This window comes from Micromonospora sp. NPDC003241 (genome assembly GCF_053589795.1).
Genome location: NZ_JBSFSO010000011.1, coordinates 1 through 57,671 on the forward strand (window position 1 = coordinate 1; position 57,671 = coordinate 57,671).

48 protein-coding genes and 1 pseudogene (1 of these 49 running past the window's edge) are annotated in these 57,671 nt (G+C 71.8%); 33 read left to right on the forward strand and 16 right to left on the reverse strand.

Annotated elements, in window-relative coordinates:
- The coding region (locus ACWDVW_RS11755; protein ID WP_449947122.1) for a flavin-containing monooxygenase at positions 1-967 on the reverse strand (967 nt) is incomplete at its 3' end.
- A gap of 62 nt (positions 968-1,029) precedes the next feature.
- Between ACWDVW_RS11755 and ACWDVW_RS11760 the strand changes: the two are divergent.
- From ACWDVW_RS11760 to ACWDVW_RS11820, 13 genes and pseudogenes are all read left to right on the forward strand, one after another.
- Positions 1,030-1,593, forward strand: a pseudogene (locus ACWDVW_RS11760) (class F sortase); the annotation flags it as partial.
- A 49-nt stretch (positions 1,594-1,642) separates the two neighbouring features.
- Positions 1,643-2,818, forward strand: a complete 1,176-nt coding sequence (locus tag ACWDVW_RS11765; RefSeq protein ID WP_449947125.1) for a cysteine desulfurase family protein — start codon at positions 1,643-1,645, stop codon at positions 2,816-2,818.
- 126 nt (positions 2,819-2,944) lie between these two features.
- Positions 2,945-4,018: a tRNA 2-thiouridine(34) synthase MnmA gene (mnmA, locus tag ACWDVW_RS11770; protein WP_449947128.1), complete on the forward strand. Its 1,074-nt coding sequence runs from the start codon at positions 2,945-2,947 to the stop codon at positions 4,016-4,018.
- A gap of 16 nt (positions 4,019-4,034) precedes the next feature.
- The gene (locus tag ACWDVW_RS11775; RefSeq protein WP_449947130.1) at positions 4,035-5,036 is read left to right on the forward strand and encodes a methionine synthase; all 1,002 of its coding nucleotides are present in this window, start codon (positions 4,035-4,037) and stop codon (positions 5,034-5,036) included.
- Positions 5,037-5,071: 35 nt separating this feature from the next.
- Complete coding sequence (locus ACWDVW_RS11780; RefSeq protein WP_396749303.1) at positions 5,072-5,449, forward strand: VOC family protein; 378 nt, start codon at positions 5,072-5,074, stop codon at positions 5,447-5,449.
- A 39-nt stretch (positions 5,450-5,488) separates the two neighbouring features.
- Entirely contained in the window at positions 5,489-6,493 is a 1,005-nt protein-coding gene (locus ACWDVW_RS11785; RefSeq protein ID WP_449947133.1) for an ADP-ribosylglycohydrolase family protein, read from the forward strand.
- Between the two features lie 148 nt (positions 6,494-6,641).
- Positions 6,642-8,777, forward strand: a complete 2,136-nt coding sequence (gene ligA / locus ACWDVW_RS11790) for an NAD-dependent DNA ligase LigA (protein WP_449947135.1) — start codon at positions 6,642-6,644, stop codon at positions 8,775-8,777.
- Positions 8,778-8,932: 155 nt separating this feature from the next.
- The gene (locus tag ACWDVW_RS11795) at positions 8,933-11,395 is read left to right on the forward strand and encodes an EAL domain-containing protein (protein ID WP_449947137.1); all 2,463 of its coding nucleotides are present in this window, start codon (positions 8,933-8,935) and stop codon (positions 11,393-11,395) included.
- 188 nt (positions 11,396-11,583) lie between these two features.
- The gene (gatC, locus tag ACWDVW_RS11800; RefSeq protein ID WP_350693519.1) at positions 11,584-11,889 is read left to right on the forward strand and encodes an Asp-tRNA(Asn)/Glu-tRNA(Gln) amidotransferase subunit GatC; all 306 of its coding nucleotides are present in this window, start codon (positions 11,584-11,586) and stop codon (positions 11,887-11,889) included.
- A 73-nt stretch (positions 11,890-11,962) separates the two neighbouring features.
- A complete protein-coding gene (gene gatA / locus ACWDVW_RS11805) occupies positions 11,963-13,438 on the forward strand; it encodes an Asp-tRNA(Asn)/Glu-tRNA(Gln) amidotransferase subunit GatA (protein ID WP_350693521.1) in 1,476 nt (491 codons plus the stop codon).
- 165 nt (positions 13,439-13,603) lie between these two features.
- A complete protein-coding gene (locus ACWDVW_RS11810) occupies positions 13,604-14,761 on the forward strand; it encodes a putative Ig domain-containing protein (RefSeq protein WP_449947142.1) in 1,158 nt (385 codons plus the stop codon).
- Positions 14,762-14,858: 97 nt separating this feature from the next.
- A complete protein-coding gene (gene gatB, locus ACWDVW_RS11815) occupies positions 14,859-16,352 on the forward strand; it encodes an Asp-tRNA(Asn)/Glu-tRNA(Gln) amidotransferase subunit GatB (protein ID WP_449947145.1) in 1,494 nt (497 codons plus the stop codon).
- Between the two features lie 166 nt (positions 16,353-16,518).
- Entirely contained in the window at positions 16,519-18,876 is a 2,358-nt protein-coding gene (locus tag ACWDVW_RS11820; protein WP_396749285.1) for a transketolase-like TK C-terminal-containing protein, read from the forward strand.
- 161 nt (positions 18,877-19,037) lie between these two features.
- Here ACWDVW_RS11820 and ACWDVW_RS11825 read toward each other — a convergent pair whose 3' ends face one another.
- Both ACWDVW_RS11825 and ACWDVW_RS11830 read right to left on the reverse strand, forming a co-directional pair.
- On the reverse strand, positions 19,038-20,630 hold the full coding sequence (locus ACWDVW_RS11825) for a metallophosphoesterase family protein (RefSeq protein WP_449947148.1): 1,593 nt from the start codon (positions 20,628-20,630) through the stop codon (positions 19,038-19,040).
- 66 nt (positions 20,631-20,696) lie between these two features.
- Positions 20,697-21,860 carry a PQQ-dependent sugar dehydrogenase gene (locus ACWDVW_RS11830; RefSeq protein ID WP_449947151.1) on the reverse strand — a complete coding sequence of 388 codons (1,164 nt, stop codon included), beginning with the start codon at positions 21,858-21,860 and terminating at the stop codon, positions 20,697-20,699.
- A 94-nt stretch (positions 21,861-21,954) separates the two neighbouring features.
- Here ACWDVW_RS11830 and ACWDVW_RS11835 point away from each other — a divergent pair, with 94 nt between their 5' ends.
- Positions 21,955-22,881, forward strand: coding sequence for a 2-hydroxyacid dehydrogenase (locus tag ACWDVW_RS11835; RefSeq protein WP_449947153.1), 927 nt, complete (start codon positions 21,955-21,957; stop codon positions 22,879-22,881).
- Here the strand turns inward: ACWDVW_RS11835 and ACWDVW_RS11840 are convergent.
- Positions 22,875-23,252: a PH domain-containing protein gene (locus ACWDVW_RS11840; RefSeq protein ID WP_350693533.1), complete on the reverse strand. Its 378-nt coding sequence runs from the start codon at positions 23,250-23,252 to the stop codon at positions 22,875-22,877. The genes ACWDVW_RS11835 and ACWDVW_RS11840 overlap by 7 nt on opposite strands.
- 197 nt (positions 23,253-23,449) lie before the next feature.
- Here ACWDVW_RS11840 and ACWDVW_RS11845 point away from each other — a divergent pair, with 197 nt between their 5' ends.
- Positions 23,450-25,705, forward strand: a complete 2,256-nt coding sequence (locus ACWDVW_RS11845) for an EAL domain-containing protein (RefSeq protein ID WP_449947156.1) — start codon at positions 23,450-23,452, stop codon at positions 25,703-25,705.
- Positions 25,706-25,727: 22 nt separating this feature from the next.
- Here the strand turns inward: ACWDVW_RS11845 and ACWDVW_RS11850 are convergent, their stop codons facing one another.
- A complete protein-coding gene (locus ACWDVW_RS11850) occupies positions 25,728-26,750 on the reverse strand; it encodes a LacI family DNA-binding transcriptional regulator (RefSeq protein WP_396749273.1) in 1,023 nt (340 codons plus the stop codon).
- A 292-nt stretch (positions 26,751-27,042) separates the two neighbouring features.
- Here ACWDVW_RS11850 and ACWDVW_RS11855 point away from each other — a divergent pair, with 292 nt between their 5' ends.
- The 5 genes from ACWDVW_RS11855 to ACWDVW_RS11875 all read left to right on the forward strand — a co-directional run bounded on the left by ACWDVW_RS11855 (position 27,043) and on the right by ACWDVW_RS11875 (position 33,860).
- On the forward strand, positions 27,043-28,314 hold the full coding sequence (locus ACWDVW_RS11855) for an ABC transporter substrate-binding protein (RefSeq protein WP_449947160.1): 1,272 nt from the start codon (positions 27,043-27,045) through the stop codon (positions 28,312-28,314).
- A gap of 76 nt (positions 28,315-28,390) precedes the next feature.
- A complete protein-coding gene (locus tag ACWDVW_RS11860; RefSeq protein WP_396749269.1) occupies positions 28,391-29,377 on the forward strand; it encodes a carbohydrate ABC transporter permease in 987 nt (328 codons plus the stop codon).
- Entirely contained in the window at positions 29,374-30,294 is a 921-nt protein-coding gene (locus tag ACWDVW_RS11865) for a carbohydrate ABC transporter permease (protein WP_449947163.1), read from the forward strand. Before ACWDVW_RS11860 ends, ACWDVW_RS11865 begins: the two co-directional genes overlap by 4 nt.
- On the forward strand, positions 30,291-32,747 hold the full coding sequence (locus ACWDVW_RS11870; protein WP_449947166.1) for a glycoside hydrolase family 2 protein: 2,457 nt from the start codon (positions 30,291-30,293) through the stop codon (positions 32,745-32,747). Before ACWDVW_RS11865 ends, ACWDVW_RS11870 begins: the two co-directional genes overlap by 4 nt.
- Before the next feature lie 483 nt (positions 32,748-33,230).
- Positions 33,231-33,860 carry a DUF4352 domain-containing protein gene (locus ACWDVW_RS11875; RefSeq protein WP_449947169.1) on the forward strand — a complete coding sequence of 210 codons (630 nt, stop codon included), beginning with the start codon at positions 33,231-33,233 and terminating at the stop codon, positions 33,858-33,860.
- A 151-nt stretch (positions 33,861-34,011) separates the two neighbouring features.
- On the opposite strand, the gene ACWDVW_RS11880 is transcribed toward ACWDVW_RS11875, so the two are convergent.
- The gene (locus ACWDVW_RS11880; RefSeq protein WP_449947172.1) at positions 34,012-34,326 is read right to left on the reverse strand and encodes a hypothetical protein; all 315 of its coding nucleotides are present in this window, start codon (positions 34,324-34,326) and stop codon (positions 34,012-34,014) included.
- A gap of 54 nt (positions 34,327-34,380) precedes the next feature.
- Here ACWDVW_RS11880 and ACWDVW_RS11885 point away from each other — a divergent pair, with 54 nt between their 5' ends.
- Complete coding sequence (locus ACWDVW_RS11885; RefSeq protein WP_449947175.1) at positions 34,381-34,716, forward strand: nuclease-related domain-containing protein; 336 nt, start codon at positions 34,381-34,383, stop codon at positions 34,714-34,716.
- Positions 34,717-34,768: 52 nt separating this feature from the next.
- Here the strand turns inward: ACWDVW_RS11885 and ACWDVW_RS11890 are convergent, their stop codons facing one another.
- From ACWDVW_RS11890 to ACWDVW_RS11920, 7 genes are all read right to left on the reverse strand, one after another.
- On the reverse strand, positions 34,769-35,314 hold the full coding sequence (locus tag ACWDVW_RS11890) for an IS1096 element passenger TnpR family protein (RefSeq protein ID WP_449947178.1): 546 nt from the start codon (positions 35,312-35,314) through the stop codon (positions 34,769-34,771).
- Positions 35,315-35,532: 218 nt separating this feature from the next.
- Positions 35,533-35,958, reverse strand: a complete 426-nt coding sequence (locus tag ACWDVW_RS11895) for a hypothetical protein (RefSeq protein WP_449947181.1) — start codon at positions 35,956-35,958, stop codon at positions 35,533-35,535.
- Entirely contained in the window at positions 35,945-36,598 is a 654-nt protein-coding gene (locus ACWDVW_RS11900) for a hypothetical protein (RefSeq protein ID WP_449947184.1), read from the reverse strand. Before ACWDVW_RS11900 ends, ACWDVW_RS11895 begins: the two co-directional genes overlap by 14 nt.
- Complete coding sequence (locus tag ACWDVW_RS11905; RefSeq protein WP_449947187.1) at positions 36,595-36,855, reverse strand: hypothetical protein; 261 nt, start codon at positions 36,853-36,855, stop codon at positions 36,595-36,597. Before ACWDVW_RS11905 ends, ACWDVW_RS11900 begins: the two co-directional genes overlap by 4 nt.
- Before the next feature lie 12 nt (positions 36,856-36,867).
- A complete protein-coding gene (locus tag ACWDVW_RS11910) occupies positions 36,868-37,131 on the reverse strand; it encodes a hypothetical protein (RefSeq protein ID WP_131052028.1) in 264 nt (87 codons plus the stop codon).
- A gap of 447 nt (positions 37,132-37,578) precedes the next feature.
- Entirely contained in the window at positions 37,579-37,773 is a 195-nt protein-coding gene (locus tag ACWDVW_RS11915) for a DUF397 domain-containing protein (RefSeq protein ID WP_449947190.1), read from the reverse strand.
- A complete protein-coding gene (locus tag ACWDVW_RS11920) occupies positions 37,766-38,746 on the reverse strand; it encodes a helix-turn-helix domain-containing protein (protein ID WP_449947192.1) in 981 nt (326 codons plus the stop codon). The genes ACWDVW_RS11915 and ACWDVW_RS11920 overlap by 8 nt, the downstream gene beginning before the upstream one ends.
- Before the next feature lie 372 nt (positions 38,747-39,118).
- On the opposite strand from ACWDVW_RS11920, the gene ACWDVW_RS11925 reads away from it, so the two are divergent.
- The 5 genes from ACWDVW_RS11925 (at position 39,119) to ACWDVW_RS11945 (ending at position 44,057) form a co-directional block, all read left to right on the forward strand.
- Positions 39,119-40,897 (forward strand): hypothetical protein, encoded by a 1,779-nt coding sequence (locus ACWDVW_RS11925; protein WP_449947195.1) that lies wholly within the window; start codon positions 39,119-39,121, stop codon positions 40,895-40,897.
- A 155-nt stretch (positions 40,898-41,052) separates the two neighbouring features.
- On the forward strand, positions 41,053-41,457 hold the full coding sequence (locus ACWDVW_RS11930) for a helix-turn-helix domain-containing protein (RefSeq protein ID WP_396749258.1): 405 nt from the start codon (positions 41,053-41,055) through the stop codon (positions 41,455-41,457).
- A 35-nt stretch (positions 41,458-41,492) separates the two neighbouring features.
- Entirely contained in the window at positions 41,493-41,912 is a 420-nt protein-coding gene (locus ACWDVW_RS11935; RefSeq protein WP_449947198.1) for a VOC family protein, read from the forward strand.
- A 97-nt stretch (positions 41,913-42,009) separates the two neighbouring features.
- Entirely contained in the window at positions 42,010-42,348 is a 339-nt protein-coding gene (locus tag ACWDVW_RS11940; protein WP_449947200.1) for an ArsR/SmtB family transcription factor, read from the forward strand.
- Entirely contained in the window at positions 42,345-44,057 is a 1,713-nt protein-coding gene (locus ACWDVW_RS11945; RefSeq protein WP_449947202.1) for a SulP family inorganic anion transporter, read from the forward strand. The genes ACWDVW_RS11940 and ACWDVW_RS11945 overlap by 4 nt, the downstream gene beginning before the upstream one ends.
- Here the strand turns inward: ACWDVW_RS11945 and ilvD are convergent.
- Positions 44,036-45,883, reverse strand: a complete 1,848-nt coding sequence (ilvD, locus tag ACWDVW_RS11950) for a dihydroxy-acid dehydratase (RefSeq protein WP_449947204.1) — start codon at positions 45,881-45,883, stop codon at positions 44,036-44,038. The two genes, ACWDVW_RS11945 and ilvD, sit on opposite strands and share 22 nt — an antisense overlap.
- A 110-nt stretch (positions 45,884-45,993) precedes the next feature.
- On the opposite strand from ilvD, the gene ACWDVW_RS11955 reads away from it, so the two are divergent.
- The 5 genes from ACWDVW_RS11955 (at position 45,994) to serA (ending at position 53,994) form a co-directional block, all read left to right on the forward strand.
- On the forward strand, positions 45,994-48,354 hold the full coding sequence (locus tag ACWDVW_RS11955; RefSeq protein WP_449947207.1) for a putative bifunctional diguanylate cyclase/phosphodiesterase: 2,361 nt from the start codon (positions 45,994-45,996) through the stop codon (positions 48,352-48,354).
- Between the two features lie 233 nt (positions 48,355-48,587).
- A complete protein-coding gene (locus ACWDVW_RS11960; protein WP_396749247.1) occupies positions 48,588-50,453 on the forward strand; it encodes an acetolactate synthase large subunit in 1,866 nt (621 codons plus the stop codon).
- Complete coding sequence (ilvN, locus tag ACWDVW_RS11965) at positions 50,453-50,968, forward strand: acetolactate synthase small subunit (RefSeq protein WP_350693563.1); 516 nt, start codon at positions 50,453-50,455, stop codon at positions 50,966-50,968. The genes ACWDVW_RS11960 and ilvN overlap by 1 nt, the downstream gene beginning before the upstream one ends.
- 120 nt (positions 50,969-51,088) lie before the next feature.
- Positions 51,089-52,102: a ketol-acid reductoisomerase gene (gene ilvC / locus ACWDVW_RS11970; protein ID WP_449947210.1), complete on the forward strand. Its 1,014-nt coding sequence runs from the start codon at positions 51,089-51,091 to the stop codon at positions 52,100-52,102.
- 293 nt (positions 52,103-52,395) lie between these two features.
- Positions 52,396-53,994 carry a phosphoglycerate dehydrogenase gene (gene serA / locus ACWDVW_RS11975; protein WP_350693566.1) on the forward strand — a complete coding sequence of 533 codons (1,599 nt, stop codon included), beginning with the start codon at positions 52,396-52,398 and terminating at the stop codon, positions 53,992-53,994.
- A gap of 104 nt (positions 53,995-54,098) precedes the next feature.
- Here the strand turns inward: serA and ACWDVW_RS11980 are convergent, their stop codons facing one another.
- Positions 54,099-54,458: a hypothetical protein gene (locus ACWDVW_RS11980; RefSeq protein ID WP_449947213.1), complete on the reverse strand. Its 360-nt coding sequence runs from the start codon at positions 54,456-54,458 to the stop codon at positions 54,099-54,101.
- Positions 54,459-54,805: 347 nt separating this feature from the next.
- A complete protein-coding gene (locus tag ACWDVW_RS11985; RefSeq protein ID WP_449947442.1) occupies positions 54,806-55,651 on the reverse strand; it encodes an FAD:protein FMN transferase in 846 nt (281 codons plus the stop codon).
- 216 nt (positions 55,652-55,867) lie between these two features.
- Here ACWDVW_RS11985 and ACWDVW_RS11990 point away from each other — a divergent pair, with 216 nt between their 5' ends.
- Both ACWDVW_RS11990 and ACWDVW_RS11995 read left to right on the forward strand, forming a co-directional pair.
- Positions 55,868-56,899 carry a 3-isopropylmalate dehydrogenase gene (locus ACWDVW_RS11990; RefSeq protein ID WP_350693569.1) on the forward strand — a complete coding sequence of 344 codons (1,032 nt, stop codon included), beginning with the start codon at positions 55,868-55,870 and terminating at the stop codon, positions 56,897-56,899.
- Between the two features lie 242 nt (positions 56,900-57,141).
- On the forward strand, positions 57,142-57,671 hold the start of the coding sequence (locus ACWDVW_RS11995; RefSeq protein WP_396749240.1) for a branched-chain amino acid aminotransferase. Its footprint extends 568 nt past the window's final position; only the first 530 of its 1,098 coding nucleotides appear in the window; it begins with the start codon at positions 57,142-57,144; the stop codon falls past the right edge of the window.

Consider the following 57,671-nt stretch of genomic DNA (forward strand, 5'->3'; position numbering starts at 1 on the left):
TCGGCGTCGTCTCGTAGGTGTAGTCGTCGAGATCGAACGTGCGGCTGGCCAGCCACAGCGCCGGACCCGACACCGGTCGCACGAACGGCGCGTCGCCACGATGATCGAAGTAGTAGCTGTTGGCGTTCACGCAGCTGGGCTGGGCGAACACCGTGTGGTGGACCTTCTTGTGCATGCTCGCCATGTAGCGGTCCATCGCCTGCTGCTTCACCACGACCCGCTGCGCGCTGCGCCTGCGTGCCTCGCCGAGGCAGCGCAGGATGTGGGCGCAGCCGGATTCGATGACGCTGAACCACGAGCTGCCCGCGACCGACCAGGCGCCGTTCATGAGCCAGAAGTTGGGCGCGAGCGGCGTCGAGATGCCCTCGTAGTTGCGGTAGCGGTTGTCGTACCAGTGCGCGCCGAGCTCGACCCCGCCGAGGCCGTGGACCGGGAAGGCCGGGATGCCACCGCGGTCGAGGGTCTTGAATCCGGTCGCCAGGATCAGGGTGTCGATCTCACGCAGCGTCTCGGTCCGCTGCCCGGTCACGGGATCGGTGGCGACGGTGACGATGCCCTCGGGCGTGATGTGATCGATCGGATCGGTGACCAGGTCCACGTTCGGCCGGTTGAAGGAGGGCAGATAGGTGCTGGAGAAGGACGGCCGCTTGCAGCCGAACGCGTAGCCGGGTGTCAGCTTCGCCCGGACCTCGGGATCATCGACCTGATTCTTCAAGTGCTGCAAGCACACTCGCTCCATGCGACGCACCAGGAACGGCAGCCGCGTGTGGTAGACCGCGCCCGCGGTCATGATCACCTCGGCGACACTCGTGGTGCTCGCGCGCAGCAGATTCTGGGTGGCGGGTACGCGCCGGAACATCGTCCGCGCCCACCGCGGAATCGTCGTGTTCGGCTTCGGGATGACCCAGATCGGCGTGCGCTGGTACACATCCAGATGCGTCGCGACCTGGGCGATCTCGGGGGTCACCTGCAGACTCGAGGCGCCGGTGCCGATGATGGCGACCCGCGCACCGTCGACAGCGACCGAGTCGTCCCAGCGCGCGTGTCGGCGCCGAGCAGGCCGTCGCACTGGCCAGTCCGACCCCGTCGACCGTGGGCCCGAGCGTGGCGGTACGCCCCGGCGGGCTGCCCGACGCGGCGACCCCGGTGCCCCCGGTACGTCTGCGCATCCCCGCCATCGAGGTCGTCGCGCGGGTCGACCCGGTCGGGGTGGACGCGCGCAGCGGCGAGTTCGACGTACCGCCCAGCGTGGACCGGATCGGCTGGTACCGCTTCGGTCCCGGGCTGGAGGCCGACGCCGGTTCGGTGGTGATCGCCGGGCACGTCGACAGCGCGGAGCAGGGCCGGGGCGCCTTCTGGCGACTGCGTGAGCTGGCGCCGGGCGACACCCTCACGGTCACCGGCGCGGACGGCACCCCGCGCGGCTACCGGGTCGTCGCCCGGGAGGAGTACGACAAGACGAAGATCCCGCTGGAGCGGTACTTCGCCCGTGACGGCCGGCCCCGGCTGACGCTGATCACGTGCGGGGGACCGTTCGACGCCCAGGCCCGCAGGTATCGCGACAACATCGTGGTGACGGCGGTTCCGGCGTGAGCACTCCGGCCTGCCGTCCAAGCGGGCGCGGTCGTTAGGCTGAGCCGTGATGGCTTACCTGGATCATGCCGCGACCACTCCGATGCTCGGCGAGGCACTGGAGGCGTACGTCGCGACCGCCCGCGAGGTCGGCAACGCGTCTTCCCTGCACGCGTCCGGTCGGCGCGCCCGGCGGCGGGTCGAGGAGTCGCGGGAACGGGTGGCCGCCGCGCTGGGCGCCCGGCCGTCCGAGGTGATCTTCACCGGCGGCGGTACGGAGAGCGACAACCTCGCGGTCAAGGGCATCTTCTGGGCGCGCCGGGACGCCGACGCCGGGCGGATCCGGGTGGTCTCCAGCGCCGTCGAGCACCACGCGGTGCTCGACGCGGTGGACTGGCTGGGCGCGCACGAGGGCGCCGAGGTGGGCTCGTTGCCGGTCGACGGCACCGGTCGGCTGCACCCCGACGCGCTGCGCGCCGAGTTGGCCGCGCACGGCGATCGGGTGGCCCTGGTCACCGCGATGTGGGCGAACAACGAGGTCGGCACCGTCCAGCGGGTCGGCGAGCTGGCCGCGGTCGCCGCGGAGTACGGCGTCCCGTTCCACACCGACGCGATCCAGGCGGTCGGCCAGGTGCCGGTCGACTTCGCCGCCAGCGGCGCCGCCGCGCTCACCGTGACCGGCCACAAGCTGGGCGGCCCGGTCGGCATCGGCGCGCTGCTGCTGGGCCGGGACGTCGCGGCGGTGCCGCTGCTGCACGGCGGCGGCCAGGAGCGCGACGTGCGGTCGGGCACCCTGGACACCGCCGGCATCGTCGCCTTCGCGGTCGCCGTCGAGGCGGCGGTCAAGGGCCAGCAGGAGTACGCCACCCGGGTCGCCGCACTCCGCGACGACCTGGTCCAGCGGGTCCGGCAGGCGGTGCCCGAGGTGGTCTTCAACGGCGACCCGACGGACCGGCTGCCCGGCAACGCGCACTTCTCCTTCCCCGGCTGCGAGGGCGACGCGCTGCTGCTCCTGCTGGACGCCCAGGGCATCGCCTGCTCGACCGGTTCGGCGTGCTCCGCCGGGGTGGCGCAGCCCTCGCACGTCCTGCTCGCGATGGGCGCCGACGACGACCGGGCCCGCTCCTCGCTGCGCTTCTCGCTCGGCCACACCAGCACCGCCGGTGAGGTCGACGCGCTCATCGCCGCGCTGCCGGGGGCAGTCGACCGGGCCCGGCGGGCGGCGGCGCTGCGGACGCCGCGCTGAGGCAGTGGCCGACACCCCACGGTGGGCCCCGGTGACGCCCGGCCTCGACACCGGACCGGGACGGACCGGGGCGACCGCCGACCGGCGGCGCGGAGATAGGCTCGGTGGGAAGGGAGCGTGGTCCGGGTGAGGGTGTTGGCGGCGATGTCCGGCGGCGTGGACTCCGCCGTGGCGGCGGCGCGGGCGGTGCAGGCCGGCCACGACGTCACCGGCGTGCACCTGGCGCTGGCCCGCAACCCGCAGACCTACCGCACCGGAGCGCGGGGCTGCTGCACCCTGGAGGACTCCCGGGACGCCCGCCGCGCCGCCGACGTGCTGGGCATCCCGTTCTACGTGTGGGACATGGCCGACCGCTTCCACGAAGACGTGGTCGACGACTTCGTGGCCGAGTACGCCGCCGGGCGTACCCCCAACCCGTGCCTGCGCTGCAACGAGAAGATCAAGTTCGCGGCGGTGCTGGACCGCGCGGTGGCCCTGGGCTTCGATGCCGTGGTCACCGGTCACCACGCCCGACTCGGGCCGGACGGGCTGCTGCGGCGCAGCGTCGACCTGGCCAAGGACCAGTCGTACGTGCTGGCCGTGCTCACCCGCGCGCAGTTGGACCGTTCGCTCTTCCCGCTCGGTGACTCGACGAAGGCGCAGGTCCGGCAGGAGGCCGCCGACCGGGGCCTGGCGGTGGCCGACAAGCCCGACTCGCACGACATCTGCTTCATCGCCGACGGCGACACCCGGGGCTTCCTGGCCCAGCGGCTCGGCGAGACGCCCGGCGACGTGGTCGACGCCACCACCGGCGCGGTGGTCGGCACGCATGCCGGCGCGTACGCGTACACCGTGGGCCAGCGGCGTGGCCTGCACCTGGACCGCCCGGCCCCGGACGGCCGACCCCGGTACGTGCTCTCCATCACGCCGACGACCAACACGGTGACCGTCGGCCCCGCCGAGGCGCTGGAGGTCGCCGAGGTGCGTGCCACCCGCCCGGTCTGGACCGGTGGCCCACGCCCGGACGGCCCGACCGAGTGCGAGGTGCAGTTGCGGGCGCACGGTCTCGTGGTGCCGGCCGAGGTCACCGTGGACGGTGACGCGTTCCGTGCCGACCTGCGGCAGCCGGTCCGGGGCGTCGCCGCCGGCCAGGCGATCGTCGCGTACCGCCCCGACCCGGCCGGTGACATCGTGCTCGGCTCCGCCACGATCACCGACTGACCGGTACCCTTCGGCCGTGAGTGATCAGGTTTGGCCCTGGCCTGCGGGCGCGGCGACCGGCATCGGGTCGCTGCCCGGCACCGACATCGCCGAGGCGCAGCGGATCGTCCTCGGTGAGCTGCCCGCCCTGCCCCACCTGCCGGAGTTGCCGGCCCGTGGCCCGGGCGCGGACATGATCGGGCGCGGTGCCGGCCTGCTGGTCGAGCTGCCGGTGGAGCTGTACGCGGCGCGCTGGCGGGTGGCCCTGCGCCCCGGCCGGGACCTACGCCGCGCGCGGGACCTGATGGAACGCGACCTCGACCAGCTCGCCGAGCAGGCCGAGGAGTACGCCGGCCCGATCAAGGTGCAGGCACCCGGTCCGTTCACCCTCGCCGCCTCGGTGGAGTTGCCGGTCGGCGGCCGGATGGTCCGCGACCCCGGCGCGGTACGCGACCTGGCCGGCTCGCTCGCCGAGGGGCTGCGCGCCCACGTGGCGGCGGTGGCCCGCCGGGTACCCCGGGCAACCGTCCTGCTCCAGGTGGACGAACCGTCGCTGCCGGCGGTGCTGGCCGGACGGGTGCCCACCGAGAGCGGCTTCGGCACGTACCGGGCGGTGCAGCCGGAGGACGCGCGCGCGTTGCTGGGCACAGTGGTGGAGGCGGTCGGCGTACCGACCGTGGTGCACTGCTGCGCCCCGGACGTCCCGCTGGACCTGATCCGGTCCACCGGCGCGGTCGGTGTCGCCCTCGACCTGGACCTGGTCACCGACCTGGACCCGCTGGGCGAGGCGATCGACGCCGGGCTGGGCCTGTTCGCCGGGGCCGCGCCGAGCACCGCCCCGGCCGGTCGCGCGCCGACCTCGGCCCAGGTCGCCGACCGGGTCCGCACTATCTGGGACCGGCTCGGCTTCCCGCGTCGCCGGCTCGCCGAGCAGGTGGTGGTCACCCCCGCCTGCGGTCTGGCCGGCGCCACCCCGGCACACGTCCGCGCGGTGCTGTCCGCCTGCCGCGACGCGGGGCGGCGGATCGCCGAGGAGTGAGGTGTCGGCGCGGCGGGCGTGGCAGCATGCCGGGCATGATCGGACGACTGCGTACCACCGTGATCGATTGCCCCGACCCGCGCGCCCTGGCCGCCTTCTACGCCGAACTGCTCGGCCTGCCGCTGATCGAGGAGGACAGCGACGGTGACGAGTGGGTGGTGCTGGGCGGGCATCCCGGCCACCAGCCCCGGATCGCCTTCCAGCAGGCACCCGACCTGCGTCCGCCCAACTGGCCCGACCCGGAACGGCCACAACAGTTACACCTCGATGTGACCGTCGACGACATCGAGGTCGCCGAGCGGGCCGTGCTGGCTTTGGGCGCGCGGCGGCTGCCGGATGAGGGGGAGGGCGAGGGCTCCCGGGTCTACGCCGATCCGGCCGGGCACCCGTTCTGCCTCTGCTGGGACGTCTGACCATCGCGCCGGCCCGCCCGAGCGGGCATGATCACCAGCATGATCAGTCCTGTGCCCGGGTGGGCCGCCGGCTCGCTTCTCGGACTCGCCTACGGTGACGCCCTGGGCAAGCCCACCGAATTCCTCACGCTGGCCGAGATCGAGCGGCGGTACGGCCCGACGGGCCCCCGGGACCTGGTCGGTGACCCGGCGTTGGTCACCGACGACACCCAGATGGCGCTCGCGGTCGGCTGGGCGCTGCACGACGCGCCCGCGTACACGCCCGAGGTCGTCGAGCCGTTGCTGCGGCAGCGCTTCCTGGCCTGGGCGGCCAGCCCGGACAACAACCGCGCGCCGGGGATGACCTGCCTGCGGGCCTGTGCCGAGCTGTCCCGTGGGCTGCCCTGGCAGCAGGCCAGTCAGGTCGAGTCGAAGGGCTGCGGGGCGAACATGCGGGTCACCCCGGTCGGGCTGCTCGACGTCGACCTCGACACCCTCGCCGGACTGGCCCAGCTCCAGGCGGGACTGACGCACGGGCACCCGACCGGCCTGGCGGCCAGCGAACTGACCGCGTACGCGGTGCGGCTGCTGGTCGACGGCGCGGCGCCGGCCGCGCTTCCCGGCCGGCTCACCGCGCGGGCCCACGAGCAGCGCGAGGTCTACCGGGGCGACTGGCTCGGTGACCTGTGGCAGCGCGCGGGCGCGCGGTCGCCCGCCGAGTTCATCGCCCTGGGCTGGGACGAGTGCCTGCGGGTGCTGGCCCGGCTCGACGTGGCGCTCGCCGGCCCCGACGACGGCGGCGACCCGTGCCGGTGGACCGGTGAGGGCTGGATCGCCGAGGAGGCGTTGGCGACCGCGCTGTACTGCGCCGTCCGGCACGCCGACGACCCGGTGGGCGCACTGGCCCGGGGTGCCCGGACCGCCGGTGACTCCGACTCGATCGCCGCGCTCGCCGGGGCCTTCGTCGGCGCCGCCGTGGGGGTCGCCGCCTGGCCCGCCGACTGGGCCGGTCGCATCGAGTACGCCGACCAACTCGCCGCCCTCGCCGCGACCTGGCAGCGCTGACCGCCGCCCGGCAGCGCGCACCGCTGGCGGAACACGCGCCGACCTCCGGCGGGGAGCGGCGCTGACCGGCGGGAACCGGTGGGGTTGTCGGCGAACTGTCCGACCCGCCGGATACCGTGCCGGGGTACCCATCACAGGAGGTCGCGGGGTGTCCGAGGAAGCCATCGGCGAGCAGGTCAGCGCGGCGCAGGAGGCGGCGGCCGGCGCCGAGCCCACCCCGCAGGCCCGGGAACGGCACGCCACGCTGAGCCAGGAGTTGACCGAGCACCAGTACCGCTACTACGTGCTCGACGCGCCGACCGTCTCGGACGCCGAGTTCGACCGGATGCTGCGGGAGTTGGAGGCGCTGGAGGAGGAGTTCCCGGCGCTGCGCACCCCGGACTCGCCGACCCAGCGGGTCGGCGGCACCTTCTCCACCGACTTCGCCCCGGTCGCGCACGCCGAACGGATGATGTCGCTGGACAACGCGTTCGCCGACGAGGAGCTGGCGGCGTGGGCCGAGCGGGTCGAGCGGGACGCGGGCGGCCCGGTGCCCTACCTGTGCGAGCTGAAGGTCGACGGGCTGGCGATCAACCTCACCTACGAGTCGGGGCGACTGGTCCGGGCGGCGACCCGGGGCGACGGCCGCACCGGTGAGGACGTCACCGCCAACGTGCGCAGCATCCGGGACGTGCCCGGCCGGCTGACCGACTCGGCGGAGTTCGGCCCGGTCCCCGAGCTGATTGAGGTGCGCGGCGAGATCTACTTCCCGGTCGCCGCCTTCGCCGACCTGAACGCGGGCCTGGTCGAGCAGGGCAAGGCGCCGTTCGCCAACCCGCGCAACGCCGCCGCCGGCAGCCTGCGGCAGAAGGACCCACGGATCACCGCGTCCCGACCGCTGCGTCTGGTGGTGCACGGCATCGGTGCCCGGCGCGGCTTCCAGCCGGCCACCCAGTCCGAGTCGTACTCGGCGTTGCGGGCCTGGGGGCTGCCCACCAGCGACCGGTGGCGGGTGGTGCCCGACCTGGCCGGCGTCCGGGGCTACATCGCGCACTACGCCGCGCACCGGCACGACGTGGAGCACGAGATCGACGGCGTGGTGGTCAAGGTCGACCCGGTGCCGATCCAGGGCCGGCTCGGCTCGACCAGCCGGGCACCCCGCTGGGCGATCGCCTTCAAATATCCACCCGAGGAGGTCAACACCACCCTGCTCGACATCGAGGTCGAGGTGGGACGGACCGGTCGGGTCACGCCCCGGGCGCTGCTCCAGCCGGTGAAGGTGGCCGGCTCCACCGTCGCGTACGCGACCCTGCACAACGCGCGCGAGGTGGAGCGCAAGGGGGTGCTCATCGGCGACACGGTGGTCATCCGCAAGGCCGGTGACGTGATTCCCGAGGTGCTCGGCCCGGTGGTCGAGCTGCGTCCGCCCGACGCCCGGGCGTTCGTCATGCCCACCGTCTGCCCGGCCTGCGGCACCCCGCTCGCCCCGGCTAAGGAGGGTGACGTCGACATCCGCTGCCCCAACTCGCGCAGTTGCCCGGCGCAGTTGCGCGAGCGGGTCTATCACCTGGCCGGGCGCAAGGTGTTCGACATCGAGGCGCTCGGCTACAAGAGCGCTGCCGCGTTGCTCGACGCGCAGGTCATCACCGACGAGGGCGACCTGTTCTCGCTCGACGCCGACGCGTTGGCCACGTCGCCGTTCTTCGTCAACAAGGACGGCAGCCTCGGCAGCAACGCCGTCAAGCTGCTCGACAATCTCGCCGTCGCCAAGGAACGCGAGCTGTGGCGGGTGCTGGTGGCCCTCTCCATCCGGCACGTCGGGCCGACCGCCGCGCAGGCGCTCGCCCGGCACTTCCGGTCGATCGAGGCGATCGACGCCGCGTCCGAGGAGGAGCTGTCCTCCGTCGACGGTGTCGGGCCGACCATCGCGGCCAGCATCCGCGAGTGGCTCGCCGTCGACTGGCACCGCGAGGTCATCCGCAAGTGGGCCGACGCGGGCGTACGGATGGCCGAGGAGGCACAGGGGGAGGGGCCGCGACCGCTGGAGGGGGTGACCGTGGTGGTCACCGGCACCCTGGCCGGCTACTCGCGGGACCAGGCCGCCGAGGCGATCCAGTCCCGGGGCGGCAAGGTCAGCGGCTCGGTGTCGAAGAAGACCGGTTTCGTGGTGGTCGGCGACAATCCCGGGTCCAAGGCGGACAAGGCGGCCGGACTGAAGGTGCCGATCCTCGACGAGGAGGGCTTCCGGGTGCTGCTCGACTCCGGCGCGGAGGCGGCCCGCGCGGTGGCCCGCGTCGAGGAGTGAGGCACTTGCCGATCTTGCGGGGACTCGCCCGGATACCAACTTAATTACGACTACGACCGATTCGTGGCTGTCGTACCTGGTTTCCGGTCGTCGGGGGCGTTTCATTAGGACACGGCGCGTGAACCCACGCGTCGCGTCCTGTAGCGGGAGGTGTGATGGAGCCGCCCGATCCGCGCAACCTCGTCCCGCCCGGGCGTACCGCGCCGTTCTCGGTCTTCGTCGGCCTCGTGCTGCTCCTGGCCGTGCTGCTCTCCGTCGGGCCGCTGGTCTCGTTCGCCGGAACGCTTCCGGACCTGCCGGCGGCGTTCTGGACGATGGCCGTGCTCGCCGTCGCCTGCGACGCGCGTCCGTTCCTGCCGCCCGGCCGGCGGCCCTCCTCGTCCGCGGTCTTCCCGTCGACCTGCTTCATCTTCGCGATCCTGCTCGGCTGGGGTCTCGGCCCGGCGGTCGCGGTGCAGGCGGTCGCCGTGCTGGTCTCCGGGGCCCGGATGCGGCACGCCCCCTGGCGGGTCGCGTTCAACGCCGGGCAGTACGCCTGCTCGCTGGCCGCCGCGTACGCCGTCACCCGGCTCGGGCCCGGCGGCATCTTCGACGGCGGCGGTCTGGGGTGGACCGACATCGCCGCGATCGGCGGTGCCGGGGTGGCATGGTTCGTGGTGAACTACGGGCTGGTCACCACGGCCGTCCGGCTGCGCTTCGGCGAACGGTGGTGGCCCAACGCCCGCCACGGACTGCCGTTCGAGCTGCTCTCCACCGGGTCCCTGCTGCTGCTCGCCCCGGTGCTGGTCACCGCCGCCCGGGCCAGTGCCGCGCTGGTGCCGCTGGTGCTGGTGCCGTTGTTCGCGGTCTACCGGATGGCCCGGCTCACCGTGGAGCAGCACCAGCTCGCCGCCCTCGACCCGCTGACCGGGCTGCCCAATCGCAAGGCGCTGCTCAGCGAGGTCAACGAGCAGGTGCACCGGCACGCCGAGCGCGCCGCACGCGGTGCACCCGGTGCCCGCCTGGCCCTGCTCCTGATCGACCTGGACCGTTTCAAGAACGTCAACGACGCCCTCGGGCACGCCGTCGGCGACCGGCTGCTGGTCGAGGTGAGCGCCCGACTGACCGACGTGGTGCCGGCGTCGGACCTGGTGGTCCGCCTCGGCGGCGACGAGTTCGCCATCGTGATGACCGGGGTGGACGACGTCACCCAGGCCCGCGCCCTGGCCGACCAGGTGGTGCGGGTCCTCGCCGAGCCGGTGCCGCTGGACGGGCTGCCGCTGGACGTCGGCGGCTCGATCGGCATCGCGCTGTACCCGGAGCACGGCGAGGACTTCGCCACCCTGATGCGCCACGCCGACGTGGCCATGTACGACGCCAAGCACCGCAACGACACGGTCGCCGTCTACACCGCGGAGTCCGACCACAACTCCGCCGAGCGCCTGGGCCTGCTGGCCGACCTGCGCCGGGTGCTGGACGCGGGCGCGGCGGGCCGCTCCGCCCTGCCCGACGCCCCGGGTGACGCGCCCGTGGCGCGGGACGGCGTGCGGGACGGGGACACCGCGCCGGTGGTGCGGGGCGGGGACGGGGCGGCGTTGACCACCTCGGTGGTGCGGCAGCCCGGCGGTGGCCGGTGGTTCCGCCGTCGTCACCGACCGCCGGTGGTCGCGTCCGACGACGAGCTGATCGCCCGGATCGTCACCGGTGCCGACCCGATCCTGCGCCGTACCGCCCGGCCCGCCGATCCGGCGGCGGTCCCCGGTGAGCCGTGGTCCGGACCGGTCGGCGCCCACCGGCCGGGGGACGAGGGCACGCCCTCCGCCGGTGCCGCGTTCGGCGGCGATCCGGCCGGGGACGCGGGCGAGATCACGATGTATTACCAACCGCAGATCGCCATCGCCACCGGCGAGGTGGTCGGGGTCGAGGCGCTGCTGCGGTGGCGGCACCCGCGCCGGGGCATGGTCGACCCGGAGGAACTGATCCGGGTCGCCGAACAGAGCGCCGTGATGCGACTGCTCACCCGTCGGGTGGTGGACGACGTGGTCGAACAGTTGGCCAAGTGGTCGGCGGCCGGTCTGGGCCTGCGGGCGGCGCTCAACGTCAGCGTGCGGGACCTGCACACCGGCGAGATCGCCGACCAGATCGCGGATCGGTTGACCCGCTACGGGGTGGCACCGGAACGGCTGCAACTGGAGATCACCGAGGGCGCGTTGATGGCCGACCCGCGCCGGGTGCTGACCACCATCACCCGGTTGCACCGGATCGGGGTCGGCATCGCGCTCGACGACTTCGGCACCGGCTACTCGTCGCTGCAACACCTGCGCCGGCTGCCGCTGTCGGAGGTGAAGGTCGACCGGTCCTTCGTGCTCGGGATGACCGAGGACTCCGACGACGCGGCGATCGTCCGGTCGACGATCGAGCTGGGCAAGGCGCTCGGGCTGCGGGTGGTCGCCGAGGGCGTGGAGGACGAGAAGACCTGGCGGATGCTGCACGCGGCCGGATGCGACGCTGCGCAGGGCTGGTTCTACGCACGGCCGATGCCGGCCGAGGAACTGGTCGCCTGGCTGGGCCGGTACCGACCGGTACGCCCGCTCGGCGGCCACGACGAGCCGGACGTACCCCGCCGCAGCCCTCGGTGACCCGCGGCCGGGCCGCCGCGACGCCGCCCGCCCGGCCAGGTCTCCGGTCGGCGGGAGCCGGACGCCCCGGGGAGCCGGGGGCGGCGGGCCGGGCGCGGAACAATAGACTCGCTCCGGTCACCGCGCGTCGCGTCGCACGCCGCGCGGTGGGCGTACGCAGACGCAGGACAGCCACGAAGGGGGCACCGATGGCCGCCATCTCCCGCGAGGAGGTCGCGCACCTGGCGCGACTGTCGCGGCTCGCCGTGACGGAGGAGGAGCTGGACACCTTCGCCGGCCAGCTCGACGTGATCCTCCAGGCGGTCGCCCAGGTGGGCGAGGTCGCCGCCGCCGACATCCCGCCGACCTCGCACTCGGTGCCGTTGACCAACGTGCTCCGCGAGGACGTCGTGACGCCGGGCCTGACCCCCGAGGAGGCGCTGTCCGGCGCGCCCGACGCCGAGGAGCAGCGGTTCCGCGTTCCGCGGATCCTGGACGAGGATGTGGCATCGTGAGCGAGCTTCAGCGAGCGAACAATCAACTCAGTGTGGTGCCTCATGACGCTACGCAGCGGAGCGGAGTGGCGTCATGAGCGACCTGACCAGACTCACCGCCACCGAGATCGCCGGGTTGGTCGCCTCCGGTGAGACCTCGGCGGTCGAGGTGACCCAGGCACACCTGGACCGGATCGCCGCAGTCGACGACCGGGTGCACGCCTTCCTGCACGTCGACACCGAGGGCGCGCTCGCCGCCGCCCGCGAGGTGGACGCCCGGCGGGCCGCCGGTGCGGAGCTGGGTCCGCTGGCCGGAGTGCCGGTCGCGGTCAAGGACGTGCTGACCACCCGGGGCGTGCCGACCACGGTCGGCTCCAAGATCCTGGAGGGCTGGCGTCCGCCGTACGACTCGACGATCGTCGAGCGGCTGCGCGCCGCCGGCACGGTGATGCTCGGCAAGACCAACATGGACGAGTTCGCCATGGGCTCCTCCACGGAGTACTCGGCGTACGGGCCGACCCGCAACCCGTGGGACACCGAGCGCATCCCGGGCGGCTCCGGCGGGGGCAGCGCGGCGGCACTGGCCGCGTACGAGGCGCCGCTGGCGATCGGCTCGGACACCGGCGGCTCGATCCGCCAGCCGGGCGCGGTCACCGGCACCGTCGGCGCGAAGCCGACCTACGGCGGCACCTCCCGGTACGGCCTGGTGGCCTTCTCCTCCTCGCTGGACACGCCCGGCCCGTGCGCGCGTACGGTGCTGGACGCCGCGCTGCTGCACGAGGCGATCGGCGGCCACGACCCGCGTGACTCCACCTCCATCCCGGCCCCGGTGCCGGACGTGGTGGCCGCCGCGAAGCTCGGCGCGACCGGCGACCTGACCGGGGTCCGCCTCGGCATCGTCTCCGAGTTCGTCGGCGAGGGCGCCGAGCCGGGCGTGATGACCGCCTTCAACGAGGCCGTCGACACGCTGACCAAGCTGGGCGCGGAGATCGTCGAGGTGTCCTGCCCGAACTTCGCGTACGCGCTGCCGGCCTACTACCTGATCGCCCCGAGCGAGTGCTCCTCCAACCTGGCCCGCTTCGACGGGGTGCGCTTCGGTCTGCGCATCGGCGACGACGGCAACCGGTCGCTGGAGGAGGTCATGTCGCTGACCCGGGAGGCCGGTTTCGGCCCCGAGGTCAAGCGGCGGATCATGCTCGGCACGTACGCGTTGTCGTCGGGCTACTACGACGCGTACTACGGGCAGGCGCAGAAGGTCCGTACGCTGATCACCCGCGACTTCACCGCCGCGTTCGAGCGGGTCGACGCGCTGATCTCGCCGACCACGCCGTTCGTGGCGTTCCCGCTGGGCGCGCGCACTTCCGACCCGTACCAGATGTACCTGGCCGACCTCTTCACCATCCCGACCAACCTGTACGGCGGTCCGGGCATCTCGGTGCCGTGCGGTCTCTCCGACGGGCTGCCGGTCGGGTTGCAGGTGATGGCCCCGACGATGGCCGACGACCGGATGTACCGGGTGGCCGCCGCGCTGGAGAGCGCGGTCGGCACCCTCACGCCGCCGACGCTGTGACGCCGTGCGGGGCGGTTCCGCACCGCCCCGCCGTGCGTCGCCCGGCCCGTCCGGTGACACGAGGTCACCGTTCGGACTCATAACGCATGGTGACGTGCGCGGGTTGGATAGAGTCCGAGCCGCTGGCGAAACGCAAGCATGGGCTTCTAGCCGACTGGAACTGCGATGAAGACGCTGCGGCCGATCACGATTGTCTCGGTGCTCACGATGCTGCTGATCGGCGTCGCCGCGCCCGCTGCCGCAGAACCGGCCGTCGTCGATCCGGTGATCGTGGATCCGGCGGTCGTCACCATCACCGTCACCTCCGCCCCGCCGCCGTCCGGGGTGACCGCCTACGAGCCGTACCCGGGTCACACCTTCACCGCCACCGGTGACGACGAGATCCGGTTCGCGCTGGTCGCCGGTGCGATCCCGCCCGGCCTGGCGCTCTCCTCGTCCGGCACCCTGACCGGTACGCCCACCGTCGCCGGCCGGTTCGCCTTCACCGTCCGGGCCACCGGCTCGCCGAGCGGAGAGACCGCCGACCACCAGGTGACCGTGGTGGTGGTGCAGCCGGTCGTCACCGTGACGTCGCCGGAGCCGGTCTCGCCCTGGTACGTCGGGCAGGTCTATCCGACGCACCGGTTCACCGTCTCGGGCGGCACCGCCCCGCACACCGTCTCGCTGGGGTCGGGTGCGCTGCCGCCGGGTCTGTCGCTCACCTCGGCGGGTGTCCTCGCGGGTTCGCCGAGCCAGGCCGGGCGTTACCGCTTCGCGTTGCTGGTGACCGACGCGAACGGCTTCCAGGGGCAGCAGGACGTCACGCTGGTGATCGCCACGCCGGCCGCCGTCATCACCTCGGCCGCGCCGCCGCGCGGCACGGCCGGGCAGACGTACTCGTTCCGGTTCACCGCCGACGGCGACTCCGACATCCGGTTCGGGCTGGCCGCCGGGGCGCTGCCGGACGGGCTCGTGCTCGACCCGGACGGCGTGCTCAGCGGCGTTCCGACCGTCGCCGGCACCTTCGACTTCACCGTCCGCGCCACCGGCACCGCCACCAGCGACACCGAGGAGGTGTCGCTGGTCGTCTACCCCGACCCGACGGCGACCCCGTCGGCCTCGCCGACCCCGACCGAGCAGCCGACCGCGTACCCGACTCCGTCGCAGAGCCCGACGCCGACCGCCGCCGCGCCGTCGCCGTCCCGGACGACCGGGGCCTGGCTGCCGGTCACCGGGTCGAACTCGACCCTGGTGCTGATGCTCCTCGGTGTCGTGGCGTTCAGCATCGGCGGCATCCTGCTGGTGGTGGCGTACCGCCGTCGGCAGGGGTTCACCGCAGTGTGACGCCCGACCGAGACCAGGCGGGCGGAGCGGCTAGGCTGGGCGGCGTTGTGTCCGGATGCCGCCGCGGTCCGGCTACCGCCCGAAAGCTGGAGTTCTCATGACCACGACGCTGCCCGCGTACGACGAGGTCGTCGCGCGATTCGAGCCGGTGATCGGCCTGGAGACCCACGTCGAGCTGGGCACGAACACGAAGATGTTCTGCGGCTGCCCGACCGACTTCGGCGGCGAGCCGAACACCCGGGTCTGCCCGGTCTGCCTGGGTCTGCCCGGCTCGCTGCCGGTGGCCAACAAGGCGGCCATCGAGGCGACGATCCGGATCGGCCTGGCGCTGAACTGCTCCGTCGCGCAGTGGTGCCGGTTCGCCCGGAAGAACTACTTCTACCCCGACATGCCGAAGAACTTCCAGATCAGTCAGTACGACGAACCGCTCTGCGTGGACGGCTACCTGGACGTCGAGGTGAACGGCGAGACGGTGCGGATCGGCATCGAGCGGGTGCACCTGGAGGAGGACACCGGCAAGACGCTGCACGTCGGCGGCGCCACCGGCCGGATCCACGGCGCGACCGAGTCGCTCGTCGACTACAACCGGGCCGGCATCCCGCTGGTGGAGATCGTGACCAAGCCGATCCCCGGCACCGGCGCGCTCGCCCCCGAGGTGGCCCGGGCGTACGTCACCGAGCTGCGCGACGTGCTCCGCTCGCTCGGCGTCTCCGACGTGCGGATGGAGGAGGGTTCGCTGCGGTGTGACGTGAACACGTCGCTGAACCTGCCCGGCGAGGAGTGGGGCACCCGCACCGAGACCAAGAACGTCAACTCGCTGCGCTCGGTCGAGCGGGCGGTGCGTTCGGAGATGCTGCGGCAGGCGTCGGTGCTGGACGCGGGCGGACGGATCACCCAGGAGACCCGGCACTTCCACGAGGACACCGGCGACACCACGCCCGGCCGGTCCAAGGAGACCGCCACCGACTACCGCTACTTCCCCGAGCCGGACCTGGTGCCGCTCGCGCCGGACACCGCGTGGGTGGCCGAGCTGAAGGCGGCCCTGCCGGAGCTTCCCCGGCTGCACCGGCGTCGGCTCCAGGAGGCGTGGGGGCTCTCCGATCTGGACATGCAGTCGGTGCTCAACGCCGGTGCGGTGGAGCTGATCGAGGCCACCGTCGCCGCCGGTGCCACCCCGGCCGCCGCCCGCAAGTGGTGGCTGGGCGAGCTGTCCCGGCGGGCCAACGAGACCGGCGTGGAACTGGCCGACGTGGGCGCCACCCCGGCACAGGTCGCCGAACTCCAGGGGCTGGTCGACGCCGGCAAGCTGAACGACAAGCTGGCCCGTACGGTGCTGGAGGGCGTGGTCGCGGGCGAGGGTTCGCCCACCGAGATCATGGCCAACCGGAACCTGGAGGTCGTCTCCGACACCGGTGCGTTGACCGCCGCGGTGGACGAGGCGATCGCCGCCAACCCCGACATCGCCGACAAGGTGCGCAGCGGCAAGGTCGCCGCCGCCGGCGCGCTGGTCGGCGCGGTCATGAAGACCACGCGCGGGCAGGCCGACGCCAAGACCGTCCGCGAGCTGATCCTGGAGCGCCTCGGCGCCTGAGGTGTAAGGAAGGGACCCTTTCTAACGCCTGGTGCATAGGAGGGGTCCCTTCCTAACATCCGAGCCGCGCCCCGGGCGCGACCGGCGCGACGCCCGACCGCCCGACACCACCACCCCGTCCCCGACCGGGCGTCAACGACGACGCGCCGGACCCCTGGAGCGCACCGTGAACCAGCACGACATCGACGTCCTCGACGACATCCAGCGCCGGGTGCTCTGGCTCGCCACCCGGATCGTGGACGCGGCCAACCACGACCGCAGCACCGGGGACGGGGTGAAGGTCGGCGGGCACCAGGCGTCCAGCGCCTCGCTGGTCAGCGTGATGACCGCGTTGTGGTTCTCGCACCTCGACGCCGAGGACCGGGTCGCGGTCAAGCCGCACGCCTCGCCGGTGTTCCACGCCGTCCAGTACCTGCTCGGCAACCTGGACCGGTCGTACCTGACCACGTTGCGCGCCCGGGGCGGACTCCAGTCGTACCCGTCGCGGACGAAGGACCCGGACGGCGTCGACTTCTCCACCGGCTCTGTGGGCCTGGGCGCCGCCGCGCCGCTGTTCGCGGCGGTGACCCGGCGGTACGTCGACGCGCACTTCGGCACGCGTCCGCACTCCCGGTTCGTGGCGCTGATCGGTGACGCGGAACTGGACGAGGGCAACATCTGGGAGGCGGTCGCCGACCCGGCCACCACCGGACTCGGCAACGTCATGTGGGTGGTCGACTTCAACCGGCAGTCGCTGGACCGGGTCGTCCCCGGCGTCCGCATCGACCAGTGGCGGGGCCAGTTCGAGGCGGCCGGGTGGCACGTGGTCGAGGTCAAGTACGGTCGCCGGCTCGCCGAGGCGTACCAGCGGCCGGGCGGCGGGGCGTTGCGCGACTGGATCGACGCGATGCCGAACGAGCAGTACCAGTCGCTGTTCGGGCTGACCGGGCCGGCGCTGCGCGAGCAGTTCCTGGACGGTGCGCCCGAGGGCATCGCCGCGTTCATCGCCGACATCACCGACGAGGACCTGGGCCCGCTCGTCACCGACCTGGGCGGGCACGACCTGGCGGCGCTGCTCGACGCGTACGCCCAGTGCGACGCGGTGACCGACCGGCCGAGCGTGGTGTTCGCGTACACGGTCAAGGGGTGGGGTCTGCCGATCGCCGGCAACCCGCGCAACCACTCGGCTTTGCTCTCCGGTGAGCAGGTCGACGCGTTGCGGGCCGGGCACGGCCTGACCCGGGACACCGAGTGGGACCGCCTCGACCCGGCGTCCCCGGCCGGCATCCGGGCCGGGCAGCGTCGGGAGGCGCTGTCCCGCGCGCCCCGCGAGCGTGCGCTCGGGGTCACCGTCCCGCAGGCCACGAACGTACGCGCCAACAAGCCGATCTCCACCCAGGAGGCCTTCGGTCGGGTGCTGGTCGACCTGGCCCGTGATCAGCAGGTGGGGAAGTACCTGGTCACCACCGCGCCGGACGTGGCCACCTCGACCAACCTGGCCGGGTTCATCAACCGGACCGGGGTGTTCGCCCCGACCGCCCAGCGCTCCTGGTCGTCGGAGACGATGCTGCGCTGGACGGAGAGCCCCGAGGGGCAGCACATCGAGCTGGGCATCTCCGAGATGAACCTGTTCCTGCTGCTCGGCCAGCTCGGGCTGTCGTGGGACCTGTCCGGCCAGCCGTTGCTGCCGGTGGGCACCGTCTACGACCCGTTCGTGCTGCGCGGGCTGGACGCGTTCCTCTACGGCACGTATTCCGGTTCCCGGTTCGTGGTGGCCGGCACCCCGTCCGGCATCACCCTCGCCCCGGAGGGCGGCGCGCACCAGTCGACCATCACCGCCAGCGTGGGGTTGGAACTGCCCGGTGTGACCTTCGTCGAGCCCGCGTACGCGGTTGGCCTGGACTGGCTGCTCTGCGACGCGCTCGGGCACATCGCGGGTGCCCCGCAGCCGGTGCCGACGGCCGCGCCGGCCGAGGACGGGGCGTACTACTTCCGGCTGAGCACCCGCCCGCTGGACCAGGCGCCGTTCGAGGCGGCCCGGGCCCGTCTCGGTGACGCGGTGCTGCGCCGGCAGGTGCTGGCCGGGGCGTACCGGCTGGTCGACGCGCACCAGGCGTACCCGCACCTGGCCGACGCGCCGACGGTGCAACTGGCCGCCTCGGGCGCGGTCCTGCCCGAGGTGCTCGCCGCCGCGGCGGAACTCGCCGACGAGGGCGTCGCCGCGCACGTGGTCGACGTGACCAGCCTGGACCGCCTCTACCGCGCGTGGCAGCGCACCCTGCGGCAGGGCGTACGCACCGCCACCGTGCCCAGCGTGCCGGGCGCGCTGCGGTCCGCCTTCGCCGACCGGGTGCCGGTGGTCACCGTGCACGACGCCGCCTCGCACGCGATGGCGTGGCTCGGCTCGGCGGTCGGTGCGGCGGCGGTGCCGCTCGGCGTGGACGAGTTCGGCCAGTCCGGCAGCGTCGCCGAGCTGTACGAGCTGCACGACCTGCTGCCGGGCAGCATCGTCAACGCGGCCCTGGCCGCTCTCGCCCTGCGCTGACCCAGCCGCCCCGACTCACGGACGTTCGTCCGAGGCCGGGCCCGCCCCTGCCCGACACCGCCAGATGCGTGCTGCGGCGACAGGCGTCAAGATCACGCTCGATCCCGGATCGAGTGGCATCGGGGGCGGAGGAGGCCACTCGATCCAGGATCGAGCGGGGCTCAGCGGGTCGGTGTCGGGGTGGGGGTGATCGGCGGGGTCAGCAGCGGCGTCGGCGGCTGGACCACGGTGCGCTCCAGGTTCACCTGCGCCTGGCCGGTGCCGCCCACCGTGATGTCGTCGTACGCCTGGAGCTGCTTGTCCTGGTCGAAGTAGAGGACGGTCATCGCCAGCGGGGTCGGCTCCTCGCCTTCCAGGCCGCGCAGCCCGGCCCCGCCGGTGGAGCCCTGCACCATCAGCGTGGTCGGCTGCTCGCCCGGCACCTCCGGCAGCGTGTTCACCCGCCGGTCGTGGGTGTGTCCGGCGAGCACCAGCGGGCAGGTGCCGGAGATCGGGCCGGCGGAGGCCGGGTCGTGCACCAGTGCGATGTTCACCGGCCGGGGGGAGCTGCGGATCGTGGCGGCGAGCTTGTCCCCGGTGGCGATCAGCTCGTCGGCGGTGGGCTGGTTGAGCCCACCGCTCGCCGGTGAGGTGCTCTTGTCCGGGGTGAAGCGCGGGTCGCCGATGCCGGCGATGGTCAGCCCGGCGACGGTCGCGGTGGTGTTGTCCAGCACGATCGCATTCGGCTGGCGGGCCACCGCCGCAGCGGTACGCGGCGAGTCGTGGTTGCCCCGGATGTAGACGTACGGCTTCTCCAGCAGGCTGATCGAGCCGACGTAGGAGGCCTCCGGCTCGCTGCCCCAGTCGGTGATGTCGCCGGTGTCGATCACCACGTCGATGCCGAACTGCTCGGTAACCGTGCGGATGAGCTGCCAGGCGGCCGGGTTGAGGTGCATGTCGGAGATGTGCAGCACCCGAGTGGTGCCGGGCTCCGGCTCGTACACCGGCAGGGCCGACACGGTGGTGTAGAGCTGGGTGACGTTGCCGATGAGCCGCTGGAGTTGTTCGGCGTACCGGCCGTAGTCGTTGGCGATCTTGCGTACGTCACCGACGATCGCCGGGGCGTTGACCAGCAGCCCCTCGTACGTGGGCTCCTCGATCGCCTGCGGTCGGACGGTGGCGGCGGCGGTGCCCAGGCTGCCCGCGCTGATCGCCAGCGCCAGCGCGCCGGCCCAGGCCGCCCGTCGGGTGTCCCGGAACGCCAGCAGCGCCAGCACCAGCGTGGCCAGCACGGTCGCGCCGACGGTCCGCAGCCCGAGCCGCAGCACACCCTCCTGGACGTCGTCGACGGCCGACTGGGTGGCCCGGTTGATGCTCGCCGGGTCGTCGATCAGGGCCTCGGTGCGGCCCTGGTCCAGCGCGCCCAGCTCCACGGTCAGCCGGGTCGGCCCGTCGTGGCTGTCCAGCAGCAGCGCGCCCAGCGGCGGGATGTCGACGGTGGTGCTGCCGTTGACCGCCGGTGAAACGGACAGCCGGGCCTGGAAGGGCCCGATGTCGGTGCTGACGTGCCCGCCGGCGAGCACCCCGAGCAGCACCCCGGTCAGTGTGACGACCAGCAGCGCCAGGCCGGCACCCAACCGGCGCAGCCCACTGCGCCGCCCGGCGCGGGGCGAACCGGCGGCGGCGCGCCGTAGCGAGACGAAGCGACGCGGGCGACCGGTCGGGTCGGCCCCGTCCCGATCGCGGTGCGGCTTCTCGTTCTCGTGATCGTCCATGCTGAGATTCTGACCTGCCCGCCTGAGGATCTTGGCAAACCCGAGGTGCTGCGTGTCGAGAATGCCTCAGCTTCGCCCAGCGCCGCCACCTGCGAAAACAAGCCGCAACAAGCGATCATCCTCTGGTGCGGGTTGCCCGCGTCCGTCGTGGTTGGAAGTGCCCACCCAGAAGGAGCCGTCCGGCGCGGCGGCGATCGCCCGCAGCCGCCCGTACTCCTCGGTCAGCAGCGCCTGCGGCTGCCCGAGCACGGTGCCGGTGTCGGTCAGCTCGACCAGCCAGAGGCGCTGCCCGCGCAGGCAGGCGGTGGCCAGCAGCCGCTCACTGGCGGCCAGTCCGGAGCAGGACGCCTCGTCGGTCGACCACTGCACGATCGGGTCCACGTACTCCTTGTCGCCGCCGCGTCCCTCGACCTCGGGCCAGCCGTAGTTCTTGCCCTTGGTCACCTGGTTGATCTCGTCCCAGGTGTTCTGGCCGAACTCCACCGCGTACATCCGGTCGCCGGCCCAGGAGATGCCCTGCACGTTGCGGTGGCCGAGGGACCAGACCGGGGAGTTCGGGAAGGGGTTGCCGGGCGCGGGTTCGCCCTCGGTGGTGATCCGCAGGATCTTGCCGCCGAGCTTCTTGGCGTCCTGCGACTGCGCGGTGTCCCCGGCGTCGCCGGTGCTGGCATAGAGCTGCCCGTCCGGGCCGAACGCCAGGCCGCCGCCGTTGTGGATGCCCGACTTGGGGATGCCGGTGAGGATCGGGGTGGGTTTCTCACCCAGCCGCATCCGGGCGATCCGGTTGTCCCGTTCGGCGGTGTAGTAGACGAAGACCGTGTTGTCCTGCGCGAACTCCGGCGACACGGCGATGCCCAGCAGGCCGCCCTCGCCGGCGGCGACCACGTCGTCGACGGTCTGCCGCTCGGTGATCCGTAGGCCGTCCGGGCTCGACTCCGGGCCGACCTGGACGATCCGGCCGCTGTCGCGTTCGGTGACCAGTGCCCCGCCGTCGGGCAGGAAGGCGATGCCCCACGGCACCCGCAGGCCCTGGGCCAGCACGGTGGCCACCACCTCCTGGCCGCCCCCGGCGGCGCTGGCCGACGGGGTCGGCAGGTTCGGCGGCTCGCCGGCCGGGTCCGGTTCGGGCTCGCCGAGACTGCACCCGGTGGCCGCGAGCAGCAGCGTCGTGCAGGAGGCCGCGAGGAACCCGCGGACCCGACGGGCCGGAGAGTACGGGGGAGCGCTCACCCGCCCGAGCCTAGCCCGCCGTGTCGGTCGGCGTGGAGGTCGGCGGACCCCCGCCCCGGTGGCGGTACGGACGACGGGTCTATCGTCGGCTGGCGTGAAGGTATGGATCCCGCACGAGTCCGGTCACGCCCTGCTCGGCGAGCTGCCGCCGCAGATCACCGTCGAGACGATGGAGGACCCGGCGAGACCGCCCTCGTCGGTGGCCGGGGTCCGGTTCTGGGTGCCGCCGTTCCTCGCCACCCGGAAGATCGTCCCGTTCGCGCACGAGCTGCCGGACCTGGCGGTGGTGCAGTTGCTCTCCGCCGGTGCGGACGCCTGGGTCGGCCGGGTGCCGGACGGGGTGATGCTCTGCGACGCCCGGGGTGTGCACGACCCGTCCACCGCCGAGTGGGTGGTCACCGCGATCCTGTCCCGACTGCGGGCCTTCCCGGAGATGATCCGCGCCCAGGCCGAGCGGCGGTGGGCGTACGACGAGGTGGCGCCCACCGACGAGGTGGCCGGCAAGCGGGTCCTGATCGTCGGTGCCGGGTCGATCGGCACCGCCGTGCGGGACCGGCTCGCGCCGTTCGAGGTGGAGTTCACGCTGGTCGCCCGGACGGCCCGCGCCGAGCAGGGGGTGCACGGCGTCGACGAGCTGCCCGAGCTGCTACCGCACGCCGACGTGGTGGTGCTGCTGGTGCCGCTGACCGATCGGACCCGGGGCCTGGTCAACGAGAAGTTCCTGGCCGCGATGCCGGACGGCGCGCTGCTGGTGAACGCCGCCCGAGGGCCGGTGGCCAGCACCGACGCCCTGTTGGCCGAGCTGTCCACCGGCCGGATCTCCGCCGCGCTGGACGTCACCGACCCGGAGCCGCTGCCCGCCGACCACCCGCTCTGGGAGTTGCCCAACGTGCTGATCACCCCGCACGTGGCCGGCTCGGTGCGCGGGCTGCTGCCCCGGGCCTACCGGCTGGTCGGCGAGCAGATCCGCCGGTTCGCCGCCGGTGAGCGGCCGGAGAACGTGGTGGTCGACGGCTACTGAGCCGTCTCGGGTTCGCCCCGGCCGGCCGCCGCCACCAGGCGGGGCAGGTCCTCGCGGCGCACCGCGGGCAGCAGGAGCTGCTCACCGTCGTCGAGCCGGGCGACCGCCCGGCCCCGGGGGTCGGCGCCCAGCTCGGCCACCTGGTCCCAGGGGATCCGTCGCTGACCGGCCAGCGCGCGCAGGCGCAGCCCGCCCAGGTCGGCGTCGGTGCCGGCCCGCCACGCCCAGACCGCCACCGCCAGCGGCACCAGCAACACCGGCAGCAGATAGGCGCGGGCACCGGCCAGTGGCAGGGCGCCGATGGTGGCGACGATCGCCGCCACCAGGATGGCCTGGTTGTGCCGGAATCGGGTGGTGTCGGAGCGAGCCATGTCCCGATGATTGCACCAGGTCGGACGCCGCCCGCAGCGGGCCGGCCCCGAAGCCGGAGCACGTGACCGGACTCACTGTCGACTGGCCGTCACTCCCGGCGAGCTGGCTCGTTCATCGATGTTGGGCGGAGGACTTCACCTGTCGCCGCCCCCGCACCGCCGCACCGCCCCAGTGCCCCCTCACGAAGGCGACCGTCGTGCCCGTCGCGTCTGTGTTCCGAGCCGCCGTGTTCCGTGCCGGCGTCCGCTCACCGTTCCTGCCGGAGTCCTGCGTACTCGCGCTGGTCGTGCTGCTGCTCGTGGCCGGCGCGGTCGGTGCGGTCCCGGCCCTGGCGGTGGTGGCGCTCGCCGGCGCGGCCGGTTCCACGCTGGCGGGCGTCCGCCTGTCCCGGCTCGCCACCGGCACCGACGTGCCCTCCGGGTGCACCGACGGCGGTCGGCTGGCGCGTCGTCGCGCGGCCCGGCCCCGCCGCGCCGCCGCCCTGCTGCACGGTGCCGTGATGGCCGCCGGTCTGACCGCCGCCGTCCTGCCACTGGCCTCGATGGGACTCCGGCCGACCGCGGCGACGGTCGGGCTCCTCGGCACCGCCGCACTGCTCGTCGGCGGCCTGTCGAGCCTGCCGCGACCGCCGCGGCCACCGTGGCGGGTACGGCTGCTGCGGGTGCTGGACGCCGCCGCGCCCGGCGTCTGGCTGGTGCTCGTCGCCTGGCTGCTGCTGCCGTACGCCGACACGGCACCCTCGGTGCGGCTGGTCGCGGCGGTGGCGTTGGGCGTGCTGGCGGTCGACGCGCTGCTCGTGCTGACCGGTGCCCATCGGGCCGGCGGCGTCAGCCGGTGCCGGGCCGGTGCGTCGGCCATCCTGTTCGCGCTGGTGCTGCTGGCGGTGCTGCCGGTGACCGCCGGCCGGGTGGCGCTGCTGGCGGTCGGCCCGCTGGTGGTCGGGGCCCTGCTGGTCGCCGCCGGCATGCGGCAGGTGGCGCGGTCGGCGCCCGAGCCGGAGGGGCGGGCGGCCCGGGTCTGGCCGGTGGTGGTGGTCCCGGCGTCGGCGGTGGTGCTCGCCGTCGTCCACCAGTTGCAGGCCGGTCTCCTGCTGGACAACACGGCGGTGCTGCTCGCGCTCGCCGCGGTGCCTCCGTTGGTGGCCCGGGAGCTGGTCCGGAGCGCCGCGGAGTCCGTGGGGTCGCCGGAGCCGGCACCGCCCGGACCGGAGCCGGTCACCGCCGAGAGTCGTGGGCCGGACGGCCGCCCCGGTCTGCTGCGGGCGCTGGCGGCCTGGCCGGACCAGGGTGCGCTGCTGGTGGTGGACCTGCACCTGACCGAGCTGCCCGGCGTGGCACTCCGCGACGACGTGGCCGCCGAGGCGGTGCGCCGGGCCCGCGCCGTGGTGACCGCCGGCGACGAGGTGTTCGACCTGGCCGGCAGCGGGCTGGCGGTGGTCACCGACGCTGGGGCGATGCTGGCCTACGCGCTGGGCACCCGCCTGATCACCGAGCTGCGCCGCCCGTACGAGGTGGCCGGCGCGGTGCTGCGCTCGCGACCCAGCGTCGGGCTGGCCGAACTGACCCCCGGTCGCCCGGAGGACGTGTTGCGGCAGGCGGATCTGGCCCGGCGGCGGGCCGCCCAACTCGGCCGGGAGCGGGTCGAGTGGTACGACGCCTATCTGGAGGAGCAACTGGTCCGGCGGCTGGACCTGGAACGGGAGCTGCCCGGCGCGGTCGCCCGGGGCGAGCTGGACCTGGTGTTCCAGCCGGTGGTGGACCTGGCCGACCGCTCGCCGGTCGGCACCGAGGCGCTGTTGCGGTGGCGTAGCCCGGTGCTCGGCACGGTCTTCCCGGCGGAGTTGCTGCCGGTGGCCGAGGACCTCGACATCGTGGGCGAGTTGGGCGTCTGGGTGCTGGACCGGGCCTGCCGGCAGTTGGCGCACTGGTCCGGCGGCGGTCGGCGGCTCTGGATGTCGGTCAACGTCACCACCCGGGAGCTGACCTCGCCGGACTTCGTGCCCCGCACGGCGGCGGTGCTGGACGCGTACGGGGTGGGGCCGGACCAACTGGTGGTGGAGGTGGCCGAGCCCCGGGTGGGTGCCGAGCTGTCCACCGTGGTGGCCCGGCTGGCCGGTCTGCGGTCGATGGGCATCCGGACCGCCCTGGACGACTTCCGGGCCGCGCACGCCTCCCTGGCCCAGCTGCGGCGGCTCCCGATCGACCTGCTCAAGGTCGGTCCGGAGGCGGTGGTGCCGAGCGGTGATCCGGCCGGTCCGCTGCTGGACGTGGTGGTCACCGTCGCCGACCGGTTGGGGCTGGAGGTGGTCGCCGAGGGACTGGAGTCGGCCCACCAGGTCGACGGGGCGCAGCGCGCCGGGTGCCGTTACGGCCAGGGCTTCGAACTCGCCCGGCCGGCGACTGCGGAACGGGTGGAGGCGTACTTCGAGGAGTTCCCGTCCACGTCACGATGACGATGGATGCGGCTTAACCGGTTCATGAACGAGGCGGGGGTGGGCCGGTGCTGCCGCGCGGGGTCAGGTGCGCGGTCTCGTCCTCGACGACCACCGCCGCAGCGCCCTCGATCGCCTGGAGCAGGTGTCGGGCGGCGTGGGCGCCGTACGCGGGGATGTCCCGGCCGAGCGCGGTCAGCGGTGGGTGCACCAACCTGCACAGCGGGGAGTCGTCCCAGGCCACGATGGACAGCTCGGTCGGGACGGCGAGCCCCATCTCCTGGGCCACCGAGAGTCCGGCGATGGCCATCACGTCGTTGTCGTAGATCACCGCGGTCGGCCGGACCCGGGAGCTGAGCAGACGGCGGGTGGCCCGCGCGCCCTCCTCGCCGGTGTAGTCGGAGGAGACGGTGGTCGCCTCGGCCAGCCCCAGCCGCTGGCACACCTCGCCGAACGCCCTCGTGCGGGTCGCCGTGTGCAACAGGTCGGGCAGGCCGCCGACCCGGGCGATCCGCCGGTGTCCCAGCGCGTACAGGTACTCCACGGTCTCCACCAGGGCCGCCGCGTCGTCGGACCAGACGCTGGTCAGCCGGCCGGTGCCGGAGGGCCCGCCGATCACGACGGCGGGCAGGCGCAACTCCTCCAGCACCGGCACCCGCCGGTCGTCGGTGCGCAGGTCGCAGACGAGTACGCCGTCCACCCGCCGTTCGCCCCACCAGCGCCGGTAGACCGCGATCTCGGCGTCCTGGTCGGCCACCACCTGGAGGGTCAGCGCGTACGAACGGGCGGAGAGTTCCGCCTCGACGCCACTGATCAGCTCCATGAAGAACGGTTCGATGCCGAGCGTCTGCGCCGGTCGGGCCAGGATCAGCCCGATCGCCCGGGCGGTCGCGCCGGACAGGGCCCGGGCGGCGCTGCTCGGACTGAACCCGATCTCGGCGGCGATGGCGAGGATGCGTTGCCGGGTCGCCTCGGAGACACCCGGCTGCCCGTTGAGCGCGTACGACACCGCGCCCTTGGAGACCCCCGCCCGCCGGGCGACGTCCGCGATGGTGGGCCGCTTCACCGGCGTACGTCCTCCTGATCGCTCTGCCTGCCCGCCGCGCGCGGTGGCGCGGGCGTCGGGCACCAACGCTACCGGTCGCCCGCCGCTGTCCCGGTGGCGGTCCGACACCGTCTCGATCGGTCGGTCGGACGCCGTCACTTGTTCGGTTCAGCCGACCGGCAGGTCACCGTTAGGCGCTGTTCGTAACGCGCCGTTGACACCGCGAGAGCGGGCCCTTACGGTCCTAACTTATCCGGTTCAGTCAATGTTCTTCGATTTATTGAGCATTCCCAGCCTGCTTGGAGGAGGGGTCATGAGACGGTCCACGCCCCGGTGGCTGCGGGTCGCAGCCGTGGGTCTGACGGTCGGTTCGCTCGTCGTCGCGTGCAGCGGACGCAGCACCACCGGCGGCTCCGGCGGTGAGGTCACCCTGACGATCAACTTCTGGGGCGACTTCGGCCTGCAGGACCTCAAGACGAAGTACGAGGCGGAGAACACCAACGTCAAGATCGCCCTCAACTCGGGCGAGTACAACGCCCAGCACGAGGACCTGCAGAAGAAGCTCATCGCCGGCTCCGGCGCCCCCGACATCGCCGCCATCGACGAGGGGTTCATCGTCCAGTTCCGCAGCCAGGCCGACAAGTTCGTGAACCTGCTCGACAAGGGTGCCGGCACCTACGAGACCAACTACCTGCCGTGGAAGTGGAAGCAGTCGCTCTCCGCCGACGGTGCCACCCAGATCGGCCTCGGCACCGACGTCGGCGGCCTGGCCATGTGCTACCGCACCGACCTGTTCTCCGCCGCCGGTCTGCCCACCGCGCGCGACCAGGTCTCCGCACTCTGGCCCACCTGGGACAAGTTCCTGGAGGTCGGTGAGGGATACACCGCCGAGACGGGGAAGAAGTTCATCGACAACGCCACCAACCTGTTCAACCCGATCCTGGGGCAGCAGCAGGTCGGCTTCTTCGACGCCGACGAGCAGTTGCAGATGGCCGGCGGCCCCAAGGTCGCCTTCGACTACGCGGTCAGGGCGGCCGACGCCGGGATCTCCGCGAACCTGACCAGCTTCCAGGCCGACTGGGACAAGGGCTTCACCAGCGGCGCGTTCGCGGTGCTGCCCTGCCCGGCGTGGATGCTCGGGCACATCCAGAACACCGCACCCGGCACCAAGGGACAGTGGGACATCGCCACCGTGCCGGGGGGCGGCGGCAGTTGGGGCGGCTCCTTCCTCACCGTGCCGAAGCAGGGGCGCAACGTCGACGAGGCGTACAAGTTCGTGGAGTGGCTGATCCAGCCGGAGCAGCAGATCGAGGTCTTCAAGACGGTCGGCAACCTGCCCTCGCAGCCCGCCCTCTACGCCGATCCGGCGATCGCCGAGTTCAAGAACGAGTTCTTCAACTCCGCGCCGGTCGGGCAGATCTTCCCGAAGATGGCCGAGGGGCTCACCCCGCAGTACCTGGGCCGCAAGAACGGGCCGACCCGGGTCGCGGTGGAGAACGTGATCAACCGGGTGCAGAACGGCACGCTCGCGTCGGGCGCGGCCTGGGCCGAAGCGATCAAGGAAGCCGAGAAGGCCGGCAGATGACGGTACGGGTGGCGCGGCGCACCCGCGCCACCCGGCCCCGGTCTCCGTCCCGTCATCGCGTACCCGGAGTGTGCCCATGCCCACCACGCGCGCGGCCCCCGACCCGGCCACCCGCCGCCCCCGCACCGCCCGGTCCCTGACCTGGCGGGACCGGCTGCACCGCTTCGACATGCGGTACGTGCCCTACCTGCTGATCGCGCCGTTCTTCCTGCTCTTCTTCGTCTTCGGCCTGTTCCCGATGATCTTCAACGGGGTGGTGGCGCTGCGCCACTGGCGGCTGGACGACCCGGAACTGACCGGCTGGGCCGGAACGGAGAACTTCCGCCGACTCCTCACCGACGGCGACTTCGGCAACGCGCTCTACAACACGTTCGGCATCTTCCTGCTCTCCACCGTCCCGCAACTGCTGCTCGCGCTGGTCATCGCGTCGATGCTCAACCGGCGACTACGGGCGCAGACCTGGTGGCGGGTGGGCGCGCTGCTGCCGTACATCACCCCGATCACCGCGTCCACGCTGGTGTTCAACGTCTTCTTCTCCCGCGACTTCGGCATGGCCAACTGGGCGCTCGGCCTGCTCGGCATCGGCACCGAGACGCCGATCGACTGGCGGGCGGACAAACTCCACTCCTGGATCGCCATCGCCACGATGGTCAACTGGAAGTGGATCGGCTACAACGCCCTGCTCTATCTGGCCGCGATGCAGTCCATCCCGCGCGACGTCTACGAGGCGTCGGCCCTGGACGGAGCCGGGCCGTGGCGACAGCTCTGGCGGATCACGGTGCCGATGATCCGTCCGGTGGTCATCTTCACCGTGGTGCTCTCCACCATCGGCGGACTGCAACTGTTCACCGAGCCGATGCTGTTCGACCTGAACGCGCAGACCGCCCGAGGTGGCGCCGGCGGTGAGTGGCAGACCGTCGCGCAGCTCATCTACAAGGTCGGCTGGAAGGACCTCAACCTCGGGTACGCCGCCGCGATGTCCTGGGCGCTGTTCCTCATCATCCTCGCGGTCGCGGCCCTGAACACCCTGCTGACCAATCGCATCTCGGGGGGCCGCAGATGAGCGCACCGAGCACCACGGAGGCCCGGCCCCGTAAGCCGGGCACGCCGCCCGGTGGACGCAGGCGGACCGGGTCGTACGGCCGGGCCCCGCAGGACACCCCGGCGGGCATCGGGACGTACCTCTTCCTGGCGGTGACCACGCTGTTCGCGGCGTTCCCGCTGTACTGGATGTTCGTCATCGCCACCAGCACCGACGAGGCGACCGCCCAGCTGCCACCGGCGGTCGTGCCGAGCGACCAGTTCCTGGTGAACCTCAACGAGGTCTTCACCCTCCAGGACGTCTACTTCGCCGCCTCGCTGGTGAACAGCGTCATCGTCGCCACCACGGTGACCGCAGCGGTGCTGTTCTTCTGCTCGCTCGCCGGGTTCGCCTTCGCCAAGCTGCAGTTCCGGGGCAGCCGGCCGCTGATGCTCTTCGTGATCCTCACCCTGACCGTGCCCAACCAGCTCGGCGTCGTCGCGCTCTATATCGTGATGGGCAAGCTGGGCTGGAACGGTACGCTGCTGGCAGTGATCGTGCCCGGCCTGGTGACCGCCTTCGGCGTGTTCTACATGCGACAGTTCATCGTCAACTCGGTGCCGGACGAACTGGTCGAGGCGGCCCGGGTGGACGGTGCCACCACCATCCGGATCTACTGGAGCGTGGTGCTGCCGGCGATCGGCCCGGCGCTGGCGGTGCTCGGCCTGCTGACGTTCGTGGCCACCTGGAACGACTTCCAGTGGCCGCTGATCACGTTGAACGGCACCGACTATCCCACCTCGATGGTGGCCATCTCCGACCTGGCCAGCGGCAACTACGTGATCTACCGACGGGTGCTGGCGGGTGCCTTCGTGGCCACGGTGCCACTGTTGGTCGTACTCGTCATCGGCGGTCGCCGGATCGTCCGAGGAATCATGGAAGGCGCGGTGAAGTCTTGAGCGACGCACGGGGGAGCCGGCCGGACCGGTTGCCGTTGCACGACGGCTGGACCCTACGGCCGGTGCCCGGTCCGCAGGTGCCACCGGAGGTCGACGGTCGGGTGGTGGCGGCCACCGTCCCCGGCTGCGTGCACACCGACCTGCTCGCGGCGGAGCTGATCCCCGACCCGTACCTGGACGACAACGAGACCGCGCTGGCCTGGATCGGCCGCACCGACTGGGTGTACGAGACCACGTTCGACCGGCCCGACGCCGACCACCAGCGCCTCGACCTGGTCTGCGCCGGGCTGGACACGGTCGCCACGATCACGCTCAACGGCGTCGAGGTCGGCCGCACCGAGAACATGCACCGGGCGTACCGCTTCGACCTGACCTCGCTGCTGCGTGCCGAGGACAACAACCTCGTGGTCCACTTCGACTCCGCCTACCGGTACGCCGAGGCGCAGCGCGACCGTCTCGGCGACCGGCCCAACGCGTACCCGGAGCCGTTCCAGTTCATCCGCAAGATGGCCTGCAACTTCGGCTGGGACTGGGGACCGACCCTGGTCACCGCCGGGATCTGGCAGGAGATCGGCCTGCACGGCTGGTCGACCGCCCGGCTGGCGCGGGTGCGTCCGCTGGTCACCGTGCAGGGCCGCACCGGCCGGGTGGAGCTGCACGTCGAGGTCGACCGCGCCACCGACGTGCCGGTCACCGTGCACGCCGAGGTGGCCGGTGTGACCGCCGAGGTGACGATCCCGGCGGGGGAGCGGACGGCACTGCTGACCGTCACCGTCGACGATCCGGAGCTGTGGTGGCCGCGCGGCCACGGCGGTCAACCCCGTTACGACCTGACGGTGACGCTGCGCGGGCCGGACGGTGCGGCGCTCGACGACTGGCACCGGCGCGTCGGCTTCCGTTCGGTACGCCTGGACACCACCCCCGACGCGCACGGCGCCCCCTTCACGCTGCACGTCAACGACGTGCCGCTCTTCGTACGCGGGGTGAATTGGATCCCCGACGACGTCTTCCCCCACCGGGTCACCCGGGACCGTCTGGCGCACCGCTTCGACCAGGCCGAGGCGGCCAACGTCAACCTGCTGCGGGTCTGGGGCGGCGGCCGGTACGAGTCGGACGACTTCTATGACCTGGCCGACGAGCGGGGCCTGCTGGTGCAGCAGGACTTCCTCTTTGCCTGCGCGGCGTACCCGGAGGAGGAGCCGCTGCGCACCGAGGTGGCCGCCGAGGCCGCCGAACAGGTGACCCGACTGGCCGGGCACCCGTCGCTGGTGCTGTGGACCGGCAACAACGAGAACATCTGGGGTTGGCACGACTGGAACTGGCAGCAGCCGCTCGCCGGACGCACCTGGGGACACGGCTACTACCTGGACCTGCTGCCCCGGATCGTCGCCGAGCTGGACCCGACCCGCCCGTACTGGCCCGGCAGCCCCTACTCCGGCCGCGAGGACGTCCACCCCAACGACCCGGCGTACGGCACCACGCACATCTGGGACGTCTGGAACACCGACGACTACACGAAGTACCGCGAACACCTGCCCCGGTTCGTCGCCGAGTTCGGCTACCAGGCCCCACCCGCGTACGCCACCCTGCGGCGGGCCCTGTCCGACGAGCCGCTGGCCCACGACTCACCCGGCATGGCGCACCACCAGAAGGCCACCGACGGCGACCTCAAGCTCCGCCGAGGGCTGGACGCCCACCTGCCCGCGCCGCGCGACTTCGACGACTGGCACTACCTGACCCAGCTCAACCAGGCCCGCGCCATCCAACTCGGGGTCGAGCACTTCCGCTCCCACCGGGGCTACTGCATGGGCACCATCGTCTGGCAGCTCAACGACTGCTGGCCGGTCACCTCGTGGGCCGCCGTCGACGGCGACGGTCGCCGCAAGCCCCTCTGGTACGCGTTGCGCCGGGCCTACGCCGACCGCCTGCTCACCGTCCAGCCCCGTGACGGCGGCCTGGCCCTGGTCGCGGTCAACGACGGCGGCCGACCGTGGCACGCGTCGACCACGGTCACCCGGCTCACCCTGGCCGGGGAGCCCCGCGCGAAGACCACCCTGGAGCTGGAGGTTCCCGCGTACGCGACGGTGACCGTGCCGTTGTCGGCGGAGCTGACCCGGCCGGACGAGGCCCGGGACGAACTGCTCGTCGCGGACGCCGGCCCCGACCGGGCACTCTGGTTCTTCGCCGAGGACCGCGACATCCACTGGCCGACCGCAACCTTCGACGCCGTGGTGGAAGAGGCCGAGGACACCCAGCGGGTACGCGTGACCGCCCGCACCGTCCTGCGCGACCTGACGCTGCATCCCGACCGGCTCGACCCGTCCGCCGAGGTCGACGAGGCCCTGGTGACGCTGCTGCCGGGCGAGTCGACGACGTTCGTGGTGCGGTCGTCGACACCCCTGGACCCGACCGCCCTCACCAGCCGCCCGGTGCTCCGCTGCGTCAACGACTGACCGCCTGCCGCAGTTCGGCACCCGCCTTTCGCATAATCTGCCCGATCCAATTGAGGGTACTGGTTGGCGGGTATCCGACAGAATGTGGCGTCGGGGTCGGGTTCTGCCGTGCTCCGGTCGGGCGTGCCGATTCATCGCATTGGCTTGACGTCTGACGGTCGAATCAGTATTTCGGCTGGTTCCACAGTGAACTCGTCGCGCGAGCCGGGCCAGCCGGACGAATATTTCTGCGGTTAACCGTGGCACCGTTAGAGCGCTTTACTGATCACGCGGTAGCGCTGGACGAGACCCGGGAGACACCACTCGATGACGGCTCCATACGACCCTGCCCAAAACCCGCCCCCCGTTGGTCAACCGCCGACCGCGCAGTTCCCGCAGGTGCCCGCAGGGCAGTTACCGCCACCGGACGGCGGTCAGTTCCCTCCGCCGACGCCTGGCCAGTTCCCTGCACCACCCGTAGCCAAGAAGCGGGCCTCGTGGCTGGTGCCCACCCTCATCGGTGTCGGCGCGTTCGTGATGCTGTGCTGTGGTGGCACGCTGGTGGTCGGCTTGGCCGGAGGCGACAAGACGACCGACGTCACCTCCGCGACCAGCGCTGCTCCGGCTGCCGAGGGGGCCGCGCCCGCGCCCGAAGCGGCACCGACGACCAGTGCTGCGGCAGCCGAGCCCACCAAGGCGGCGGAGAAACCGGAGCCGGCGAAGTCGAAGACCCCCGGTATCGGCGACAAGGTGCGTGGCGGTGACTTCGAGTTCACCGTCAAGAACGTGAAGTGTGGCATCTCCCGGGTCGGCAGCGACTTCCTTAACGTTAAGGCGCAGGGCACCTTCTGCAAGGCCAGCGTGACCGTCAAGAACGTCACCAAGAGCGCCCAGACATTTCACGCCGATAGCGCCCTGACCGCACAGGACGCCAGCGGCCGAGAGTTCGAGCCCGACGGAACGGCCGGGATCTACGGCAACAGCGACGCACAGGGATTCCTGGACAAAATCAACCCGGGTAACTCGGTGACGGCGAACGTCTACTTCGATGTGCCGAAGGGCACCAAACTCAAGAGCATCACGCTGGACGCGGGCCTGTTCACCTTCGCCGAGGACGCTGTCGTCGTCCTGTGAGCGGCCGACACCTTCGGGCGGTTTATCGAGGGTTCGATGATTGACGCGATGCCCCGCTCGGTGATCTCCGCTTGATCTCCGGCCCGTCGGCGAGTTCTACACGTGGCTCGCCGACGGGCTGTACGACCTCCGCACGATCAGTATTGAGCGATCACTCGGGCTTGGGGCGGTGCTCGTCCCAGGCGGCGGAGTGGTAGGCGGAACTCCAGGCGTTCAGGCAGATCCCGATCGCCACGATGATGGCCGCGCCCGCGCCGATCTTGCCCCAGGTGCCGACGCTCGGATCGGAGAGGCGGTCGAGCCCCCACACGGTGACCGCGATCTGCCCGATCTGCACGGCGATGGCGACGAGGTAGAGCAACTTCGTCTCGCCGGAGGCGTCGGCGGGAATCTCGTCGAGTTCGTCGGGAACGAAGTCGGCCAGGGCGTGGTCCTCCTGGCCGGCAGCGCGGTCCTTCTCCTCCACGCATCCATGGTAGGCAATGTGACATGTGGTGGGCCGGAGACGGTCGGTGGAGCCATGGCTCATCTGCGCCAGGACCACCCCTCCAAGCCAGTGACCATCATGGCCGCGAGGCAGCGCGCGAATGTCCACGAACAGGATGGCCTGCGGGAGCTGGCGTCGTATCTGCCGGATGCCGAGCCGTATCACGCATGGGCGAACCTAGAGTTCATTGACTCCGACGGCTCGATCAATGAGATCGAAGCGTTGGTGCTCACCCGTAGCGGCCTCTACGTGCTCGAACTCAAGCACTGGCAGGGCCGGATCGGCGGGGACGGTAACCGCTGGCAACGACACAAGCCGAACGGCGCCTGGTCGCCACGTGTCGGCGTACGGGCTCGGACGCTCAGGTAGGTACGCGTGAGCGTGCACAGTTGGTGATCGTCAGAGACCCTCGGGGTCGCTACTATCCGCGTTGGCGAGGTCCCCACCACGGCAGTAGTGGCGGAAGGTCGGCAAGCGGTCGGCGGGGAGGTTTTGGCGGCTGCGACTCGCCGTCGTCGACGTCCCAGCGCCGGCCATATTGGTCGGGCAAGTCACCCCAGCCGAAGTACGGCATCGGCTCGGCAGGCAAACCGCCGAGCGTCTCGAGCGGGTCGATGCGGGACTCGGCGACTGTGCACAGGTGCGCCCAGTCGTCACCGAAGTCGAACAGGTACGCGAACTGCTCGCCGCCGCCCAGCCGACTCAGCTTGGTCCGGCCGCTGTCGATGCTGCCCTCGGGCGCCTCGCCATCCCACAGTTCAAGCGGCGTGACCTGGGTCTGGTCGGCCAGCGTGAACATGTGCATGTGGGCCAGGTCCCAACGGGCAAACGCCAGGTCGATCGCCTTAGCCAATTGGGCGCAGGTGTGCGACCGGCTCGCGGCGAAGACCCTACCAGGTCGAGGCCACAGGTCGATGCCACGACCCGAGACCAGCTCAACCCGTATGGACAGCCAGGTACGCGCCACGGCTCACCCTTCGATCGATAACGGCCCTCGACGCCTGGAAGGCTACGTAACGTCACCGACACCGGCCCCAGGCGGGGTCAGTGGTGGGTGCGTTCAGCCGTACTTACCTAGGCATCCGGAGTCGTACGCCGACATCACGAACCATCGTGCGGACCTACTCGGGCAGCTCACGCTTGACCGTGGGGCGTACCTCGTCGTCGCAATCCCCTGGAGTCAGCTCATACTCGGCTGGCCAGTGCTGCTGCCTCGGCGAGAAGCTCGTCCAGGTCGTCGTCGCCGATAGTGCCATCGCCCAAGATGCGCAGGATGACCAGACCTTGGATTCGTCCAGCCATCTGAGGATCGATGGCCGTCTCGACGTCGGGATCCACAGCGGCTCGGATCAGTGTCTCGGCCGCGTTGGCGTCGATCTCTGGGGTGCCGGGCGGGGTTCCCGCTCGCATCTCGGCCACGAAGCGCACGATCTCGCCCGTGGATGTCTGCTCATCGAAGCGCCGATTGACCGCGAAGTAGAAGACCGCGCCGAGAAGAGTCGGGAAACCGTCCCAACCGATTTCGTCAAGGCGAGCTTCCACCCGGTCATTGGCCTCGTGGTCGCCTCTGATCATCGTCCGGATGTAGTCGACCATCTCACGGCTGCTCATCAGATCGCTTCCTCTCGCGGTGCTTCTTCACCATGTTCCAGACACCTCGGAATCCCACGACGACTGCGCCAGCAGCCATGATGACGGACGTGACGGGGTGCTCCAACTGAGGGCGGTCGATCGGCGTGCCGGGGTCGACGCCCGTGGACGCCCTGCTACCGCTCGATCCCGAACCCTTGAGGCCCTTCTGTAGCTCGCGAAATCCGGTGGTGATTGCTTGTTCGGCCTGCTTGAGGGTGTCCTCGGTGTCGTCTGCCTTCTTGATGTGCCGGCGCAGGAACGCCTCGCCCTTCCGGCTGCGTCCCTCTGTCTCCTCGACCAGACGATCCCCGGACGGCGAAGCCGCGTCATTCGGGCCGCTGGGCGCGGCACCGGGGGCGATCGTGTTGACGTACGCGGTGATGTGACGGGCAGCCTCGGACAACAGGCGGGCGTAGCGGCCGGCTTTGTCCCTGGCCACCTCGGCGTTGGCGACGGCCGCGCGTAGCCGCTGGTCATTGGTGCCCCGCTGGACCTCGACCAGCCGGGCCAAGGCCACCTCGGCGTCCGTCCGGGCGCGTAGCGCGGTCACCGCAGCGGCATCAAGCTTCTGCTGTACGGCGAGAAGCTGCGCGACCAGTTCGGCGATGCTGCCGCTCATCCGAGTCGCGTGAGGTAGTCGCTTGCCTGTTCGGCGGTGTCCTTGAAGCGGCGGCGAGTCGGTGCGACCTCTGCCCCGGCAGCGGCAAGCGCCTCGTGGGTGGCGGTCACGTGCTCGTGTCGGCTGCCGTGCAGGAGGGCGGTCGCCGTTCGGGTCGCCGCCTCGGCCTCGGAGACAGCCTGGTCGAACCCATGTTGTCCCTGGCGGGCGGCTTCGACGGCGGCGCGAAGGGTCGCCTTGACCTCGCCGACACTCATGGTGGTGGTTGCTCAGCCGAGGATGCCGACGTAGCGGCGGGCGGCCTCCGAGCTGCCCTGCACGAGGGTCATGGCCTCGGCCAGCCGTTGTTTGCTCTGCTCACCCCGGGCGATGGCCTCGGCGATCGTTGGATGGCCGGTGCCGGCGGCGACGGCACGTAACCGGCTCAGCATCTGCTCGGTGTTGTCGGCGGCGGCTCGGATCTGGTTGATCGTGGCGTTGCCCTGCTCGGCTGCCTGCATCAGTGCCGCCTTGACCTCTTCGATGCTGGCCATGCCGTCCTCCTACCGCCGTCCGCGAAACCAGGTCATGTCTGCGTAGTCGGGCGGACACTATCGGAGACGGGCGTGGGTCGCAGCCCCGGTAACTACAGGTAGTCGGCTGCGGTTGGCCGCGATGGCGAAGGCCGCACCGAGCACCTGGCTGCCGCCGCGCCACCCGGTCGTCTCCAAGCCGTCCAGGATCTGGTCGACAGTGCCCCAGCCACGACGCGCCGTCGCGCGGATCAGGTCGCTGAATCCCGTCCGTACGCCCACGAGGTGGTATCGCGCCCTCCCCGCAGAAGGTGATCAGCCCAGTGCCGGTGACGAAGCCGGCGGAGAAACCGCACAAAGCGCCCCGCACTCGGCGTAATCATTGGCGACGACTGTCTATCTTGGACACTTTCCGTTCGAGTCGAACGGAAAGTGTCCAAGATCCTGGGGTCCCGCCGGGTTTGCAGGTCAGTCGGTGGTGCGGGTGGTGGTGAGGAAGGTGGCCCAGGCGATGGGGGTGAAGGTGAGGGCGGGGCCGTGTGGGTCTTTGCTGTCGCGGACCGCGACGACGCCGGGCAGGTTGTCGGCGACCTCGACGCACTCGCCGCCGTTGCCGCCGCTGCGGCTGCTCTTGCGCCAGCGGGCGCCGGTTAGGTCAACCACGGTGAACCTCCTCGATGATCTTGTCGATTAGTCGTCTTGATTGTTCCTCATCAAGGGCGAGGCTGAGCAAGCTCGACCATGCCTTTTCGTAGGCCGCGAACTCGGTCGGCCGGTCCAGGTACAACGCCCCGGTCCACGACTCGCAGTAGACGACCGGAGGCTCGGGAGTGGCGCGGTTACCCAAGGGGAAGTCAAGCAGAACGAATTCGCCGCCGACCGCGCCAAGGTGCGGACCAGCGGCGAGTGGCAGGAACCGAATCGAGACGTTCGGCAGGTTGCTCGACTCCTGCAAGTGCCTCAACTGTTCAGCGGTGACAGTCGGTGTGTCGACCGGTCGGAGTAGGACGGACTCGCAGAGGACGACCTGCACCTGTGGTGCCTTGGGCAGGCGGCGGGTCAGCAGGGACTGGCGTTGCAGGCGCAGGTCGACGGCGCGTTCGCGGTCGTCATTGGTCATGTCGGGCTGGTCGACCCGATAGATGCCCCGGGCGTAGTCCCGGGTCTGGAAGATGCCCGGCACGAGGCTGTTCTTGTAGAACCGCAGTCTCGATGCGGCGGATTCGAGGCCGACGTACAGCTCGAACCAGTCGGGGATGGCGTCGCCGTAGGCGTGCCACCAGCCTTTTGCTCTCGTCTCGGTGGCCAGTGCGGTGAGCGCCCGGGTCAGCTCGGCGCGGGCGGCGTACAACTCGCACATCGCGCGGACGTCGACGCCGCGCACGGAGCCGAGGCCGCTCTCGATCCGCCACACCTTCTGTCGGCTGCACTCCAGTGCCTCGGCGGCGGCGTCGAGCGTGATGCCGGCCTCGGTGCGCAGGTCACGCAGGGTCCTGCCGAGCTGGCGACGGGGCACTGTCGAACCCATGTCTTCGGCCACCGCACCCTCCTTCCTGTCGGGTTTTGCAACATCCTGACGGCGGTCGTGGAACTCGGAATTGGTGCGATCAAGCAGTGGAAACGTATGACGGGACATTCATTGTGATGGTGTTTCCGACCCTACAAGATAAGCCCGACAACAGCGATGACCGCGACGTCTATTCCGATCCCAGAACAGGTGGTGCCGATTCGTGCGCGCAATATTCCCACCGCCACCGTGCGCCAACGAGAAGCAGGCGGGTACGCGGTGACCGTCATAACCTGCCCGGACTGCGACGGGATGACCTTTCAGCTGCTGCCGTGCCGGTGCACCAGCTTCGGGAATCGGTTCCTGGCGGAGGAGACCGCCATACCCGCGCATCGTGTGGCGTACCGGGATTGCGAGCAGTGTCGGGGCGCGGGCAGTGTGGCGTACCCGTGTGGGCGCTGTCGGCGGCGCGGGCAACGGCGGGCGCAGCTGGTGCTCAGCGTGGCCAACCTGGACAGCGGCGCGGTCGCCTCGCACCGCGTCGTGCCCGGAGGTCTCGACCCGGAGCGCACGCAGTCCGGCTGGGTGGTGAAGCTCCACAACCGGGTACGCGAGCTGGCCGCCAGTGTCGGCGCGGCCGTCAGCGAGGAGGGGCCGGAGCTGTGGTTGCCGCAGCAGTGGCGACCCGACGCGCCGCTGGTGCAGCGACTGGAGCTGGAGGCTCAGGCGATCGTGCGGATGGACCACCTGCCCTGGCTGCTCTTCCTCGGACGAAGTGAGCCGGTGCCGCCGGTCGATCCGGCCGAACGGCTCGTCCGACTCTGCCTGCTCGCCGATCTGCTCCTGCTCGACCTGGTGATCGAGGTACGTCGGCCGGGGATGGGCTGGGACGTCCGGTACGAGGTGCCCGGCTCGCCGGTGCCGGGCTTCCGGAGCGGGCAACTCGACCTGCCGCAGGCGCTGGCCCGCACCGACGTGGCCGACGCGCTCGCGGGGCTCACCGAGCGCGGCCGGGGTGTCGCCGCCCGGCTGGTGCAGCCCGATCGACCGCGCACGCCCACCGTGCCGCCCGTCGACGTGGACCAGCTCGAACGGCGGATCCTCGCCGACTGTGTCGACCCGGTCGACGGCTCCGAGCTGCCCGGCGCACAGGCCCTCTGGCGGAACGGGCGGTGGTGGCACACCAGCCTGCGGGACGGCGATCCGGTCGAGACTCTCGTGGAGCAGCTCACCGGCCAGGTCGTACGCCGGGTGCGGGTGCCGTTGCGGCGCGGCTTCACGCCGCCCGAGCCGGCCTGGCTCGGTGCGGAGATCGGCTGGCGACCCTGCCCGGACTGCGTGCCCGGCAGCCGCCTGCGCAGCTGCGACTGTCGGCTCGGCGGCCGTGGGGTGGAGGCGGGCTGTCCGCGCTGCCGGGGCGCCGGGCTGCACACGTCCGTGCTGGCCTGCTTCACCTGCGACGGCACCCACCGGCTGCACGAGGCGGTGGTGCTCACGCTCACCGATTTGCGGCACCGGGTCGTGCACCTGACCTGGCACACCGGCACGCTGGAGCCGGTCACGCTCGTCGCCACCCAACCCGGCGGCAAGCCGGTGGTCCAGCTCCCCGACCGCTATCAGCTCGCCGCCTGGGCACCCGTCCTCGGCGTACGGCCGGAGGACCTCGCCGAAGCCGACGGCGGGCACGAGATCGAGGCGCGACTGCGTGGCGGCCACGTCACGCTGCCCTGGGCCGGAGCCGATCCGGTGGGCGAGCACGTGCGCGCCGCCGGTCGGGGCCAGCCCGCAGGTCGGCTGATCGTGACGGCGGTACGCCCCGACGCGCCGCCGCTGACCGCGCTGATCCGGCTCGCGCTCGGCCTGGACCTGGCGTGTGAGGTCAGCATCTGCGACCTGCGGCACAACGCCGACGATCCGCGCTACCTGAGCGGGCTGCGCTGGTCCGTCGAGCTGCGACCGCGTGACGCCCTGGTCCGCCCCGACGAGTGGCCCTACCGCCCGACCCTGGAAGCGGCGCTGGCCTGGTGCGTCGAGTGCCTGACCGACTCCATCGCCAGCGCCGCGCCGACTGACGTGGTGGTGCCGATCCCGGTGCCCGAGGCCCCGCCGAGCGCCCTGCCCGCCGACCCGGTGCCGGTGCTGCTGCGGCTGGCCGCCCGACACGTCGGGCAGGTGCTGACCGTGCGATTCACCCGGGACGGCTGCACTCTGCACCGTCACGACGACGACGGCATACACCTCCTCGCCGAAGCTCCCGACCTGCATGCCATTGAAGGATGAGAGTCGCGCGGCCGTCGGCTGCGGCGAACCGGTGGTGGCGCTTCGTCGACGCCGTCGGCTGACCGACCGGGGAGCGTAGGCTCCGGCCAGTGGAGTGCCCGTCGGATTCATGCCGGCCGGGCGTGACCTGTTCGGCGTTGTGGGGGAGATGGCCGGTGAGCAGGGCGGTCGAGCAGACGAACCGGGCGATGTTGCGCGCCCGGGACGCGATGGACCGCGCGTACGCGCAACCCCTGGACATCCCGACGCTGGCGAAGATCGCGTACGTCTCCGAGGCCCACTTCATCCGCACCTTCCGGGCGACCTTCGGGGAGACGCCGCACCGGTATCTGCAACGGCGTCGGGTGGAGCGGGCCATGTACCTCCTCCTGCACACCGAGCAGGACGTGACCGAGGTGTGCCACGCGGTCGGGTTCGGCAGTCTCGGCACGTTCAGCCGTACCTTCCGACAGATCGTCGGCGAGTCGCCCACCGACTACCGCAAGCGGCGGACGGCCCCCGCCGCGCCGGTGCCGGGCTGCTTCACCAAAGCGTGGACGAGGCCGAGCAGTTTTGGATAAGCAGCAGGTCAGAGCGTTGCATTAGCGTTCCGGGCATGACGATGAACGCAATCAGCCGCTCCCAGGTCTACGTCCTCGACCAGGATGAGGCGCTCGACTTCTACGTGGGCAAGCTCGGCCTGGAGGTGCACACCGACCAGGATCTGGGCTTCATGCGGTGGCTCACGGTGAACATTCCCGGTGACCGCCAGCGCGAGATCCTGCTGGAGAAGCCCGGCCCGCCGAGCCTCGACCCGGCCACCGCCGAGCAGGTCCGCGAACTGCTCACCAAGGGGGCGGCCGGCGGCTTCCTGTTCATGACCACGGACGACGCCCACAAGACGCACGAGGAGCTCGTCGGCAAGGGCGTCGACATCACCGACGAGCCGATGGAGCGGCCGTACGGGATCGACTTCGGCATCCGCGACCCGTTCGGCAACAAGATCCGCATCGGGCAGATGCTCGACCAGAGGTGAGGCGCAGGCAGGGGACACCCGGCCGGATGTCTATTTGAAGAAGTCTTCAAGTGCTAAAGTCTTCAGTGCACCGACGGTGCGTGGAGGAGGCTGAGGCATGTCCGTGCCGCTGTACCAGGCGAAGGCCGAACTGTTCCGCACCCTCGGGCACCCCGTCCGCATCCGGGTTCTGGAACTGCTCCAGGACGGCCCCAAGCCGGTACGCGACCTGCTCTCCGCCATCGACGTCGAGGCGTCGAACCTCTCCCAGCAACTCGCCGTACTGCGCCGGGCCGGGATGGTCACCTCGCACCGCGACGGCTCCCTGGTGATGTACGCGCTCAGTACGCCCGACGTCGCCGACCTGTTGGCCGCCGGCCGCCGGATCCTCGGCGCGGTCCTCACCGACCGGGATGCGCTCCTCGACGAACTGCGCGCCGGCGGACCGGCGGGATGAGGAGTTCTTCGGCCCCGCCGGCGGCCACGATCCGTTCGGTCGTGGCCGCCGGCGGACGCCGCGTCGTCGACCTTCTGCCCGGCCGCGCGGACTGGCACTCGGTACGCCGCGCGCCCCGACAGGACCTCCTCGCCGGGCTCACCGTGGCCGTGGTCGCGCTGCCGTTGGCGCTCGCCTTCGGCGTCACCTCGGGGCTCGGCGCGCAGGCCGGTCTGGTGACCGCGGTGGTCGCCGGAGCGGTGGCGGCCGTCTTCGGCGGGTCGAACCTCCAGGTGTCCGGCCCGACCGGCGCGATGACGGTGGTGCTGGTGCCGATCGTGCAGCAGTACGGCACCACCGGCGTGCTCATGGTCGGTGCGCTGGCCGGACTGATCCTGCTCGCCCTGGCTCTCGCCCGCCTCGGTCGGTTCGTGCGGTACCTGCCGGTACCGGTGATCGAGGGCTTCACCGCCGGGATCGCCGTGGTCATCGCCCTGCAACAGGTACCCGCCGCACTCGGGATCACCGACGCCCACGGTGAGCGGGTCTGGGCGGTGGCCGCCGACGCGGTCGCCCGTTTCGTCGTAGCGCCTCGTCCGGCGGCCCTCGCGGTGGCCCTCGGTGTCGCGGCGGTGATGCTGGTCGGTGCTCGATGGCGGCCCGGTCTGCCGTTCTCGATCTTCGCGGTGGCCGCTGCCACGCTGCTCGCCGAACTCGCGCCGGTCGATCTGCTCCGGATCGGCGCGCTGCCGCAGGGGCTGCCCGCGCTGTCACTGGACTTCGTGGACCTCGGCGCGGTGGGCGTGCTGCTGCCCGCCGCGTTGGCGGTGGCGGCGTTGGCCGCGCTGGAGAGCCTGCTCTCGGCCACCGTCGCCGACGGGATGACGGTCGGCCAGCGGCACGACCCGGATCGGGAACTGTTCGGGCAGGGCCTGGCCAACCTGGCGTCCCCGCTGTTCGGCGGTATCCCGGCCACCGCGGCGATCGCGCGTACCGCCGTCAACGTCCGTGCTGGCGCGGTGTCCAGGCTGGCCGCGTTCACCCACGCGGCGGCCCTCGCCGTCATCGTGCTGGCCGCCGCGCCGCTGGTCGGCCGCATCCCCCTCGCTGCCCTGGCCGGCGTGCTGCTGGCCACCACCGTGCGCATGGTCGAGGCCGCCTCGCTGTGGGCGCTGGCCCGCGCCACCCGGGGCGATGCCCTGGTGTTGGTGCTCACCTTCGCCGTCACCGTCGTCTGGGACCTGGTCACCGCCGTGGCCGTCGGCGTCGGCGTGGCCGTCGTGGTGGCGCTGCGCGCGGTCGCCCGTAGTGCCCGGCTGGAACAGGTGCCCCTCGATCCCGGGGCGCACACCGCCGAGGAGCAGAAACTGCTCGCGGAACACATCGTGGCCTACCGGCTCGACGGGCCGCTGTTCTTCGCCGCCGCGCACACCTTCCTGCTCCGCCTCTCCGACGTCGCCGACGTCCGAGTGGTCATCCTGCGGATGTCGCGGGTCTCCACCATCGACGCCACCGGCGCCCACGTTCTCGGCGACGCGATCCGGCGGCTTGAGGCACGGGGCATCACGGTGCTGCTCTCCGGCATCGCACCCGGTCACGACCAGGTGCTGGACACCCTCGGCGTGGCCGCCCGACTACGCGGCGACGGACTGGTCTTCGCGGACACCCCGGCCGCCATCGCGCACGCCCGTACCCTCGTGCCGATCACTCACTCCGGGACGCGGCGGTAGGCGCCGTCGCTGGCCGAGGTGGCCATCGAGGCGTACGCGCGCAGCGCTGCGGAGACCGGACGCTGCCGGTCGACCGGGGTGTACGGGCGGTCCCGCTTCTCCTGGGCGATCCGGCGGGCCTCCAGCACGTCGGCCGGCACGTTCAGGTCGATCGACCGGTTCGGGATGTCGATGACGATCTCGTCACCCGGCTCCACCAGCGCGATCAGCCCGCCGGAGGCCGCCTCGGGGGAGACGTGCCCGATGGAGAGGCCAGAGGTGCCGCCGGAGAAGCGGCCGTCGGTGAGCAGCGCGCAGGCCCGACCCAGCCCCCGGCCCTTGAGGAACGAGGTGGGGTAGAGCATCTCCTGCATGCCGGGGCCGCCCTTGGGGCCCTCGTAGCGGATCACCACCACGTCCCCGGCGACGATCTCCTTGGCCAGGATGGCGGTCACCGCGTCGTCCTGCGACTCGTAGACCTTCGCCGGCCCACGGAAGGTCAGGCACTCCTCGGGCACCCCGGCGGTCTTGACCACGCAGCCGTCCGGCGCGAGGTTGCCGTGCAGGATGGCCAGCCCGCCGTCGGCGGAGTATGCGTGCTCCCGGTCGTGGATGCAGCCGTTGGCGGCGTCGGTGTCCAGGCTCGACCAGCGGTTGGTGGTGGAGAACGGCTCGGTGGTCCGCACGCCGCCGGGCGCGGCGTGGAACAGCTCGATCGCCTCCGGGGTGGCCGAGCCGCCACGCACGTCCCAGTCGGCCAGCCACTGGTCGAGCGAGGGGGAGTGCACCGCGTGCACGTCCCGGTGCAACAGCCCGGCCCGGTCGAGTTCGCCGAGGATGGCCGGGATGCCGCCGGCCCGGTGCACGTCCTCCATGTGGTACTGCGGCGAGTTCGGCGCGACCTTGGACAGGCAGGGCACCCGGCGGGAGATCGCGTCGATGTCGGCCACGGTGAAGTCCATCTCGGCTTCGCGGGCGGCGGCCAGCAGGTGCAGGATCGTGTTCGTCGAGCCACCCATCGCGACGTCCAGCGCGACAGCGTTCTCGAACGCGGCCCGGGAGGCGACCATCCTCGGCAGCACCGAGGCGTCGTCGTGGTCGTACCACCGCTTGGCGATCTCCACGGCGGTGCGGCCGGCCTCGACGAAAAGCGACCGGCGGGCGGCGTGGGTGGCCAGCGTGGAGCCGTTGCCCGGCAGGGCCAGCCCGATCGCCTCGGTCAGGCAGTTCATCGAGTTGGCGGTGAACATGCCGGAGCAGGAGCCGCAGGTCGGGCAGGCGGAGCGCTCGATGGCGTCGAGCTGGTCGTCGGTGACGGCCTCGTTCGAGGAGGCGACCATCGCGTCGATCAGGTCGATCTTGGAGTGGACGACGCCCTCGATCGCCACCGTCTTGCCGGCCTCCATCGGGCCGCCGGAGACGAAGACCGTCGGGATGTTCAGCCGCAGCGCGGCCAGCAGCATGCCCGGGGTGATCTTGTCGCAGTTCGAGATGCAGACCAGGACGTCCGCGCAGTGCGCGTTGACCATGTACTCCACCGCGTCGGCGATCAACTCCCGGCTGGGCAGGGAGTAGAGCATGCCGCCGTGTCCCATGGCGATGCCGTCGTCGACCGCGATCGTGTTGAACTCCCGGCCCACCCCGCCGGCCTCGGCCACCGCCTCGGCGACCAGCCCGCCGAGGTCCTTGAGATGTACGTGGCCCGGCACGAACTGGGTGAAACTGTTCGCGATGGCGACGATCGGCTTGCCGAAATCGTCGTCGGTCATCCCGGTGGCCCGCCACAGGGCCCGGGCGCCGGCCATCATCCGACCGTGCGTGGAGGTCTTCGACCGCAGCTCAGGCATGCGTACCAGTCTTGCACCGTGAACCCCGTGTCGGACAGGCACACGGACCGTGTCCCAACAGATGCACACCCGATCCCCACGGCGCAAGCCGATCCGGCAGAGTTGGCGGGGTGCACACACCCCCGGCGTTGATCGGTGTCGCGGTGTCGAGCGCACTGGTCGCCCTCACGGCCGGTGTGCTGTTCGCCCTGTCGGTACGCCGTCGGTCCGCCTCGCACCGCTCGGCGTACGCGCTGCTGGCCGCCGGTGGCGTGATCGCCCTGCTGACCCTGCTGGTCGGGGTGACGGAGGCGCTCACCGTCGGCGGGCACTGGGCACACGAGCAGGCGCAGCGCACCGGTTGGGCCACGCTGGTCGCGATCGGCACGGCGGCGAGCAGCCTGCTCTTCGGCGCCGGCCTGCTCCGGATGCCCGGGGTCGCCGGCTCGGCGAGTTCCGCCGCCCGGCTGGCCCTGGACGGGGTGATCGTCGGTGCCGCGCTCTGGTTCGTGGGGTGGGTGCTGCTCTCCGAGCCGACCCGACTGCTCGGCGCGGTCACTCCGACGGCCTGCCCGGCGATCCTGGTCGCCTCGGCCAGCGCGGCGCTGAGCACCGGGCTGGCCGCGATCATGGTCTTCCGCGCACCACCGCCCCGGCAGCACCTCGCGGTGCTGGGCGGCGGGATCACCGTGGCCACCGGTGGCGGGTTGGCCATCGCGGCCGGGCTCTGCCAGGGCGGGCCGGGCGTGACCTTCATCGGTGCGGCGCTGCTCGCCGTGGGCCTGCTCGCCGCCGCGCTGGCGGTCCGCCGGATCGACCCGCCGGACCAGGTCGCCGTCGACGTGATCCGCCGCGACAGCGAGTACGCGGTGGTGCCGATGATCGCGATGGCGGCCTCGGCGATGTACCACCTCTTCCAGGACGGCCGGTTCGACGGTCCGGCCATCGTCGCCGGCAGCATCGAGGGCTTCGCCCTGGTCGCCCGGCAGTACCTCACCCTGCACGACGTGCGGGCCTACGCCCGGCGGCTCGCCGAGCGGGAGGCGCACTTCCGCCAGCTCGCGCACACCGACGCGCTCACCGGGCTGGCCAACCGGCGGGGGCTGTTGCAGTCGCTGCACCGGTCCGCCGAGGCCCGGGTGCCCTGCGTCCTGCTCGGCCTGGACCTGGACGGCTTCAAGAACGTCAACGACATGCGCGGGCACGACGTGGGTGACGCGGTGCTGGCCGAGGTGGGCCGGCGGCTGCGCGGCAACCTGCGCCCCGGTGACCTCGCCGCCCGGCTCGGCGGCGACGAGTTCGCGGTGCTCATGCACGGAGGCCCGGCCGAGGCGGCAGTGGTGGCCGAGCGGCTACTCAGGGTGCTCGGCGGTGCCTACGAGCAGTCCGAGGGGCCGGTGTTCCTCTCGGTCAGCATCGGTATGGCGGGTTGGGCCGAGGAACCCGACGTCGAACTGCTGCTACGGCACGCGGACGCCGCCCTGCGCTACGCCAAGCAGCGCGGCAAGAACCGCATCGAGCGCTACGACGGGGCGTACGACCGGTTGTTGCGTCGCCGCACGACGCTGGAGCACGAGCTACGCGGCGCGATCGAGCGTGACGAGCTGCGGTTGGTCTTCCAGCCGGTGGCCTCGTTGCCGTCGGTGCGTCCGGTCGGTGCCGAGGCGCTGCTGCGCTGGCGCCATCCGGAGCTGGGCAACGTCCGGCCGGACGAGTTCATCCCGCTCGCCGAGGAGTGCGGGATGATCGCCAAGCTCGGCGCCTGGGTGCTGCACCAGGCGTGCTACCAGTTGTCCCGCTGGCTGGCCGAGGGGCACGACGTCTGGGTGTCGGTCAACGTCTCGCCGCGCGAGCTGCACGCCGCCGAGTACGTGGTGCAGGTCGCCGAGGCGCTGCGCGCGCACCACGTCCCGCCGCAGCGGTTGGTGCTGGAGGTTACCGAACACGCGGTCGCCACCGATCTGGACGAGCTGATCCGGCGGCTGACCGCGCTGCGCCTGACCGGGGTGCGGATCGCGCTGGACGACTTCGGGGCCGGCTACTCGTCGCTGGGGCAGTTGCGTCGGCTCCCGATCGACATTCTCAAGATCGACCACAGTCTGGTCGCCGAGCACGAGCCGGTCCGGCCGGTGGGGCAGGACGGCCCGGCCTTCGCGCCGATGGTCGACATCGTGATGCGACTGGGTCACCAGCTGGGGCTCGAGGTCGTCGCCGAGGGCGTGACCAACCCCACGGAACTGGCCGCGGTGGTCGCCGCCGGATGCCGGTTCGGTCAGGGCGCGCTGTTCGGTTGGGGCGTACCGGCCGAGCACCTGGAGGCGATGCTGGAGGCGGCGACGTCGCCGGGTGCCCGCCCGGCCCGCCCGGTACCGGTGGACGGGACGCCCGCGCGCCCCTTCCAGCCGCCCCTTCCGCGTGCGGTCGAGAGTGCGTCCGAGCACGTCGGGCCCGGTGTGAGCGGCGTGCCCGACGGGACGCGCCGAGATCCGTGAACCAATATGTGGGATCAGTTGACTCATCGCGTGAGATGCGTCAGGCTTGGCCCATGTCGTCGAACCGGTCGCTGCGAGTACTTACCTGAGCGCACTCTCCCTGACTGAGAGTGCGCTGGCCCCGTGCATCTGGCACGTGGGCTTTTTTCTTGCCGTCGAACCCATCGGACGCCGCCGGATCGCCGCGTCCACCCGTGAGCAGCCCCACCCACTCCAGCCGAAGGCAAACCGCCATGACGAGACCCACGCCAGAGACCCTCGCCCACTCCGCCCGGCGGGCCCGTAGCGCCGCCGAGACCACCGACGCCGCCCGCGCCGCCACCCCCACCCCGGCGGTACGCCCCACCCAGGCCCAGTCCCAGGTCTCGGGCGCCGGTTCGCTGGTGCGTTCCCTCGAGGCGCTCGGCGTCGACGTCGTCTTCGGTATCCCGGGTGGCGCGATCCTTCCGGCGTACGACCCGCTCTACGACTCGACCGTCCGGCACATCCTGGTCCGGCACGAGCAGGGCGCCGGGCACGCGGCCACCGGTTACGCGCAGGCCACCGGCCGGGTCGGGGTGTGCATCGCCACCTCCGGGCCGGGCGCGACGAACCTGGTCACCCCGATCGCCGACGCGTACATGGACTCGGTGCCGCTGGTGGCGATCACCGGTCAGGTGGCGCGGCCCTCGATCGGCACGGACGCCTTCCAGGAGGCGGACATCCAGGGCATCACGTTGCCGGTGACCAAACACAACTTCCTGGTGCAGAACGCCACCGAGATCCCCCGGGTGCTGGCCGAGGCGTTCCACCTGGCCTCGACCGGCCGTCCCGGCCCGGTGCTGGTGGACATCCCCAAGGACGTGCTCCAGGCGCCGACCACCTTCGCCTGGCCGCCCACCCTGGACCTGCCCGGCTACCGGCCCACCCTGCACCCGCACGGCAAGCAGATCCGGGAGGCGGCCCGGCTGATGAGCAACGCCCGTCGCCCGGTGCTCTACGTCGGCGGCGGTGTGCTCAAGGCCGGTGCCACCGAGGGTCTGCGCAAGCTGGCCGAGCTGACCGGCATCCCGGTGATCACCACGCTGATGGCGCTGGGCGCCTTCCCCGACTCGCACCGGCAGCACCTGGGCATGCCCGGCATGCACGGCACCGTCGCCGCCGTCTACGGCCTGCAGAAGGCCGACCTGATCGTGGCGCTGGGCGCCCGGTTCGACGACCGGGTCACCGGCAAGCTGGACTCGTTCGCACCGGACGCCGCCGTGGTGCACGCCGACATCGACCCGGCCGAGATCGGCAAGAACCGGCACGCGGACGTGCCGATCGTCGGTGACGCCCGGCACGTGATCGACGAGCTGCTGGCGGCGGTCAACGCCGAGCGGGCGGCGGGCCGTGGCACCGACATCACCGACTGGTGGGCGCAGCTCGACGACCTGCGTGAGCGGTACCCGCTGGGCTACGAGGAGCCCGGCGACGGCACCCTCTCCCCGCAGTACGTGATCAAGCGGCTGGGCGAGATCGTCGGACCGGACGCGATCTACGTCGCCGGGGTGGGCCAGCACCAGATGTGGGCCTCGCAGTTCATCTCGTACGAGAAGCCGCAGACCTGGCTGAACTCCGGCGGCCTCGGCACCATGGGGTACGCGGTGCCGGCGGCGATGGGTGCCAAGGTCGGCATGCCGGACACGGTGGTCTGGGCGATCGACGGCGACGGCTGCTTCCAGATGACCAACCAGGAGCTGGCCACCTGCGCCCTGGAGGGCATCCCGGTCAAGATCGCCGTGATCAACAACGGCAACCTCGGCATGGTCCGCCAGTGGCAGACGCTGTTCTACGGCGAGCGGTACTCCAACACCGACCTCGGCACCCACAAGCACCGCATCCCGGACTTCGTCAAGCTCGCCGAGGCGCTGGGCTGCATCGGGCTGCGCTGCGAGAACGCCGAGGACGTCGACAAGACCATCGAGGCCGCGATGGCCATCAACGACGCACCCGTGGTGATCGACTTCGTGGTCGGCAAGGACGCCATGGTGTGGCCGATGGTCCCTGCCGGCACCAGCAACGACGAGATCATGTTCGCCCGTGGCGTCCGCCCGACCTTCGACGAGGACGATATTTAATGACCATGCATACGCTCTCCGTGTTGGTGGAGAACAAGCCGGGCGTGCTGGCCCGGGTCTCCGGGCTGTTCTCCCGGCGGGGTTTCAACATCGACAGCCTCGCCGTCGGTGAGACCGAGAACCCGGACGTCTCCCGGATCACCATCGTGGTCAACGCCGAGTCGTCGCCGCTGGAGCAGGTCACCAAGCAGCTCAACAAGCTGGTCAACGTGCTCAAGATCGTCGAGTTGGACCCGTCGACCTCGGTGGCGCGCGAGCTGCTGCTGGTGAAGGTGCGTGCCGACCGCAACGCCCGCGCCCAGGTCCTGGAGACGGTCAACCTGTTCCGGGCGCGGGTGGTCGACGTGGCCTCGGACACGCTCACCGTCGAGGCCACCGGCACCCCCGACAAGCTCGACGCGCTGCTGCGCGACCTCGAACCCTTCGGGATCAAGGAGATGGTGCAGTCCGGCCTGGTGGCGATCGGCCGCGGCTCGCGCGCCATCACCGCCGGCCCCGCCCTGCGGGCCGCCTGACCCGAGACCGCCGGCCCGTCGCGCGGGCCGTCCGAACCGAACCGCCGGCCCGGCTGCTTGAGGCCGCGGCAACCACGAAGCCACGACGGGCCACTGCGGCCGCCGTACGAAAGGGAAGTCATGAGCGTTGAGGTGTACTACGACGACGACGCCGACCTGGGCCTGATCCAGTCGAAGAAGGTCGCCGTGATCGGGTACGGCAGCCAGGGCCACGCCCACGCGTTGTCGCTGCGCGACTCGGGTGTCGACGTGGTGATCGGTCTGCCGGAGGGTTCGAAGAGCCGGGCCAAGGCGGAGGAGCAGGGCCTGCGGGTGCTCACCCCGGCCGAGGCGGCCGCCGAGGCCGACGTGATCATGGTGCTGGCGCCGGACACCGCGCAGCGGCACGTCTACGCCGAGTCGATCGCGCCGAACCTCAGCGCCGGCAAGGCGCTGTTCTTCGGGCACGGCTTCAACATCCGGTACGGCCTGATCACGCCGCCGGCCGAGGTGGACGTGGCGATGGTCGCCCCGAAGGGCCCCGGTCACCTGGTCCGCCGGCAGTACGCCGACGGCAAGGGCGTGCCCTGCCTGGTCGCCGTCGAGCAGGACGCCAGCGGCGGCGCGCTCGCGCTGGCCCTGTCGTACGCCAAGGGCATCGGTGGCACCCGGGCGGGCGCGATCAAGACCTCCTTCAAGGAGGAGACCGAGACCGACCTCTTCGGCGAGCAGGCGGTGCTCTGCGGCGGTGCCGCAGCGCTGGTGCAGACCGGTTTCGAGGTGCTCACCGAGGCCGGGTACGCCCCCGAGGTGGCCTACTTCGAGTGCCTGCACGAGCTGAAGCTGATCGTCGACCTGATGTACGAGGGCGGCATCGCCCGGATGCGGTACAGCGTCTCCGACACCGCCGAGTACGGCGACCTGTCCCGGGGCCCGCGAGTCATCGACGGCCGGGTCAAGGAGGAGATGCGCAAGATCCTCAGTGAGATCCAGAACGGCGAGTTCGCCCGCGAGTGGGTCGCCGAGGACGAGGCCGGCCGCCCCAACTTCAGCAAGTGGCAGGCGGAGGGCGCGGCGCACCCGATCGAGGAGACCGGCGCCAAGCTGCGCGGCATGATGAGCTGGGTCGACCGGCCGATCACCGAGACGGCCTGAGATCTCGGCCACCTGAGAGCACTCTCACCGACGGCACCCGGACCCGACGTTCTCCCCGACGTCGGGACCGGGTGCCGTGCTGTTCACCGGGATGGCTAACGATCGTTAACACGCACGTCACGTCCGGTTTGTGAGGGCACTCACCCCGTGGTCCGGGGCGCGCCGGGCTGGCCGCCCCCTACGATCGCGGTAGGTGCTCCAGGCGGCACCTGACGGCCATGGCCCCGCCCGCGCCGGGCGCAGCGCAGCGTCCCCGCACCGGCCGACCGCTCTGACGACATCTACGAGGACCAATGACTCCTGTCGTACTGATCGCCGAAGAACTCGCCCCCGCCGCCATCGAGGTGCTCGCCCACGACTTCGACGTCCGGCACGTCGACGGCACCGACCGCCCGGCCCTGCTCTCGGCGCTCTCCGAGGCTCACGCCGTCATCGTCCGCAGTGCCACCCAGATCGACGCCGAGGCGATCGCCGCCGCTCCGCGACTCAAGGTCGTGGCCCGGGCCGGAGTGGGTCTGGACAACGTCGAGGTGCCCGCCGCCACCGCGCGGGGTGTCATGGTCGTCAACGCCCCCACCTCCAACATCGTCTCCGCCGCCGAGCAGGCCGTCGCGCTGCTGCTCGCCGTCGCGCGGAACACCGCCAGCGCCAGCGCCGCGCTCAAGGCGGGGGAGTGGAAGCGGTCCAAGTACACCGGTGTCGAGATGCAGGGCAAGACCGTCGGCGTGGTGGGCCTGGGCCGCATCGGCGTGCTGTTCGCGCAGCGCATCGCCGCCTTCGGCACCCGGCTGATCGCGTACGACCCGTACATCCAGCCGGCTCGCGCCGCGCAGCTCGGCGTACGCCTGGTCGGGCTGGAGGAGTTGCTGCGGGAGAGCGACTTCATCTCCATCCACCTGCCGAAGACCCCGGAGACCGTGGGCCTGATCGGTGAGAAGGAGCTGTCCATCGTCAAGCCGGGCGTGCGGATCGTCAACGCCGCCAGGGGTGGCCTGGTCGACGAGCAGGCGCTGGCCGACGCGCTGGCCGAGGGCCGCGTCGCGGGCGCCGGTGTGGACGTGTACGCCAAGGAGCCGTGCACCTCCTCGCCGCTGTTCGCCCTCGACAACGTGGTGGCCACCCCGCACCTGGGCGCCTCCACCGCCGAGGCGCAGGACAAGGCCGGTCTGGCCGTGGCCAAGAGCGTCAAGCTGGCCCTCCAGGGCGAGTTCGTGCCGGACGCGGTCAACGTGCAGGCCGGCGGCGTGGTCGCCGAGGACGTACGCCCGCTGCTGCCGCTGGCCGAGAAGCTCGGCCGGGCGTTCACCGCGGTCGCCGGTGGGATCGCCGCCAGCGTCACCGTCGAGGTGCGCGGCGAGATCGTCGACCACGACGTCACGGTGCTCAAGCTCGCCGCCACCAAGGGGCTGTTCAGCTCGGTGGTGGAGGAGCAGGTCACCTACGTCAACGCGCCGCACCTGGCCGCCCAGCGCGGCGTGGAGGTGTCGCTGACCACCCAGACCGACACCGTCGAGTACCCGGTCCTGGTCACCGTGCGCGGCGCGCTGCCCGACGGCCGTACGGTCAGCGTCTCCGGCACGGTGACCCACGCGGGCACCCGGGACATCATCAAGCTGACCGAGGTGGACGGCTTCGACGTGGAGATCGGTGCGGAGGGCATCCTGCTGTTCCTCCGGTACGCCGACCGCCCGGGCGTGGTCGGCACCGTCGGCACCCTGCTCGGCGAGGCCGGCATCAACATCGCCGCCATGCAGGTGGCCCGCCGGGAGGCCGGTGGTGAGACGCTGATGACCCTCACCGTCGACCAGGCGCTCGGTGCCGAGCTGCTCACCTCGGCCGCCGACTCGATCGGCGCGACCGCGGCCAGCGCGGCGGACCTGCGCGACGAGTAGTCCACACACGACCGACAGGGGCCCGGCCGTCGGCTGGGCCCCTCGTCGTGTCGCCGTCCGTCGCGGAACCGACCGGGGTGTCGGTGCGCGGCCGGGCGGTGTGGTCAGCCGGGCAGTCGGACGGCCGGCGGCGGATAGACCGAGCCGTCCTGCGCGTCGAACAGCATCAGCCGGTATTCGCCGGCGAATCGCTCGATGTCCAGCAGCACCTGGTCGGGGCAGCCCGGATCCAGGTTCATCTCCACGTGGTCGGCCGCCGCGTGCAGCGGCATCACCGCCCAGGGCGTCCGGAAGCCGTTCGGCCGGTCGGGGTAGCTGGCGGTGATCGCCCGATAGAAGGCCACCACCCGTGGGTCCGGTTGGCGTTCGCCGTGCCGGCCGTTCCGGCACTGCTGCACCGCGGCTCGTACGTCCTCGGGCGTCGCCCCGTCCGGCAGGGCCCACACGCTCAGATCGAAACTCACGGCGGACAGCGTGCCATCCGGTGTGCACCTTGTCGAAAACGGCCCGGTTGCGAGAGCGTTAGCGCGCCGATGGAATCGTTCCAGAAGCTCCCCTGTGGAGCCCTTGCCGCGAATCACGTCAATTCGATAGCGTACGGGTGCGGTTACCGGCCGAGTTCGTGGCAGCGGCCCGTCTTCGGGTGGCGAGGTCGACGTCCGGCCGACCGGCCCGCACCCCTCGATTGCGTGAGCCCTGCGCATTCGTCGCCGACCGGCCTCCACGGTCGTTGCCGCGGCCGTGGAGGCCGATCGTTGCCGTCGCCCACACTCGACACTCCCACCTCGTGCCGATGTGTACGCCTCCCGAGTCAGCGCCGGGTGGCGAACAACGCGTGGTAGTCCGAATCAGACCGGAACCAGGCGAGTCCGGCCGGCCCGGCGGCGTACAGGGCGGTGGCGTACGCGTCGGCCACCGTCAGGTCGGGACCGACCACCGTGGCGGCGATCAGTTCGTCGGCGGGCTCACCGGTGTGCGGATCCACCACGTGACCCTGCCGTCCGGTCACCCCGGAGGTGCCGATCGCGCCCGCCGTCATCTCCAGCACCAGCGGTGCCCGGCGACGGTCGGTCGGGTGGTGCACCGCGATCCGCCATGGCCCACCGTGTGCGGCGTTTCCGCGTACCACCAGGTCGGCGCCGGCGAGCACGGCGTAGTCGTGGATGCCGGCGGCGCGCAGCCGGGCCGCGGCCCGCTCGACCGCCCACCCACCGAGCAGGCCGCCCGGGTCGAACCCGCCGGGCACCGCCCAGGCGTCGAACCAGCCGTCCGTGGCCGCCCGCATGGCGGCGCACCGGTCGACCAGCTCCGCCAGCGGCGGGTACGACTCGGCGCTGATCTCGCCCCGACGCAACCGGGACACCAGGCTCTCCGGTCGGTGCGGGCTGTAGGTCAGGTCGATGGCCCGCAGCTCGGCGACGGCGTCCCGCAGCGCCTCGCCGACGCCCCGGCGGCCGAGCCACTCGGGGGCGTTCAGCAGCAGGCGGTACTGCGCGGTCGAGGTGCGCACGGTGTGTGTGACGGCGATCCGGTCACCGGCCACCGTGGCGGTGCGGTCCGGCTTGGGGTCTCGGGTGCCCAGCCGCAGGTCGGGCCGGCGGTAGCGGAAGACCGCCGGGTCGATCCAGCGGGTCCGTGGCTGCTCGTCGGTCCACATCGTGTCCGCCCCCTCCTCGACGTCCGCCGCGCCGTTACGCCGACCGTCCGGGCCGGATGGCCCGTTGGAGATCACCGTAGGCAGCGGACATGACCGCCCCATGAATGCCTCCTGGGAAGGTGCTGTGCGTCGGCGATTTCCCGAAAAGTGGAACACTCGTACCGGGAGGCGGGACGGCAGCGTACGGTCGACCCGATACGAGCGAAGGAGCTGACGGTGGCACGGATCGCGGTGGTGGCCGGGGACGGGATCGGACCCGAGGTGGTCGCGGAGGCCCGCAAGGTCATCGACGCGGTGCTGCCGGGCGTCGAGGCGACCGAGTACGACCTCGGCGCGGCACGTTACCACCGCACCGGCGAGGTGCTGCCCGACTCGGTGCTGGCCGAGCTGGCCGAGCACGACGCGATCCTGCTCGGCGCGGTCGGCGACCCGACCGTCCCGCCCGGCGTGCTGGAGCGGGGCCTGCTGCTCAAGCTGCGGTTCGCCTTCGACCAGTACGTCAACCTCCGCCCGTCGCGCCTCTGGCCCGGCGTGGCCAGCCCGCTGGCCACCGTCAAGTCCGGCGAGGTGGACCTGGTGGTCGTCCGCGAGGGCACCGAGGGCCTCTACGCCGGTGCCGGCGGCGCGCTGCACCGGGGCACCCCGGCGGAGATCGCCACCGAGGAGAGCCTGAACACCCGGCACGGGGTGGAGCGGGTGGTCCGGGACGCCTTCGCCCGCGCCCGTCGGCGCGAGCGGCGCAAGGTGACGCTGGTGCACAAGACCAACGTGCTCACCCACGCCGGCTCGTTGTGGGCCCGCACCTTCGAGGCGGTGGCCGCCGAGCACCCGGACGTCACCACCGAGTACCAGCACGTCGACGCCGCCGCGATGTTCCTGGTCACCCAGCCGCAGCGGTACGACGTGGTGGTCACCGACAACCTCTTCGGTGACATCCTCACCGACATCGCCGCCGCGGTCACCGGCGGGATCGGCCTGGCCGCCAGCGGCAGCATCAACCCGGACGGGACGTACCCGTCGATGTTCGAGCCGGTGCACGGCTCCGCGCCGGACATCGCCGGCCGTGGCGTGGCCGACCCGGTCGCCGCCGTGCTCTCCGGTGCCCTGCTGCTCGACCAGCTCGGGCACGCCGACGCCGCCGCCCGGATCACCGCCGCGGTCAGCGCGGAGCTGGCCGCCCGTGGCCCGGACGTAACCCTGCGTACGGCCGAGGTAGGCGACCGGATCGCCGCGCAGGTATCCGCCTGAGGTTGCCGCTGCGTCGCCGGTGATCCCGGTGACGAGGGTTCGAGGTGCGCGCCGGGCGAACTCCCGGACCTCGGCACGACCCCGCGTCGATCAGCACGTTCCGTGGGCTCCGTACCGGTTGTCGGCTTGCTACCCGCCGGTCGACCTACCCGCTGAACGACCGTTCGGGGTAAGTTTCTGGCACAAAAAGTTTCCGGCATGCGGTCGGTGCATGTCGTCGTACCCCCAGGGAGGTCAGCGCAATGAGCGGTGGTGACAAGCTCGACTTCGAGATCCGTCCGAATCCCGCGCCGGTATCCGCCGCCGATCGGGCCGCGCTGCTGGCCAACCCCGGATTCGGTCGGGTGTTCACCGACCACATGATCACCGTCCGTTACGCCGAGGGCAAGGGCTGGTACGACGCCAGGGTCGAGGCGCGCGCGCCGATCCCGATGGATCCCGCCAGCGCGGTGCTGCACTACGCGCAGGAGATCTTCGAGGGAATGAAGGCGTACCGCGCCGCGGACGGCGGGGTGACCATGTTCCGCCCGTACGCCAACGCGGCCCGGTTCAACATCTCGGCGACCCGGATGGCGATGCCGACGTTGCCCGAGGAGACCTTCGTCGACTCGCTGCACCGGCTGATCGAGATCGACCGCGAGTGGATCCCGGAGGGCGAGGACGGCAGCCTCTACCTGCGGCCGTTCATGTTCGCCAGCGAGGTCTTCCTCGGTGTCCGGCCGGCCAACGAGTACCTCTACTCGGTGATCGCCTCGCCGGTGGGGGCGTACTT

Excerpts from the sequence above, each read along its gene's own strand:
- ACWDVW_RS11765 (WP_449947125.1), top strand. The coding sequence starts at position 1,643 with ATGGCTTACCTGGATCATGCCGCGACCACTCCGATGCTCGGCGAGGCA.
- ACWDVW_RS11780 (WP_396749303.1), top strand. The coding sequence starts at position 5,072 with ATGATCGGACGACTGCGTACCACCGTGATCGATTGCCCCGACCCGCGC.
- ACWDVW_RS11785 (WP_449947133.1), top strand. The coding sequence starts at position 5,489 with ATGATCAGTCCTGTGCCCGGGTGGGCCGCCGGCTCGCTTCTCGGACTC.
- ACWDVW_RS11795 (WP_449947137.1), top strand. The coding sequence starts at position 8,933 with ATGGAGCCGCCCGATCCGCGCAACCTCGTCCCGCCCGGGCGTACCGCG.
- gatC (WP_350693519.1), top strand. The coding sequence starts at position 11,584 with ATGGCCGCCATCTCCCGCGAGGAGGTCGCGCACCTGGCGCGACTGTCG.
- gatA (WP_350693521.1), top strand. The coding sequence starts at position 11,963 with ATGAGCGACCTGACCAGACTCACCGCCACCGAGATCGCCGGGTTGGTC.
- ACWDVW_RS11810 (WP_449947142.1), top strand. The coding sequence starts at position 13,604 with ATGAAGACGCTGCGGCCGATCACGATTGTCTCGGTGCTCACGATGCTG.
- gatB (WP_449947145.1), top strand. The coding sequence starts at position 14,859 with ATGACCACGACGCTGCCCGCGTACGACGAGGTCGTCGCGCGATTCGAG.
- ACWDVW_RS11825 (WP_449947148.1), bottom strand. The coding sequence starts at position 20,630 with ATGGACGATCACGAGAACGAGAAGCCGCACCGCGATCGGGACGGGGCC.
- ACWDVW_RS11840 (WP_350693533.1), bottom strand. The coding sequence starts at position 23,252 with ATGGCTCGCTCCGACACCACCCGATTCCGGCACAACCAGGCCATCCTG.
- ACWDVW_RS11855 (WP_449947160.1), top strand. The coding sequence starts at position 27,043 with ATGAGACGGTCCACGCCCCGGTGGCTGCGGGTCGCAGCCGTGGGTCTG.
- ACWDVW_RS11860 (WP_396749269.1), top strand. The coding sequence starts at position 28,391 with ATGCCCACCACGCGCGCGGCCCCCGACCCGGCCACCCGCCGCCCCCGC.
- ACWDVW_RS11865 (WP_449947163.1), top strand. The coding sequence starts at position 29,374 with ATGAGCGCACCGAGCACCACGGAGGCCCGGCCCCGTAAGCCGGGCACG.
- ACWDVW_RS11885 (WP_449947175.1), top strand. The coding sequence starts at position 34,381 with ATGGCTCATCTGCGCCAGGACCACCCCTCCAAGCCAGTGACCATCATG.
- ACWDVW_RS11895 (WP_449947181.1), bottom strand. The coding sequence starts at position 35,958 with ATGAGCAGCCGTGAGATGGTCGACTACATCCGGACGATGATCAGAGGC.
- ACWDVW_RS11900 (WP_449947184.1), bottom strand. The coding sequence starts at position 36,598 with ATGAGCGGCAGCATCGCCGAACTGGTCGCGCAGCTTCTCGCCGTACAG.
- ACWDVW_RS11905 (WP_449947187.1), bottom strand. The coding sequence starts at position 36,855 with ATGAGTGTCGGCGAGGTCAAGGCGACCCTTCGCGCCGCCGTCGAAGCC.
- ACWDVW_RS11910 (WP_131052028.1), bottom strand. The coding sequence starts at position 37,131 with ATGGCCAGCATCGAAGAGGTCAAGGCGGCACTGATGCAGGCAGCCGAG.
- ACWDVW_RS11920 (WP_449947192.1), bottom strand. The coding sequence starts at position 38,746 with ATGTCCCGTCATACGTTTCCACTGCTTGATCGCACCAATTCCGAGTTC.
- ACWDVW_RS11935 (WP_449947198.1), top strand. The coding sequence starts at position 41,493 with ATGACGATGAACGCAATCAGCCGCTCCCAGGTCTACGTCCTCGACCAG.
- ACWDVW_RS11940 (WP_449947200.1), top strand. The coding sequence starts at position 42,010 with ATGTCCGTGCCGCTGTACCAGGCGAAGGCCGAACTGTTCCGCACCCTC.
- ACWDVW_RS11945 (WP_449947202.1), top strand. The coding sequence starts at position 42,345 with ATGAGGAGTTCTTCGGCCCCGCCGGCGGCCACGATCCGTTCGGTCGTG.
- ilvD (WP_449947204.1), bottom strand. The coding sequence starts at position 45,883 with ATGCCTGAGCTGCGGTCGAAGACCTCCACGCACGGTCGGATGATGGCC.
- ACWDVW_RS11960 (WP_396749247.1), top strand. The coding sequence starts at position 48,588 with ATGACGAGACCCACGCCAGAGACCCTCGCCCACTCCGCCCGGCGGGCC.
- ilvN (WP_350693563.1), top strand. The coding sequence starts at position 50,453 with ATGACCATGCATACGCTCTCCGTGTTGGTGGAGAACAAGCCGGGCGTG.
- ilvC (WP_449947210.1), top strand. The coding sequence starts at position 51,089 with ATGAGCGTTGAGGTGTACTACGACGACGACGCCGACCTGGGCCTGATC.
- serA (WP_350693566.1), top strand. The coding sequence starts at position 52,396 with ATGACTCCTGTCGTACTGATCGCCGAAGAACTCGCCCCCGCCGCCATC.
- ACWDVW_RS11985 (WP_449947442.1), bottom strand. The coding sequence starts at position 55,651 with ATGTGGACCGACGAGCAGCCACGGACCCGCTGGATCGACCCGGCGGTC.